At 66.0% G+C, this 46,679-nt stretch carries 40 protein-coding genes (1 of these 40 only partly in view); 12 read left to right on the plus strand and 28 right to left on the minus strand.

Annotated elements, in window-relative coordinates; genetic code table 11:
* A protein-coding gene (gene efp, locus RM190_RS09825; protein WP_311759249.1) for an elongation factor P crosses the window boundary here: on the plus strand, nucleotides 1-162 show its 3' portion. It extends 405 nt beyond the left edge of the window; the window shows 162 of its 567 coding nt (coding positions 406-567); its start codon lies off the left edge, out of view; its stop codon occupies nucleotides 160-162.
* Between the two features lie 36 nt (nucleotides 163-198).
* On the opposite strand, the gene RM190_RS09830 is transcribed toward efp, so the two are convergent.
* Genes RM190_RS09830 through phnG form a run of 8 tightly spaced genes read right to left on the minus strand, consistent with a single transcriptional unit; the run spans nucleotide 199 to nucleotide 6,268 of the window.
* On the minus strand, nucleotides 199-1,329 hold the full coding sequence (locus RM190_RS09830) for an alpha-D-ribose 1-methylphosphonate 5-triphosphate diphosphatase (RefSeq protein WP_311759250.1): 1,131 nt from the start codon (nucleotides 1,327-1,329) through the stop codon (nucleotides 199-201).
* A complete protein-coding gene (locus tag RM190_RS09835) occupies nucleotides 1,326-1,850 on the minus strand; it encodes a phosphonate metabolism protein/1,5-bisphosphokinase (PRPP-forming) PhnN (protein WP_311759251.1) in 525 nt (174 codons plus the stop codon). The genes RM190_RS09830 and RM190_RS09835 overlap by 4 nt, the downstream gene beginning before the upstream one ends.
* Nucleotides 1,847-2,530: a phosphonate C-P lyase system protein PhnL gene (phnL, locus tag RM190_RS09840; protein ID WP_311759252.1), complete on the minus strand. Its 684-nt coding sequence runs from the start codon at nucleotides 2,528-2,530 to the stop codon at nucleotides 1,847-1,849. Before phnL ends, RM190_RS09835 begins: the two co-directional genes overlap by 4 nt.
* Nucleotides 2,531-2,534: 4 nt before the next feature.
* Nucleotides 2,535-3,359 carry a phosphonate C-P lyase system protein PhnK gene (phnK, locus tag RM190_RS09845; protein ID WP_390908220.1) on the minus strand — a complete coding sequence of 275 codons (825 nt, stop codon included), beginning with the start codon at nucleotides 3,357-3,359 and terminating at the stop codon, nucleotides 2,535-2,537.
* On the minus strand, nucleotides 3,356-4,189 hold the full coding sequence (locus tag RM190_RS09850) for an alpha-D-ribose 1-methylphosphonate 5-phosphate C-P-lyase PhnJ (protein ID WP_311759254.1): 834 nt from the start codon (nucleotides 4,187-4,189) through the stop codon (nucleotides 3,356-3,358). The genes phnK and RM190_RS09850 overlap by 4 nt, the downstream gene beginning before the upstream one ends.
* Nucleotides 4,186-5,262: a carbon-phosphorus lyase complex subunit PhnI gene (locus RM190_RS09855; protein ID WP_311759255.1), complete on the minus strand. Its 1,077-nt coding sequence runs from the start codon at nucleotides 5,260-5,262 to the stop codon at nucleotides 4,186-4,188. The genes RM190_RS09850 and RM190_RS09855 overlap by 4 nt, the downstream gene beginning before the upstream one ends.
* A complete protein-coding gene (gene phnH / locus RM190_RS09860) occupies nucleotides 5,262-5,831 on the minus strand; it encodes a phosphonate C-P lyase system protein PhnH (protein ID WP_311759256.1) in 570 nt (189 codons plus the stop codon). The genes RM190_RS09855 and phnH overlap by 1 nt, the downstream gene beginning before the upstream one ends.
* Nucleotides 5,828-6,268 (minus strand): phosphonate C-P lyase system protein PhnG, encoded by a 441-nt coding sequence (phnG, locus tag RM190_RS09865; RefSeq protein WP_311759257.1) that lies wholly within the window; start codon nucleotides 6,266-6,268, stop codon nucleotides 5,828-5,830. The genes phnH and phnG overlap by 4 nt, the downstream gene beginning before the upstream one ends.
* 91 nt (nucleotides 6,269-6,359) lie before the next feature.
* Here phnG and phnF point away from each other — a divergent pair, with 91 nt between their 5' ends.
* Nucleotides 6,360-7,064, plus strand: coding sequence for a phosphonate metabolism transcriptional regulator PhnF (phnF, locus tag RM190_RS09870; RefSeq protein WP_311759258.1), 705 nt, complete (start codon nucleotides 6,360-6,362; stop codon nucleotides 7,062-7,064).
* Here the strand turns inward: phnF and RM190_RS09875 are convergent.
* The 10 genes from RM190_RS09875 to RM190_RS09920 all read right to left on the minus strand — a co-directional run bounded on the left by RM190_RS09875 (nucleotide 7,049) and on the right by RM190_RS09920 (nucleotide 17,467).
* On the minus strand, nucleotides 7,049-7,669 hold the full coding sequence (locus RM190_RS09875) for a chloramphenicol acetyltransferase (protein WP_311759259.1): 621 nt from the start codon (nucleotides 7,667-7,669) through the stop codon (nucleotides 7,049-7,051). The genes phnF and RM190_RS09875 overlap by 16 nt on opposite strands.
* A 2-nt stretch (nucleotides 7,670-7,671) precedes the next feature.
* Nucleotides 7,672-8,982 (minus strand): phosphonate ABC transporter, permease protein PhnE, encoded by a 1,311-nt coding sequence (gene phnE, locus RM190_RS09880; RefSeq protein WP_311759260.1) that lies wholly within the window; start codon nucleotides 8,980-8,982, stop codon nucleotides 7,672-7,674.
* Complete coding sequence (gene phnE / locus RM190_RS09885) at nucleotides 8,982-9,848, minus strand: phosphonate ABC transporter, permease protein PhnE (protein ID WP_311759261.1); 867 nt, start codon at nucleotides 9,846-9,848, stop codon at nucleotides 8,982-8,984. Before phnE (RM190_RS09885) ends, phnE (RM190_RS09880) begins: the two co-directional genes overlap by 1 nt.
* Before the next feature lie 66 nt (nucleotides 9,849-9,914).
* On the minus strand, nucleotides 9,915-10,829 hold the full coding sequence (gene phnD / locus RM190_RS09890; RefSeq protein ID WP_311759262.1) for a phosphonate ABC transporter substrate-binding protein: 915 nt from the start codon (nucleotides 10,827-10,829) through the stop codon (nucleotides 9,915-9,917).
* A gap of 21 nt (nucleotides 10,830-10,850) precedes the next feature.
* Entirely contained in the window at nucleotides 10,851-11,675 is an 825-nt protein-coding gene (gene phnC, locus RM190_RS09895) for a phosphonate ABC transporter ATP-binding protein (protein WP_311759263.1), read from the minus strand.
* Nucleotides 11,676-11,891: 216 nt separating this feature from the next.
* Complete coding sequence (locus tag RM190_RS09900; RefSeq protein ID WP_311759264.1) at nucleotides 11,892-12,854, minus strand: ABC transporter substrate-binding protein; 963 nt, start codon at nucleotides 12,852-12,854, stop codon at nucleotides 11,892-11,894.
* A gap of 14 nt (nucleotides 12,855-12,868) precedes the next feature.
* Nucleotides 12,869-13,840 carry an ABC transporter permease gene (locus RM190_RS09905; RefSeq protein WP_311759265.1) on the minus strand — a complete coding sequence of 324 codons (972 nt, stop codon included), beginning with the start codon at nucleotides 13,838-13,840 and terminating at the stop codon, nucleotides 12,869-12,871.
* The gene (locus RM190_RS09910; protein WP_311759266.1) at nucleotides 13,837-15,321 is read right to left on the minus strand and encodes a sugar ABC transporter ATP-binding protein; all 1,485 of its coding nucleotides are present in this window, start codon (nucleotides 15,319-15,321) and stop codon (nucleotides 13,837-13,839) included. Before RM190_RS09910 ends, RM190_RS09905 begins: the two co-directional genes overlap by 4 nt.
* On the minus strand, nucleotides 15,318-16,418 hold the full coding sequence (locus tag RM190_RS09915; RefSeq protein WP_311759267.1) for a Gfo/Idh/MocA family protein: 1,101 nt from the start codon (nucleotides 16,416-16,418) through the stop codon (nucleotides 15,318-15,320). The genes RM190_RS09910 and RM190_RS09915 overlap by 4 nt, the downstream gene beginning before the upstream one ends.
* Nucleotides 16,415-17,467 (minus strand): sugar phosphate isomerase/epimerase family protein, encoded by a 1,053-nt coding sequence (locus RM190_RS09920; protein ID WP_311759268.1) that lies wholly within the window; start codon nucleotides 17,465-17,467, stop codon nucleotides 16,415-16,417. Before RM190_RS09920 ends, RM190_RS09915 begins: the two co-directional genes overlap by 4 nt.
* Nucleotides 17,468-17,571: 104 nt before the next feature.
* Between RM190_RS09920 and RM190_RS09925 the strand changes: the two genes are divergently transcribed.
* Nucleotides 17,572-18,573 carry a LacI family DNA-binding transcriptional regulator gene (locus RM190_RS09925; protein ID WP_311759269.1) on the plus strand — a complete coding sequence of 334 codons (1,002 nt, stop codon included), beginning with the start codon at nucleotides 17,572-17,574 and terminating at the stop codon, nucleotides 18,571-18,573.
* Here the strand turns inward: RM190_RS09925 and mprF are convergent.
* Entirely contained in the window at nucleotides 18,570-21,206 is a 2,637-nt protein-coding gene (mprF, locus tag RM190_RS09930) for a bifunctional lysylphosphatidylglycerol flippase/synthetase MprF (protein WP_311759270.1), read from the minus strand. The two genes, RM190_RS09925 and mprF, sit on opposite strands and share 4 nt — an antisense overlap.
* A 240-nt stretch (nucleotides 21,207-21,446) precedes the next feature.
* Between mprF and RM190_RS09935 the strand changes: the two genes are divergently transcribed.
* The 4 genes from RM190_RS09935 (at nucleotide 21,447) to RM190_RS09950 (ending at nucleotide 29,552) form a co-directional block, all read left to right on the plus strand.
* Nucleotides 21,447-22,214 (plus strand): SDR family NAD(P)-dependent oxidoreductase, encoded by a 768-nt coding sequence (locus RM190_RS09935; RefSeq protein ID WP_311759271.1) that lies wholly within the window; start codon nucleotides 21,447-21,449, stop codon nucleotides 22,212-22,214.
* Between the two features lie 20 nt (nucleotides 22,215-22,234).
* The gene (locus tag RM190_RS09940) at nucleotides 22,235-23,416 is read left to right on the plus strand and encodes an acetyl-CoA C-acyltransferase (RefSeq protein WP_311759272.1); all 1,182 of its coding nucleotides are present in this window, start codon (nucleotides 22,235-22,237) and stop codon (nucleotides 23,414-23,416) included.
* 118 nt (nucleotides 23,417-23,534) lie between these two features.
* Nucleotides 23,535-28,817, plus strand: coding sequence for a DUF4011 domain-containing protein (locus RM190_RS09945; protein WP_311759273.1), 5,283 nt, complete (start codon nucleotides 23,535-23,537; stop codon nucleotides 28,815-28,817).
* 81 nt (nucleotides 28,818-28,898) lie between these two features.
* Nucleotides 28,899-29,552, plus strand: a complete 654-nt coding sequence (locus RM190_RS09950; RefSeq protein WP_311759274.1) for an RraA family protein — start codon at nucleotides 28,899-28,901, stop codon at nucleotides 29,550-29,552.
* A gap of 3 nt (nucleotides 29,553-29,555) precedes the next feature.
* On the opposite strand, the gene RM190_RS09955 is transcribed toward RM190_RS09950, so the two are convergent.
* The 7 genes from RM190_RS09955 to RM190_RS09985 form a co-directional block, all read right to left on the minus strand.
* Nucleotides 29,556-31,010 (minus strand): amidase, encoded by a 1,455-nt coding sequence (locus RM190_RS09955; protein ID WP_311759275.1) that lies wholly within the window; start codon nucleotides 31,008-31,010, stop codon nucleotides 29,556-29,558.
* A gap of 80 nt (nucleotides 31,011-31,090) precedes the next feature.
* Entirely contained in the window at nucleotides 31,091-32,083 is a 993-nt protein-coding gene (locus RM190_RS09960; protein ID WP_311759276.1) for an FUSC family protein, read from the minus strand.
* Between the two features lie 92 nt (nucleotides 32,084-32,175).
* Entirely contained in the window at nucleotides 32,176-33,111 is a 936-nt protein-coding gene (locus RM190_RS09965) for an asparaginase (RefSeq protein WP_311759277.1), read from the minus strand.
* Nucleotides 33,108-34,565: an amino acid permease gene (locus tag RM190_RS09970; protein ID WP_311759278.1), complete on the minus strand. Its 1,458-nt coding sequence runs from the start codon at nucleotides 34,563-34,565 to the stop codon at nucleotides 33,108-33,110. Before RM190_RS09970 ends, RM190_RS09965 begins: the two co-directional genes overlap by 4 nt.
* Before the next feature lie 210 nt (nucleotides 34,566-34,775).
* The gene (gene pcaF, locus RM190_RS09975) at nucleotides 34,776-35,975 is read right to left on the minus strand and encodes a 3-oxoadipyl-CoA thiolase (RefSeq protein ID WP_311759279.1); all 1,200 of its coding nucleotides are present in this window, start codon (nucleotides 35,973-35,975) and stop codon (nucleotides 34,776-34,778) included.
* 1 nt (nucleotide 35,976) lies between these two features.
* Nucleotides 35,977-36,648 carry a 3-oxoacid CoA-transferase subunit B gene (locus RM190_RS09980; protein ID WP_311759280.1) on the minus strand — a complete coding sequence of 224 codons (672 nt, stop codon included), beginning with the start codon at nucleotides 36,646-36,648 and terminating at the stop codon, nucleotides 35,977-35,979.
* Entirely contained in the window at nucleotides 36,645-37,379 is a 735-nt protein-coding gene (locus tag RM190_RS09985; RefSeq protein ID WP_311759281.1) for a 3-oxoacid CoA-transferase subunit A, read from the minus strand. Before RM190_RS09985 ends, RM190_RS09980 begins: the two co-directional genes overlap by 4 nt.
* A gap of 125 nt (nucleotides 37,380-37,504) precedes the next feature.
* On the opposite strand from RM190_RS09985, the gene RM190_RS09990 reads away from it, so the two are divergent.
* Nucleotides 37,505-38,266 (plus strand): IclR family transcriptional regulator domain-containing protein, encoded by a 762-nt coding sequence (locus RM190_RS09990; protein WP_311759282.1) that lies wholly within the window; start codon nucleotides 37,505-37,507, stop codon nucleotides 38,264-38,266.
* On the opposite strand, the gene RM190_RS09995 is transcribed toward RM190_RS09990, so the two are convergent.
* Nucleotides 38,263-39,006: a FadR/GntR family transcriptional regulator gene (locus tag RM190_RS09995; RefSeq protein ID WP_311759283.1), complete on the minus strand. Its 744-nt coding sequence runs from the start codon at nucleotides 39,004-39,006 to the stop codon at nucleotides 38,263-38,265. The genes RM190_RS09990 and RM190_RS09995 overlap by 4 nt on opposite strands.
* A gap of 142 nt (nucleotides 39,007-39,148) precedes the next feature.
* On the opposite strand from RM190_RS09995, the gene RM190_RS10000 reads away from it, so the two are divergent.
* From RM190_RS10000 to RM190_RS10015, 4 genes are all read left to right on the plus strand, one after another.
* Nucleotides 39,149-39,721 (plus strand): TetR/AcrR family transcriptional regulator, encoded by a 573-nt coding sequence (locus RM190_RS10000; protein WP_311759284.1) that lies wholly within the window; start codon nucleotides 39,149-39,151, stop codon nucleotides 39,719-39,721.
* 89 nt (nucleotides 39,722-39,810) lie between these two features.
* Entirely contained in the window at nucleotides 39,811-41,034 is a 1,224-nt protein-coding gene (locus tag RM190_RS10005; protein ID WP_311759285.1) for an efflux RND transporter periplasmic adaptor subunit, read from the plus strand.
* 6 nt (nucleotides 41,035-41,040) lie between these two features.
* Nucleotides 41,041-44,166 (plus strand): efflux RND transporter permease subunit, encoded by a 3,126-nt coding sequence (locus tag RM190_RS10010; RefSeq protein WP_311759286.1) that lies wholly within the window; start codon nucleotides 41,041-41,043, stop codon nucleotides 44,164-44,166.
* A 100-nt stretch (nucleotides 44,167-44,266) separates the two neighbouring features.
* Nucleotides 44,267-45,652 carry an efflux transporter outer membrane subunit gene (locus RM190_RS10015; RefSeq protein ID WP_311759287.1) on the plus strand — a complete coding sequence of 462 codons (1,386 nt, stop codon included), beginning with the start codon at nucleotides 44,267-44,269 and terminating at the stop codon, nucleotides 45,650-45,652.
* 25 nt (nucleotides 45,653-45,677) lie between these two features.
* Here RM190_RS10015 and RM190_RS10020 read toward each other — a convergent pair whose 3' ends face one another.
* The gene (locus tag RM190_RS10020) at nucleotides 45,678-46,634 is read right to left on the minus strand and encodes a phosphate acetyltransferase (protein ID WP_311759292.1); all 957 of its coding nucleotides are present in this window, start codon (nucleotides 46,632-46,634) and stop codon (nucleotides 45,678-45,680) included.
* Nucleotides 46,635-46,679 lie beyond the last annotated feature (45 nt).

Here is a 46,679-nt window from a genome sequence, read left to right on the forward strand (position 1 = left end):
GAGACCGAGCCGGTGGTGAAGGGCCAGACGGCCTCGTCCAGCTACAAGCCAGCGATCGCCCATAATGGTGTACGCATCATGGTTCCTCCGCATATCGGGGTCGGGACGAAGGTGATCATCAACACCGCCGACCTCACCTATGTCGAGCGGGCGAAGTCCTGAACGGGATCAAGGGGCGCTTCGGCGCCCCTTTTCATTTCACGCGACACGGCGACCGGCGGACCAGACCCCGGTAACTCGCGCGGTCCGGTCCATGTCGTTAAGCCGGATCACGTCCGCCCGCAGGCCGACTTGCAGCCGTCCACGATCCTTCAGTCCGGTTGCCCGGGCAGGGGCGTCGGTCACGGTGCGAAACGCGCGCGGCAGATCCTGCCACAGCCGCGACAGGTGACAGGCCCCCAGCAGCAGGCTTGAAGGAATGTAATCGGACGAGATGATGTCGAGCAGGCCAGCCTGCGCCAGAGCCTCGGCCGCGACATTGCCTGAATGCGATCCCCCCCGGATCAGGTTCGGGCCGCCCATGATCGTGGCAATGCCGTGGTCATGGCAAGCCGCGGCGGCCTCTTCGGTGGTGGGGAATTCGGCCAGCCGGATGCCATGACCGGCGCTGGTCGTGACCTGCTCGGTCGTGGTGTCGTCGTGGCTGGCAAGGGTTGCGCCAAGCCTGCGGGCTGCGTCAACCGCACCGCGCTCATGCGCGTCGCCGAAGCGATCCCGCAGGTCCTTCAGCCGAGCGACATGGGCGGCGAATTCGTCATCGCTCAGCCCCTTCTTGCCCTGAACATATTGAGCCAGCTTTGCGATGTCGCGAAACTGGCGCTGGCCCGGCGTATGGTCCATCAGACTGACCAGCCCGACGCGGTCCTCGGCCCCGAATTCGGCCAGTTCGTCCAGCAGCGTCGCGCTGCAGATCTCGGCCCGGAGATGGATGAAGTGGCTGATCCGCATCCGGTTTGCAGCACTCAGTGCGTTGATCTCGGTGACGAGTGGGCGGGCGTATTTGGCGTAACCGGCGCCGTCATCGGGAATCGACCCGACGCGTACCGCATCGAACACGGTCGTGATGCCGGTCGCAGCCAGTTCGCCGTCATGGGCAAAGATCGCGGCAGAGTGGGGCCAGTCCACACCCGGTCGCGGCTGGATGTGTCGCTCCAGGTTGTCCGTGTGCAACTCGATCAGGCCGGGCGCAAGATGCGTTCCTCCACAATCCTCGGCCCCGGCCGGAACAGCATCGCCTTCGGTAATCGCGGCGATAAGCCCGTCTTCGATATGCAGCGCGCCCCGCATCACGCGGTCTTCCAGGATCAGTTGCGCATTCGCCAGAATCATGAATTCACCTTGTCCAGCGCCGCCAGAAACTGGTCAAGCGCAGCCTCGATCGTTGTGGAATTGTCGACAGGAAACACCCGCAGGCCATCGGGCAGGGGGCCGGTTTCGCGCGCGATACGCCTGGCAACCTCGGCCGCATCCTCGCGTCCCCGCGCGGCGAGCCGGCGGGCAAGGACATCGGGCCGGGCCGTGACGTGGATCACCTGCAGGTCGGGCAGGATCCGCTGCGCCTCGGCCAGCATTCGCCGGGACAGGTTGATCAGCCGGGGTCCCTCGCCAAAACCCTCCCGCGGCAGACCGTAGCGCAGGCCATGAGCATCCCAGTGCAGCAGGAACCGGCCTTCGGCCAGCATCCTGGCGAAAACCTCGGGGGTGACGCCCTCGAAGTCCTCGCCCCCCGCGTCCGAAGGGCGGGTGATGACGCGGCGGACGATGCCCAGTTCCGGGCGTCGGGCAAGCGCCGCCGCCATCAGCGTGTCTTTGCCCGCGCCCGAGGGACCGATGACCGCGAAATGTGTCATCGCCTGGTTTCCGGGGTGAAGCCCGAGACATCGACCACCCGGTCGCATAGTCGATTTCGCGCCAGCTCGTCATGGAAAATCCCCAGGATCGCGGCGCCGCGGGCCTTGGCTTCCTCGATCAGGTGGATCACCGTTTCGCGGTTGGCGGCATCAAGGCTTGCCGTCGGCTCGTCCAGCAGCATGGCCGGATAATCGTGAACGAAGCCCCGCGCGATGTTGACGCGCTGCTGCTCTCCACCCGAGAAGGTCGTGGGCGACAGGCTCCACAAATTCTCGCCAATCCGAAGGCGGGTCAGCAATGCGGCGGCGCGATCCTCTGCCTCGGCCATGTCGACGCCCAGCGACAGAAGCGGTTCGGCGACGACCCGCAATGTCGGGACACGCGGAACCACCCGCAGGAACTGACTGACATAGCCCAGCGTCCTGCGGCGCAAGGCGATGATCTCTCGCGGTTCGGCTGATGAAACTTCAAGCGATCCGACCGCGATGCGACCCGCGTCTGTGCGGTAATTGCCCCAGATCATCCGCATCAGGGTCGATTTTCCGGCGCCTGATGCCCCGGTCAGCGCAACGCATTCGCCCGGCGCGACGGCAAGGCTTGCGCCCTCCATCACCCGCAGGACCGTCCCGCCCTGATTGTGCAGGATGAATTCCTTGGCGACATTTTCGGCTTGGATCATGGGGTCACACCTGCAGGACGGAAGAGACGAGAAGTTGGGTGTATTCGTGCTGGGGATCGTCCAGCACCTGGTCGGTCAGACCGCTTTCGATGACGTGGCCGCCCTTCATGACCATCAGCCGGTCGGCCAGAAGACGCACGACGGCAAGGTCATGGGTGACCAGCACCACGGACAAGCCGATGTCGCGCACCAGTCCGCGAAGCAGGTCCAGAAGCCGGGCTTGTACGCTGACATCCAGCCCCCCGGTCGGCTCATCCATGAAGACCAGCCGTGGACCCGACACCAGGTTGCGCGCGATCTGCAACCGCTGCTGCATCCCGCCAGAGAACTGGCCGGGCCGGTCGTCGATGCGAGTGGGATCAATCTCGACCCGGGCCAGCCAATCCTGCGCGCGTGCTCGAATGTCGCCATAATGGCGCGCGCCGTTGGCCATCAGCCTTTCGCCGACATTGCCGCCCGCGCTGACGCCGGGCCGCAGTCCGTCGCGCGGGTTCTGGTGAACAAAGGCCCAATCCGTTCGGCCAAGATGGCGCCGTTCTGCCTCGGACATGTTCAGCGTGTCCTGCGGTCCCTGATCGCGCGTGTCGAACAGAACCTCGCCAGCATCGGGTCGCAATTGTCCGGACAGGCAGCCCAGAAGGGTCGACTTGCCCGAACCGCTTTCCCCGACGATGCCCAGAACTTCGCCCGGCCAAAGGTCGAAGCTGACCCCGGTGCAACCGATCCGCGTACCATAGCGCTTGCCGACATTGCTCACGGAAAGCAGCGGTCTGGGCGCAGTGTACGCTTGTGCTTGCGTCATGTCGGCGACTGCCAGTTGCGTCATCATGCACCCCCTTCTGCACGCTGGGCGCAGTAATCCGTGTCCGAGCAGACGAACATCCGCCCGCCGCTGTCATCCGTAATCACTTCGTCCAGATAGCTCGCCTCTGATCCGCAGATGGCGCAGGCATGTTCCGCCTTCGACGCGACAAAGGGATAATCGTCGAAATCCAGGCTGTGCACCCGCGTATGGGGCGGCAGCGCATAGATCCGCTGTTCGCGCCCCGCGCCGAACAGTTGGATCGCCGGACAGTCGTCCAGTTTCGGGTTGTCGAACTTCGGGATGGGCGAGGGGTCCATGACATAGCGCCCCGCAACCTCGACGGGATACGCATAGGAGGTGGCGATCTCGCCATGGCGCGCGATGTCTTCGTAAAGACGGACCTGCATCAACCCGTAATCCGCCAGCGCGTGGATGCGTCGCGTCTCGGTCTCGCGCGGCTCCAGAAAGCGCATCGGTTCCGGGATCGGCACCTGATAGACTAGGATCTGGTTCTCGGTCAGGGGCATTTCAGGGATTCTGTGCCGGGTCTGGATGATCGTCGCATCGGTCGTCCGCTCGGTCACCGCGACCCCGGCAGTGCGCTGGAAAAACTTGCGGATGCTGACCGCGTTGGTGGTGTCGTCGGCACCTTGGTCGATCACTTTCAGCACATCCTCGGGGATCAGAGTCGCGGCCGTGACCTGGACCCCGCCCGTTCCCCAACCATAGGGCATCGGCATCTCGCGACTGGCGAAAGGTACCTGATAGCCGGGCACCGCGATCCCCTTCAGGATGGCGCGGCGGATCATGCGCTTGGTGTCCTCGTCCAGATAGGCGAAGTTGTACTCGCTCATGCCGCGTCCTCCGTTCCGGCGCGCAGGCGTCGGACCAGTTCCAGCTCGGCCTGGAAATCGACGTAATGCGGCAGCTTGATATGTTCCAGGAACCCGGTCGCCTGGATATTGTCGCAATGGGACAGGACGAACTCCTGATCCTGCGCCGGTGCGCCCTGATTGTCCTCTCCCAATTCGTCCCAGCGCAGCGCACGGTCGACAAGGGCCATGCTCAGCGCCTTGCGCTCGGTCTGGCCAAATGTCAGGCCATAGCCGCGGGTGAATTGCGCGGGTTCGGATTTCGAGCCCTTGAACTGGTTCACCGTCTCGCATTCCGTCAGTTCGATCTCGGCGATCTCGATCGCGAAGCCAAGCTCGGGGATCTCCAGTTCGACCGGGACCATGCCGATGCGAAGCTCGCCCACGAAGGCGTGATTGCGGGCATATCCGCGTTGGGTCGAATAGGCCATTCCCAGCAGGAAACCTTCGTCTCCGCGCGCCAGAGCCTGCAGGCGCAAGGCGCGGTCGGCGGGCAGCTCCATCGGTTCACGGGTCAGGTCGGGCGGCGCGGCTCCGTCATCCTCGGCATCCTCGATCAGGCCGTCGCGGTTCAGGAAGCCCAGCACATGCGGAGCGTTCAGTGCGGCGCCTGTATCACTGGCTGCGGGTCCGACGGGCAACTCCCCGTCCGCGGCAAGCCGAAAATCCAGAAGCCGGTGTGTATAGTCAAAGGTCGGACCCAGGATCTGCCCGCCGGGGATATCCTTGAAGGTCGCGGAAACCCGGCGCTTCACCCGCATCTGCGCGGTATCGACGGGCTCAGATGCCCCCAGACGGGGCAGCGTGGTGCGATAGGCGCGGATCAGGAAAATCGCCTCGATCAGGTCGCCATGTGCCTGCTTGATCGCCAATGCGGCCAGGTCTGGATCGTAAAGCGATCCTTCGGCCATCACCCGCGCCACGGCCAGTGCCATCTGATCGCGGATCTGCGCGGTGTCCATCGCGGGCTGTTCCTGGGGGCCACGATGCGCGCGGCCCAGCCAGTCATGGGCGGCGTCGATGGCCCGCTCGCCTCCTTTGACGGCGACATACATCAGAAGACCTCCGTTGAGCGGGGCAGGGCGGCGACCCGGTTGCCTGAGGTCAGGATGGCGTCCCATCCCAAGGGGAAACACGCATGGTTGCGGGCGAAGGCCCGCGGATCGGGCAGGGCCAGTCCGGCCGTGTCGCGGATGCCGGGCCCTCGCAAGTTCGACTGGGGGCCTTGGAAGTCATGGTGATCGACGATCAAGGTCGCGGCGCGGTCCGGATATTCAGCCGTCCCGATCTGGAACCGGGCGACTGGCTGCAGCGAGGGCCAGTCGCCAAGCGCGAATTGCGCCTCTTCTGCCGCGACCAGCGGCGCCGCGCAGTGAAAGGCGATCCAGTCGCGCAGTTCGGGAGTATCGTGGGACGCGGCCAGATGCAGCGGAGTCGTGCGGTCGCACAGCACCAGCAGCACCGTCGCCGCTGCGGCCGAGATCGGCGCAGGCCCGTGTCCGGCCTGAAGGTCAAGCATTGTTCCGGGGCGAGCCATTGCGTTCAGGATGGCGCGAAACCCGTGGGCACTGTCACGCGAGGGTTCGGCAAACCCACCGGAAAGCCGGGGCAGGGGGGCGTTCATTCGTCCTCTCCGCGAACAAGGGTGAAGAATTCGACGCGCGTCGCCGCAGCCTCGGCCGCAGTTTGCGCGCGGCGCTGCTGCTCTTCGCACCGCAGGGTTTCGAGGATCGACTGGGTTGCGCGGGGTTCTGCCTGGCCAAGGGCGTCGATCGCCGCTGCACGCAGGGCATGACCCTTGTCCCGTCCTTGGACATAGCCGTGGCCAACGTGGCCCGAGCCCAGCCGGATACTTGCCCGTGTCACGGTAATCTCGCCCAGGTTGAAGGCGCTGCCGGTTCCGCCAGCGCGTCCCCGGACCATGACGGTGCCGATTTCGGGCGCGCGCAGCGTTTCATGCGGGGGCAGGTCCGGCAGCAGTTGGACCAGACGCGCGGCGGGGGCGCGGGCGAGCAGGCCCAATGCCTCGCGCCGATCCTCGGGGACGGAAATCTCGGACATCTCATTTCACCGGTTGTCTATACAACTAGACTTCTTGTAGAGTGATCGTGAGCGGGCGACAACCCGGAAAGCATGAAATTTTGGTGACGGCATGAGTTTGTGGCAAAGCATCGCGGATCAGTTGCGCGGAGAGATCGCGCGGGGAAAATGGCCCCCCGGTACCCGTCTGCCGCCGGAAAGCGATCTGGCCGCGCGCTTTGGGGTCAATCGACACACGGTGCGGCATGCGACGCGCGTGCTTGCCGATGAAGGGCTGCTTTACTCGCGGCGCGGCGCAGGTGTCTTTGTCGCGGCCAGTCCCGTCGACTATCCGCTGAGCGAACGCGTGCGGTTTCACCGCAACATCGCACTGTCCGGCAAGGTGCCGGGCCGCATCATCGATACGGTCGTGACCCGTCCCAGCGGCGATGCCGAGGCTGCGGCGCTGAGGTTGGAGCCCGGTGCGCTGGTCCATGTCTGCGAAGGCGTCTCGCTGGTGGATTTCAAGCCGGTCGCGCTGTTCCGCTCGATCTATCCCGCCGACCTGCTGCCGGACCTGCCCGTGATGCTGCGGCGCGAAGAATCCGTGACCCGCGCCCTGGCCGCATCCGGGGTCGAGGATTATCAACGCCTGTCGACCCGGATCACCGCGCGGATCGCCGATGCCGTGCAGGCTGCAAAGCTTCAGATCGAGCCAGGCGACGCGCTTTTGCGGACCGAAGGGCTGAGCCGTTGGCAGGACCGGATGGTTGAACGCGCCTTGACCTGGTGGGCGGCCGAGCGCGTGACCCTGACCCTGCCTCATCCCGAGGTGTAGCGCTCCAGAAACTTTTCTGCGGACAGGCTGCGGAAATCGGGCAGGGCTTGGCGCAGACGGGCATGATCCCAATCCCACCACGCCAATTGTTCCAGCCGCCGCGCGATATCCGGGGCGAAGCGCCGTCTTAGCGGTCGCGCGGGACAGCCCGCGACAATCGTCCAGTCGGGCACGTCCTTGGTCACGACCGCACCCGCAGCGACGATGGCACCATGCCCGATCGTCACTTCGGGCTTGATGATCGCTCCATGCCCAATCCATGTGTCATGCCCGATTACCGTGCGGCGCGCCGAACGCGCGGCGAAGAAGTCCGGATCGGGTTCAGCATCGTCCCAATAATATTCCGAGCGGTACAGGAAGTGATGCAGGCTTGCCGTTGTCATCGGGTGATCGGTCGGCCCGATCCGGACCATGGCAGCGATGTTGGCGAACTTGCCGATGGTGGTATTGGCGATGTCGCAAAGCCGCTCGCAATAGCTGTAATCCCCGAACTCGGAATTCAGCACGCGGGCATCGTCCCCGACCTCGCAATAGCGGCCAAAGGTCGAGTTTGCGCATTCCGCGCCCGGATGCAGCAGCGGTTGGTCGGGGGAAAGTTTCGGCATGGTCAACCTCGGATCAGGCGCGCGCGCAGGCGGCCGGACAGCCAGTCCATCGCCATGACCATCACGACGATCAGCAGAATGTAATAGGCGACATGTTCCCAGTCCTTCTGGGTCTGCATCGCCTGCATCAGCAATAGACCGATCCCGCCGCCAGTGATCGCCCCGATCACGGTCGCGCTGCGCGTGTTCGATTCGAAGTAGTAAAGCAGTTGTGACAAGATCACCGGTGAAACCTGCGGCATTACCGCCCATCGGATGCGCTGGACTGGCCCCGCCCCGGTTGAACGCAGACCCTCGACCGGCTTTTCGTCGATATTCTCCAGCGCTTCCGAGAACAGCTTGCCGAAGGTTCCGGTCTCGGTCAGCAGGATCGCAAGGCTGCCGGTCAGCGGCCCCGGACCGAAGGCGCGCGACAGGATGATAGTCCAGATCAGGGCGTCGACGCCGCGAAGCAGGTCGAAGAAGCGCCGCGCCGCCTGCCGCATCAGCACGAGCGGCGCGAAGTTCGATGCCGCCATGAACGCCAGCGGCAAGGCCACCAACCCCGCGCCGAACGTACCCAGAAAGGCCATCAGGATGGTTTCGAAGATGGCCCATGCCACGTCGCCATGGTGCCAGATGCCGTTGTTCCAGAAATCGCGCCCCATCCCGGCAAGGTTCGAGTGTTCGGGATCCACGCGGTCGCCACTGACCGCCAAGGCAGCCAGCTCCGCCCAGGACTTGCCGTAAAACGGGCTGGAAAGATCAAAGAAGAAAAGTTCCCACCCGGCGTGGCGGCGAAACACCTCGGACCGGGCCCGGGTGACCGTCAGGCGTGCGCCTTCGGGCAGATCGGCACTGAAGCGATTGTCCGAAACGCTGAAATTCGGTGGCGCGTCGGTGAAATCCGTCTGGATGCCGGATCCGGTCGGGCGGATGCGATAGCGTCCGTCGGGTGTGATAAGCGTCACCAGTCCGTCCGGGGCGAAATCGACCACATGGCCCTGTGGCAGCTCGACCCGCGCGAAGTTCTGGTTCCCCGAAATCCAATCCGGGCGGTTCCCGGCCGAGAATGTGGCGTTCCGCATCCCCTCGATCGCGCTGGAAATCTCGCCGCTGCGATTGTCGCGGGTGACATGGATCTTGTAGGACCAGAAGTCCCGCATCAGCAGCGCGCCATTGTCCAGCCGCGCCCGTCCCGCCAACCCGCCCAGGTCAAAGGCGACCGCGACATAGACCAGATAGGCCAGGACGACGACTGGCAGCCCCAGCGAGATCATGCGCTTGCGCGACATCATCGCGTGGACGGGATGATTTGTGGTGGTGACGGTCATCAAATGCGCCCTCCCTTTTCGCCATGCTCTTGACCGCGCACCAGACGGTTGCGCGCGACCGAGGTCAGCTGATCGAACAGCACGATGGTCACGAACAGCATCAGGAAGATCGCCATCGCGGCGTCATAGCGGCCCTGGCCCCAGCTGATGGCGTTGCGCAGCTCATAACCGATGCCGCCCGCGCCGACGAAGCCCAGGATGGCGCTGGCGCGGATGTTGATTTCAAAGCGCAGCATCATGTAGCTGGCCCAGTTCGGCGCGACCTGTGGGATTACCCCGAACCAGATGCGCTGTGGCCAGCTTGCGCCCACGGATTCAAGCCCTTCGACCGGCTTCAGGCTGGCATTCTCGGCCACTTCAGAAAACAACTTGCCAAGCGCGCCGACCGTATGGAACGAGATCGCGATGACCGCGGGCACCGGTCCGCCGCCCAGGACAAAGATCAGGACCAGCGCGATGACCAGTTCCGGAATGGCCCGGGCGATGTCCAGCAGGCGGCGGAACAGCGGCACCAGCCGCGGCCAGGGCGCCAGTCCCGGCGTCGCCAACAGCGCCATGATCCCGCCCCCGATCGCGCCCAGCAGGGTCGATGCGGCGGCGATGTTCAGTGTCTCGACCAGCGAAGGCAGTGCCCGCCACATGTGGCCGGGCAACGCACCCGCCTTTTGCCACGCCTCCGAGATCAGCGCGTCGGGATAGTCAAGGACACTTGGCAACCCCTGCAGGAAGCCGCCGGCATTGCGGCGGTTCGCCATGTCGAACCCGGCGACCAGAAGCGCCGCGAAGATTGCCCAAAGGACGGTGCCATAGGCGCGCCTGCGCGCGAGCTGCGCGTGATAGGTGGCAGCGATACGGTCGGCGGTCATGTCGGCCTCGTCGGAAAATGAAATGGCGCGGGCCGGGGGGCCCGCGCACAGGAGCGGCAGCGAAAATCAGCTGCCCTTGGCTTCTTCCAGCTTCCGGGCCTCGATGATGCTCAGATAGTTGTCGTGCTTCACCGGCGAGAAGCCCGCGGTTTCTCCGCCCGCTACGCCGTAGGTGCATTCCTTGTCGGTGTTGATCATGTTCGCCATCATTTCGGTGAACTTGGCCTTGGTCTCGGCGGGCAGGGCCTTGCGGACGACCAGCGGGCCTTCGGGGATCGGCTTCGAGCGCCAGATTTCCACCATGTCGTTCATGTCGACGATGCCCGCGTCCACGGCCTTGCGCAGTGCGCCCGAATTGTAGCCGTCTTCCCAGTTGCCCAGCCCGTCGGCCCAGGTCACGCCGGCATCGACGTCGCCATTGTTGACGGCGACGATGGTCTGTTCATGCCCGCCCGTGAACTTCACGTCCTTGAAGAACTGGCCCGGCTCCATCGAATAGCCCGCGGCGGGCATCTCGACGGCGGGGATCAGATAGCCGGAGGTCGAGTTCGGGTCGCCGAAGCCCAGCACCTTGCCCTTCAGATCGTCCATCGAGCGGATGCCGCTGTCCTTGCGGGCAAAGCCAACCGAAAAATAGTCCGAGGCCCCGTCAAGGTTCGTCTTGACCAGCACCGGCTCGACCGCCTCGGGATCGGTCAGATAGGCCTTGGCATAGCCCGAGGCGCCAAGGATCGCCGCATCCAGCGTCCCGCCCAGCAGGCCCTGGATCACGCCGTCATAATCGGCGGGGGTGAAGATGCGGACCGGAACGCCAAGCAGCTCCTCGGTGTGCTTGCGCAGGCATTCATTGTTGGTCATGCGCTCCTGGGCGTTCTCGCCGCCCAGGACACCGATGCGGAATTCCTTGATCTCTTGCGCGGCGGCAAGCTGGGGCAGGGCCAGTGCGGTCGACAGCACCAGAAGGCTGAGGGTCTTGGTCATGGTTCTCTCCAGGGTCGGGGATCAATCCGCCAGCAGCCGGTCCGCATAGGCGCGATCGGCAGGGGCGGGGATTTCAATAGCGGTCGAGGTGGTGGCTTCGCTGAACCCGGCCCCTGCGCCATAGATGTCGCGGGCAACGCCGGTGGTCAGTTGTTCGGGGGTGCCGTCAAAGACGATGCGCCCCTTGCGCATCCCGATCACGCGGTCGCAATAGCGTCGCGCGGTATCCAGCGTATGCAGGTTCGCGATGACGGTGCGCCCATCTTCTTCGTGGATCCGGCGCAAAGCATCCATCACGATCTGGGCGTTCATCGGGTCCAGGCTGGCGATCGGCTCATCGGCCAGGATGATGCGCGGATCCTGCATCAGCGCGCGGGCAATGGCCGTGCGCTGTTGCTGGCCGCCAGACAGCGCCTCGGCCCGTTTGGTCGCCTGTTCGGCGATACCCAGCCGGTCAAGGATATGGACCGCGCGGTCGACATCCTCGCGCGACCAGACGTTGAACAGCGTCGGCAGCAGGCCGCGCTTGTTCAGCAGGCCGTGCAGCACGTTGGATGCCACTTCGAGGCGCGGCACCAGGTTGAACTGCTGGAAGATCATCGCGCAATCGGCCTGCCAGGCGCGCTTGTCGCGCCCGGTCAAGGCCAACACGTCGCGCCCGTCGACCAGCAGCCGTCCCGCGCTGGCATCCGTCAGGCGGTTCACCATGCGCAGCAGCGTGGATTTCCCGGCACCAGAACTGCCGATGATCCCAAGGACCATCGGCCGGTCGATGACGAAGCTGGCCGCATCCACCGCCTTGGCCGGGCCGAAAATCCGGGTGATCTGCTCTGCCTCGATACGCATGCTGGCCCCTGCCTTCAAATCTGGGCGCAGAAATGACGGCGGAAGGTGACGTTCTCTTGACGGTTAATGCGACAGTTTGTGAAGCTTTCGTTGGCGTCGCAGATTTCGATCTGGATCTGTGCAAGTTGCGGATGCAGAACGAAAAACCGCGCCGCGGGAATGCTCCCCGGCGCGGTCTGATCGCTGGCATGCGCCGCCCTTGGCGCGAAGATCCCCTTAGAACGGGCTGTCGGGGTAATAGAATTGCTTGGCGTTCTCGGGCGTGATCAGCTGCGAACCGATGATGAAGCGTCCCGTCATCGGCGCGTTCGAGACGAAATGCAGTGCCGTCATCTCGATCGCGGAGGAGATCAGCGCCGGCGGATAGGTGACGTTCACGGGCAGCTGCTTGTCGCCGTCCATGATGCGCTTGACGATCTCTTTCATCCCGGCGCCGCCGATGACCCACATCTCGTCATTGCGGTTCGCGGCGGAAATCGCTTCAAGGACGCCGATCGCCATGTCGTCATCCGCCGCCCAGACCGCGTCGATCTTGGGGTATTTCGACAGGTAATCCTGCATCACCGCGAATGCGTCGTCGCGGTTCCAGTTGCCGTGCTGCATGTCGAGAATTTCGACATCCGAGCCCTCAAGCGCCTTCTGGAAGGCCTCGACCCGTTCATTGTCCAGGGTCGTCGGGATGCCGCGCAGCACAACGATCTTGGAACCGGGTTTCAGATTGGCCTTGAAATACTCGCCCGCAACGCGGCCGAAGGCGGTATTGTCGCCCGCGACGTAAAGATCCTCGATCCCTTCCTCGCTAAGTCCGCGGTCGACGACAGTGACGAATTTACCCGCATCCTTCACTGCCTTGACCGGCGCGGTCAGGGGTTCGGATTCGAAGGGCAGGACCACAAGCCCGTCGATATTCCGGGTCGCCATCATGTCCTCGATATCGTTTACCTGCTTGGCGGCATCGCCCGCCGTCGCAAGAACGAATTCGAGATTGGGATATGCCTTGCCCAGCCGTGCGATGGTGTCCTGCGCGTGCCAGTTCAGCCCGCCCATGAAGCCGTGCGTCGCCGACGGGATCGAGACGCCGATGATCTTCTTTTCCGCCTCCTGCGCGGTGGCCGCCCCTGCCGTCATGCCGAGGGTCGCGGCAAGGACCGCGCCCTTCATCAGGTTTCTGCGTTTCATTTCCTCTCCTCCCCTTACCGCTCGTCGGCGGTGCTTTTCTCCCGCTGCAAGACGACAGCAAGAACGATGATGACGCCCTGGATCGCCCCGTTCAGATAGGGGCTGACCAGATCGGCCAAATTCAGGATATTGTCGATCAATGACAGGATCAGCACGCCGACCACGGTGCCCCAGACCCGTCCGGTGCCGCCTTTCAACGCGGTGCCGCCGATGATGACCGCGGCGATCGCCTCAAGCTCCCACAGCACCCCGGTGGAGCCAGAAGCGGAACCAAGACGCGGCACGTAAAGCACGACCGCCAGCCCGACCAAAAGTCCAAGCAGGACATAGGTCATCAGCTTCACCCGGTTCACGTCGATGGCGGAATAGCGCGCCACGCGTTCGTTCGAGCCGATGGCCTCGACATGGCGGCCGAAGCGGGAATTCCGCATCATCCACTCACCCACGATGGCGACGATGGCAAAGGTGATGATCGGCCAGGTGATCCAGCCAAGGCCCCCGTAATAGACCGGGCGATACAATGTGCGCAGGCCGGATTGCAGGCTCAGCGTGCCGCCATCCGCCAGCCAGGTCACCAGCGAACGGAAGATGCCCATCGTCCCCAGAGTGACGATGAAGGGCTCGATCCGGGCCTTGGTGACAAGCGCGCCATTCAGATAGCCCGCGGCAACCCCACCCAGTAGGGCAACCCCCATGCCCAGCAGGATCGTGCCCCAGTTCGCCCCCAGTGCGGGCAGTGCGGCATTCATGGCGATGATCGCGATTCCGGCCAGGAAAGCGGCCATCGAACCGACGGACAGGTCCAGTCCGCCCGCCGTGATCACGAAGGTCATGCCCACGGCGATCATTCCGATGAAGGCCGAGCGCGCCAGCACGTTGGTGATGTTCGCTGGCGCCAGAAAGGACGAGTTCAGCATCGCGCCCAGCACGATCAGTGCGACCAGCGCGACGATGGGGCCAAGCGTATGCAGGTTCAGGCGTTTCATGCGGCCTCGCTGGTGACGCCCATTGCAAGGCGCACGATGTTTTCCTCGGTCATGGCAGCGCCGGACAACTCGCCCGCGATCCGTCCTTCGCGCATGACGAGAACGCGATCGGACAGGCCGATCACCTCGGTCATCTCGCTGCTGATGACGATGATGCTGCGGCCTTCATCCGCCAGCTTGCGGATGAAGGCATAGATCTGTCGCTTGGTCCCCACATCGATGCCGCGGGTCGGTTCGTCGATGATGATGATGCTGGGGTCGGGCAGCATGGTCTTGGCCAGCAGCAGCTTTTGCTGGTTGCCGCCCGACAGCTTGCCTGCCACGATGTCCCGGCGCGGGGCGCGGATGTCGAAATCCTGACGCGCCTGTTCGAAAGCGGCTTCCTCGGCTGGCTTGTCCAGCCGCCAGCCGCCAAAGCGTTCCAGCACCGCCAGCGTCAGGTTTTCGGTCAGGCCCTTCTCCAGCAGCAGGCCGGCTTCCTTGCGATCCTCGGTCAGGTAAGCCAGTCCGGCGGCGAAGGCATCCCGCAGGCTGCCGATGTGCGTGGCCTTGCCCGCGATGCGGATCTCGGCCCGGGCCGGGCGCAGGCCGACCAGTCCTTCGGCCAGTTCGGTTCGGCCCGATCCGACCAGACCGGCGATGCCCAACACTTCGCCCTTGTGCAGGGTCAGGCTGGCGTCGTGAACCTCGCCCGGAACGGTCAGGCCCCGAACCTCCAGCGCGGCTTCACCGATCGCGCGGCCCTTGGGCGGATAGAAGTCCTGCAACTCGCGCCCGACCATCGCCGCGGCCATGCCGTGTTCATCCAGCTCGCCCCGCAGGGCCTGCCGCACGACGCGGCCGTCCCGCAGGACGGTGATGCGGTCGGCAAGGTGGTCGACCTCTTCCAGCCGGTGCGAGCAGTAAAGCACAGCGACGCCACTGGCGCGCAGCCGGTCGATCTGTTCGTATAGCGCCCCGACCTCGCGATGGGTCAGGACGGCGCTGGGTTCGTCCATGATCAGGACGCGCGCATTGCGGGACAGCGCCTTCGCGATTTCGACCATCTGGCGGTCAGGGACCGAAAGGTCGCGGATCAGGGCATCCGGGTCGATGGGGCTGTGCAGGCGCTCCAGCAGGCTGGCAGTCTGGGCCCACATGGCGCTGTGATCAAGCCGCCAGCCGCCGGGTTCGCGGCCCAGAAACACGTTGGCCGCGACGCTGAGGTCCGGGGCAAGGTTGAATTCCTGATGGATGACAACGATCCCCGCGGCTTCGGCATCCGGCCCGCTGACGAAACGGCGCGGCGAGCCGTCCAGGACGACCTCTCCGCCGGTCGGGTCCAGGAATCCCCCAAGGATCTTCATGATGGTCGACTTGCCTGCGCCATTCTCGCCGATCAGGGCATGGACCTCGCCCGGCTCAAGCGCCAGATCGACCCCATGCAGGACCTGGATCGGTCCGAAGCTTTTCGAGACGTTGCGCAGGGCCAGCACGGTCATGTCGCGACCTCGACCCAGGCGCCGTCATGCGCGGACGAGGCCTGCGCAGCCGCGATGAGGGCCATGCCCGACAGCCCGGCGGCCAGCCCCGGCACCCGGTCGCGGCGCGAACTGTCCCCGCGGATGATGGCGGCGATGTCGTCATAGAGGTTCGCAAACCCCTCCAGATAGCCTTCGGGATGCCCAGGCGGTGTGCGGAACGAAGCCGAGCGATCCTGCGCACGGGTCAGGATCTGGGCGGGTGCGTCCTTGGGTGACAGGATCAGCCGCTCGCTGTCCTGAAGACGCCATTCCAGCGCCCCTTTTTCACCGAAAACCCGCAAGGACAGGCCGTTTTCCTGGCCTACGGCGACCTGGCTGGCCCAGATCCCGCCCTTGGCGCCCGAAGAATAGCGCAATGCAATCCGTGCATCGTCGTCGATGGGTCGCCCCGGCACCATGCTGGACAGGTCGGCAGACAGATGACTTGGGGTCTGGCCCGTGACGAATTGCGCCAGTTGCCAGGCATGGGTGCCGATGTCACCCAAAGCACCGGCCCCGGCGCGGGCGGGATCGGTGCGCCAGTCCGCCTGCTTGCTATGGGCTTCTTCGGACAGCCAGCCCTGAAGATACTCGGCCTGAACCATGCGGATCGCGCCAAGAGCGCCCTCGGCGACCAGCGCCCGCGCCTCTCGCACCATCGGCAGGGCGGAATAGTTGTGGGTCAGGAAGAAATCGGCCTTGCTGCTCGCCGCAGCCGCCGCGATCTGGCCCGCCTGTTCGGCCGTCGCGGCAAGAGGTTTGTCGCAGATGACATGGATGCCCGCGTTCAGGAAGGCAACGGCAGGGGCCGCATGCATGTGGTTCGGGGTCACGATGGCGACGGCCTGAATCCCGTCTTCACGTGCGGACTCGGCCTGGGCCATCTGGTGGAAGTCGTCATAGCTGCGCAGACCCAGCTCCGCCGCGCTGGCCGCAGCACGGGCGGGATCGCTACTCAGCGCGCCCGCGACCAGCTGGAAGCCCCCGTCCATGCGGGCCGCGATGCGGTGGATCGCGCCGATGAAGGCGCCGCTGCCGCCCCCAACCATGCCCAGCCGGATTGGAGTCGTCTTCATAGTCCAAGCGCCCTTTCGATTGCGCCACGATCGATGGCGCTGGCGGCAAAATCGTCGAAGGCATGGGGCGTGACGCGGATGATGTGGTCCCGCACAAAGCGCGCGCCTTCGCGGGCCCCGTCCTCGGGGTGTTTCAACGCGCATTCCCATTCGACGACCGCCCAGCCGTCAAAGCCGTATTGCGTCAGCTTCGAGAATACCGCGCCGAAATCAACCTGACCGTCGCCAAGGCTGCGGAAGCGCCCGGCACGATCGACCCAAGATTGATACCCGCCATAGACGCCTTGCCGTCCGTTCGGCCGGAACTCGGCATCCTTGACATGGAACATGCGGATGCGGTCGTGATAGATGTCGATATTCTGCAGGTAGTCCAGCTGCTGCAGGACATAATGCGACGGGTCATACAGCATGTTGGCACGCGCATGACCGCCCACCCGGTCCAGGAACATCTCGAAGGTGACGCCGTCATGCAGATCCTCACCGGGGTGGATCTCATAGCAGATGTCGACGCCTTGATCCTCGGCCAGGTCCAGCAGGGGCCGCCAGCGGTCCGCCAGCGTGTCGAAGGCGGCTTCAACCAGTCCCGGCGCGCGCTGCGGCCAGGGATAAAGATAGGGCCAGGCCAGCGCGCCCGAAAAGGTCGCCATCGCATTCAGGCCCAGAAGTCGGCTGGCGCGAATGGCCTTGCCGACCTGCTCGACCGCCCATTCCTGCCGCGCCTTGGGATTGCCGCGCAGCGGCGCGGGCGCGAAGGCGTCGAAGCCCGTATCGTAAGCCGGGTGCACGGCGACAAGCTGGCCCTGAAGATGGGTCGAAAGCTCTGTCACCTCGATCCCGCTGGCGGCGGCAATCCCCAGAAATTCGTCCCGGTAGTCCTGCGATTCGACCGCGCGGTCCAGATCCAGGATCCGCGGATCGTTCGTTGGAACCTGCACGCCCGCATAGCCGCAATCGGCGGCCCAGCGGGTGATGCCCTGCCAGCTGTCGAAGGGCGCGCCGTCCCCGATGAACTGCGCCAGAAACAGCGCAGGTCCCTTGATTGTCCGCATGGTGTTCCTCTCTCCGCATCCTCAGGCTGCACTGGCCTGAAATCGATTGCAAGAATTTCTTTGCTCTCTTGCGGCAAGGGGCTGCGCTACCCTATCGTGCGGGGATGGAGAAACTCCCTCCCCGTATTAAACTGGCAGATGTGGCGCGGCTGGCAGGGGTCTCGGCCTCGACGGTCAGTCGTGTTCTGTCCAACCCCGGACTGGTGGCCGAGGCGACCCGGTCCGCAGTGATTGAGGCGGTCGAGGCCAGCGGCTACCGCGTGAACCATGCCGCGCGAAACCTGCGCAAGCAGCGCACGGGCAGCGTGGTGGCGCTGGTCCCGAACCTTGGGAACCCGTTCTTCGCCAAGATCCTTGACGGCATGGGGCGGGAACTGGCTTCGGCGGGATATGACCTTCTGGTTGCCGATACGATGGACGGGCAGGGGCGGCATATTGCGTTGCAGCGTTTCCTGGACCCGTCGCGGGCGGACGGGATCATCCTGCTGGACGGGCTTGTACCCGCGGAAGACCTGCTTGGCGGAATTGAGATCCCCCCCGTCGTGACCGCCTGCGAATGGATCGAGGATGCGGATCTGCCCCGTGTCATGTTCGACAATCACGAAGGTGGCCGGATGGCCGTCCGGCACCTGCGGGATCTGGGTCACCGCCATGTTGGCCTGATCGGCGGCCCCGAGGAGAATGTCCTGCACAAGGCCCGGCTTGCGGGCGCGGGTGCCGCCGCCCCGGATGTCCGGCTGACCGTGTTTTCCGGCGACTTCACGCTTCAGGCGGGCCATGCCGCGGCCATGCAGTGGCAAGCCTTGCCGCCTGCAGAGCGTCCGGGCGCGATCTTTGCGTTTTCGGACGAGATGGCTTGCGCCTTCGTCGCGACGCTGCAACGGCACGGGTTCAGCGTGCCGCGCGATGTCTCGGTGGTCGGCTTCGACGATATCGAGCTTGTCTCGCATCTCAGCCCGGCGCTGACCACGATCCGCCAACCCAAGCGTGAGATCGGGCGGCAGGCGGCGCGCATCATCCTTGAGCGGATCGAAGGGCGCGACGTGCCGCCGATGACCCTGCTTGAGCCCCGGCTGATGCTGCGCGAGACGACGGCCCCGGCCTAAGCCTCGTCCGGTTCGCGAATGGCGCTGCCGGTGCCGGGCTGGCGGGCGATCAGGCGTGCCGCGTCAGCCAGTGGAAGCAGCGGCGGCAACGATGTCGGCGTCGCAAGATAATGCGGCGTCCAGATCGGATCGAACTTGTCCTTGAAGGCGCGCAGGCCTTCGAACCGATAGAAGCTGCCGCCGTGCCGGAAGATCAGCGACCCGAAGCGGTCCCAGACCCGGCGCGAGCGGTTGGGGTCCAGCCCCGACAGCGGTGCAAGCCCCAACGAGAAGGCGCCATAGCCCTGCTGCTTCAACGCAAGCATCAGCGCGATGAACATGAACTCCATCGTACCGGCAGGGGCATCGCTGCAGTGGCGCATCAGATCGATCGTCGCGACCTCGTGCCGGTCGGTGGTCATGACATTTCCGAAGGCCACGATCTCGCCATTGACGCGCACCAGCGCAAGCGTCCAGTGCTCCAGCCATTCGGGGTCGAAGCGGCCGATCGAATAGCCCTTTTCACGGGACTTCTTGGCCGAAAGCCATTCGTCAGAAATCCCGCGCAACTGCGCGATCAGGGCCGGGTCATGGGGTGGCGCGCTTAGATCCAGGGTCAAACCGTCGCGCCCTGCACGGGCATAGGTGGTGCGCAGGCGTTTGCGATCCGGACCGGACAGGTCGAAATTGCGCAGGTCGACGACCGCCTCCTCGCCCATCTTGTGGAGCGTCATCCCCAGGTCCAGCATCAGCGGCACATCGGCCGGCCCGACCTCGTAGAAGATGGGGCGGGCGCCCGCGCGCCGCGCCGCGTCGACAAAACTGTAGGCGACTTCCTCGCAGGCCTCTTCCTCTCCGACCGGGGGCCCATAGGCAAGCCAGGATGATCCCGCGACCCCGAACATCAAAAAGGCCGCGCCATTGTCCGAGAACATGATCGCCTTGTCGCCCGTCAGCACGAAACCCGCATCGGGATTGACCCCCTCCATCGCGATGTGGCCGGCTGCGGCCAGCGCGCGCGCATCGGGTGGCATCGGGCGAAAGCGCGGGATGCGCAGCAGCAGGAAAAGCGCGCCCAGCCCCACGGTCAGCCCGCCCAGCAGGGCCGAACGCAGGGCGCGCGGCGCGCGTTCATCGGTTGCGAACTGCCACCACAATTCGTTGGAATACGGGGTTTCCTTATGCGCGAAGAACAGCACAAAACCGAAGCCCGCGATGGCCGCGACCATCAGTGCGATCCAGCCCGGCGTCAGCGCGGAATGGGTCAGCAACGAGCGGCGATGGAACGCGCGGCGGAAGGGCATGAGGATCAGGACGCCGACGACCAGCGCCGAGGCCTGCTGCAGTTCGACCCCCTCGATCAGCGCGAAGACGGCGCCGATCAGCATCGCCGCCACCGTCAGCCAGAACGCCCCCAGGCTGCGGCGGACGACGCCCAGCGACAGCACGATCAGGCCGGCGCCAAGCGCGCTGGTCAGCAGGATCGACCCTTCGAGGAAGGCCAGCGGAAAGATCGATTCCGCGAATTCCGAGGTCTCGGTCATCGGGGGCAGCAGGGCCGAGACGCTCATCCACAGGCCGGAACCGAAAACCATCACCGCCAGCAGCAGCGGTGCCAGCGGGGACATGGCCCGCAGCGCCGGCTCGATGGCGGTCAGGGCGCGACCCAGCCCGGTGCGCGGATGGCTGCGGCCCAGAAGCCGCCACCCTTCGTAGACCGCAAGCAGGATCAGGGCGAGCGCGAAGGGGAAGAGATAATAGATCAGCCGGTACAGCAGCAGCGCAGCGGCCACGTTGTCGATCGGGACGCCATTGGGCATCGCGGCGATGATGACGCTTTCAAAAACCCCGACCCCGCCCGGAACGTGGCTGACGACGCCCGCCATCAGCGCCGCGGCAAAGACCGCGAGGAAGGTCGGGAAGCTGACCCCGGCATCGGGCAGCAGGATATATAGCGTCAGGGCGGAAAAGACGATGTCGCCCATGCAGATGACAAGCTGCGCACCCAGCACCGGCAGGCTGGGCGCGTGCAGGACAAAGCGGCCCAGCCGCAATTCCCGCCGCGTGATCGCCGCCCACAGCAGGGGCGCGGCCACCGCGCAGACGGCAGCGATGGCCAGCAGGCGAATGGTCGGCTCGGGCAAGGGCAGGATCGGACCCAGCGCCGACGGGTGGATCGCCAGCGCCGAAAATCCGATCAGCGAAGCCGCGATGCCGAAGGAGGCCGCGGTAAAGGTCGAGATCGCGGCGATGTCATAGCCGTCCAGCCCAAGCCCCGAATAGACGCGCCAGCGCACGGCGGCGCCGGAAATCGCCGAAAGTCCGATGGTATTGCCGAAGGCATAAGCCATCAGGCCCCCGGTCATCGCGACGGGCAAAGGCAATGGCTTGCCGATATGGCGCAGCGCCGACCAGTCATAGGCCGCAAGGAACAGATAGCCCGCGACGGTCGTCATCAGGGCGAGACCGGTCACATGCCAGGGCGTGCCGCGAATCTGGGCGGCGACCTCGCGGATGTCGACGGGTGCCAGCAGCTTGTTCAACGCGTAAAGCCCCGCCCCGAACAGCAGGAAAGCCGCGACATAGGGCAGGAATTGCCGCCACAAAGCGGGCGGCGCAAGGTCGTCGTCGGTCTGGGATGGCCCAGTTCGCATCAAGAAACTGCTCACCTAAGATCGTGCACAATCGGATTCGCCGGGCCTGACGGCCCAGGTCGGCGGGACTTTGATGCTGCATAGTGCAGCGTGAGGCCGTGCGAAAGATGCAGCCTCGCGTCACCTGCCGCGAGATTGCCCACCTGTGCCCACCGCCGGGACGTGCGCGAAATTCGTTGTCATCGCAAGACCCGGCACTACTGTGGTGCCGAATGGCATGGGGAAGGCCAAGGGGGGAACATGCAGATCGAAGGCCGGGTGTTCGTGATTTCCGGCGCGGGATCAGGCCTTGGGGCCGCTGTCGCGCGCATGGCCGCGGCTGGCGGGGCCAGAGTCGCGATCCTGGACGTGAATGCCGATGCGGGCGCGGCGATGGTCGCCGAGCTTGGGTCTTCGGCGCAGTTCTTTCGTGCCGATGTCACCGACGCAGCCGGGGGAGAGGTGGCGATCGCAGATGCCGTCCGCGCCTTCGGGCGGATCGACGTCGCGGTCAATTGCGCCGGTATCGCCCCCGGTGAACGCATTGTCGGTCGCGACGGCCCGCATGCGCTGGACAGTTTCGCGCGGGCCATCGGCATCAACCTGATCGGCACCTTCAACATCCTGCGCCTTGCCGCCGCCGCGATGACCCTGAACGATCCGGATGAGGGCGGGGAGCGGGGCGTGATCGTCAACACGGCCTCGGTCGCGGCCTTTGATGGACAGATCGGGCAGGCGGCCTATGCCGCGTCCAAGGGGGGTGTCGCCGCCCTGACCTTGCCCGCCGCGCGAGAATTGGCCCGACACGGGATCCGGGTCATGACCATTGCCCCCGGCATTTTCGCCACGCCGATGATGGCGGGCCTGCCGCAAGAGGTGCAGGACAGCCTTGGCGCGAACGTGCCTTTCCCGCCTCGGCTTGGCCAGCCTGCGGAATATGCCGCGCTGGTGCGCCACATCGTCGAGAACCAGATGCTGAATGGCGAGGTGATCCGTCTGGACGGCGCGCTTCGCATGGCCCCGAAATAGGACGGGACGGAAGGACGGACATGGACCCGATCGTCATCATCGGCAGCGCCCGGACCGCGATGGGCGCCTTTCAGGGCGAACTTGCGGGGGCGGATTCCCCGACCCTTGGCGCGACCGCGATCGCCGGCGCGCTTGACCGCGCGGGGCTTGCGCCAGAGGCCGTGCAGGAAATCATCATGGGCTGTGTCCTGCCCGCGGGGCAGGGGCAGGCCCCGGCGCGACAGGCGGCGATCCGGGCCGGGTTGCCGCTGGGCGCGGGGGCGACGACCGTCAACAAGATGTGCGGCTCGGGCATGAAGGCCGCGATGCTGGCCCATGACCTGATCGTTGCCGGTTCGGCCGGGATCGTCGTCGCGGGCGGCATGGAAAGCATGACGAATGCCCCCTATCTGCTGCCGAAGGCGCGGGGCGGCTATCGCATGGGTCACGGGCAGGTCATCGACCACATGTTCCTGGACGGGCTTGAGGATGCCTATGACAAGGGCCGCCTGATGGGCACCTTTGCCGAGGATTGCGCCGAAGCCTATCAGTTCACGCGCGAGGCGCAGGATGCCTATGCCATCGCCTCGCTTTCGCGCGCGCAGCGGGCCATTGCCGGGGGACGCCTCGCGGCCGAAATCGTGCCGGTTCATCTTGCGTCCCGCGCGGGCACGGCGGTTGTCGATACCGACGAACAGCCCGGCAAGGCGCGGCCGGAGAAGATCCCGACACTGCGGCCCGCCTTCCGCGAGGGCGGGACCGTGACCGCGGCGAACAGCTCCTCGATCTCGGACGGTGCCGCCGCGCTGGTCCTGATGCGCGCGTCCGAGGCGGAAAGGCGCGGGCTGAGGCCGCTGGCGCGCATCCTTGGTCATGCGACCCATGCCGACAAGCCCAGCCTGTTTCCGACCGCGCCGGTGGGCGCGATCCGCCGCCTGATGGAACGCACCGGCCTGGCCCTGACCGATATCGACCTGTTCGAGGTGAACGAGGCCTTTGCCGTCGTCGCCATGGCGGCGATGCGAGACCTGGGCCTGTCCCATGACGTCGTTAATGTCGATGGGGGCGCCTGCGCCCTGGGGCATCCGATCGGCGCGTCGGGAGCGCGGGTGATGGTGACGCTGCTGGCGGCGCTGGAGCATCGTGGGCTGCGCCGTGGCGTTGCCTCGCTTTGCATTGGCGGAGGAGAGGCGACCGCCATCGCCCTTGAACGGATGGACTAGGGCGCGCAGGGCGGGCTTTCCCGCCCACATGGAACATGGCGCGAACATCTGTTTGTGGTTCCGCGACACAGGCACTATCCCTGTGTCAACGAATCCAGAGATTTCCCGACTGAACTTCATGCAAGACCATCTGATGCCCCCGACCGTCGCCGCGCCCGTCAACCCCGAGGATGCGCCGACGCCCTGGCCGGTTGTGACACCAGAGGTGAGGGGAAAGGTCAATTTTGCCTGCTCGCAGAACGGGGTCTCGGTCCTGCGCGGCCTGCGCATTGCCAATCCGGGCAAAACCAGTTTGCGCGACGTGGTGCTGACACTGGGCGCGACGCCCGCCTTTCTGCGCGAAAAGCAGTGGCGCATCGACGAGATCGCGCCGGGCGCCGAGATCGAGCTGGGCGGCCTGGACACCACGCTTGATACCGCCTTTCTGGGCGGGCTGGACGAGGCCGAGATTGGCCAGCTTGAGTTTCGCGTAACCGTTGGCGACGCTCCGGCAGGCGACAGCCGGGTTCAGGTCGAACTTCTGGCCCGCGACGAATGGGGCGGACTGGGCGAGATGGACAACATCCTTGCCGCCTTCGTCTCGCCCAACCATCCGCAGGTGGCGCGGCTTCTGAAACAGGCGGCCGCCCTGCTTGAGGCAGCCGGACATTCCGCGGCGCTGGATGGCTATCAATCCGGCGATCCGCGCAAGGTCTGGATGGTGGCGGGCGCGATCTGGTCCGCGGCCACCGGTCTTGGGCTCAGCTATGCCGTGCCACCCGCTTCGTTCGAAGAACGCGGACAGCGGATCCGCGACCCCGAGCGGATCGTTTCGGCTGGCCTTGCAACCTGCCTCGATTCGACGCTCCTGCTGGCCGCGGCTTATGAGGCGGCGGGGCTGAACGCCTCGGTCCTGTTTTCTCGCGGCCATGCCTGGCTTGGGGTCTGGCTTGTGCCGAAGGATTTCGGCCAGCTGGTCGAACCGGACGTGGTGGCAGTCCGCAAAGCCTCGGTCTCGCGCGAATTCGTCCCGGTCGAGACGACCCTGCTGACGCATCGTCCCGGCATCGGCTTCGAAGAAGCCGTGGCTGCAGGCCGTGACCGCCTGGCCGAAGAGATCGAAACCGAATTCGTCCAGGCGGTGGACATCAACCGTGCCCGCGCTGCGCGCATCCGTCCGCTGGCCAGCCATCGCGACCTGCCCGCAGAGGATGGCGAGCAGGATCCGACGGCGCCCGCCGCCCTGCCGCGCCCGCTGGATGCGGGTCTTTTGCCGGGCGAACTGGCCGAAGAGATCCCCTCGACTGCATTGGGCCGCATCGAAAGGTGGCAGCGCAAGCTGCTGGACCTGTCGCTTTCGAACAAGTTGCTGAACTATCGCGAGACGCGGACCAGTGTGCCCATGGTCTGCCCCGACCTTGCCGCGCTTGAGGATCAGCTGTCGCGCGGGCGGGCTTATCGCCTGCTTGCGCTCAAGGACGAAAAGGCGGGGTCAGGGCGCGAACTGCCCGCCGATGAATTGCGCCGGATCGAGGATGAACTGGCCCGCGACGCGCTGGACAAGGGCCAGATTGCCGTGCCCTTGGGCGCGACCGAGATGGCGGCGCGTCTGACCGAGCTGTTCCGCCGCGCCCGCAGCGACGTGCAGGAAGGGGGCACGAACACCCTGTTCCTTGCGGCGGGTTTTCTGCGCTGGCGTCGCGGAGACAGTGACACCCGCCATTTCCGCGCGCCGCTGGTCCTGATGCCCGTCCGGCTTGAGCGGCGCTCGGCCCAGTCAGAATTCCGGCTTGCCCAGATCGAGGACGAGGTGCGCATCAACGCGACCCTGCTCGAGATGCTCAAGCGGGATTTCGAGTTGCGCATCCCCGAGCTTGAGGAGGACTTGCCGCGTGACGAAAGTGGGCTGGACCTGTCCCGCATCTTCGCAATCGTGCGCCAGCGCGTCCGCGACGTGGCCGGTTTCGAACTGGTCGAGGAATGCGCGCTATCGACCTTCTCCTTTGCCAAATATCTGATGTGGAAGGATCTTGTTGATCGTGCCGACAGCCTGCGCGAAAGCCCTCTGGTCCGGCATCTGCTTGACAGCCCGACCGAGGCCTTTGCCGGCGCGGCCGAGCCGATGCCGCATCCCTCGCGCATCGACAGCCAGCTTGCCCCCGCGGATCTGCTGGCGCCGCTGCCCGCCGACAGCTCGCAGCTTGCGGCCGTGCTTGCCGCGGCCGAAGGGCGGGATTTCGTCCTGATCGGCCCGCCGGGCACCGGAAAAAGCCAGACCATCGCGAATATCATCGCCGACCAGCTTGGCCGGGGCCGGACGGTGCTGTTCGTCGCCGAAAAGGCCGCGGCTCTGGACGTGGTGCAGCGCCGACTGGAACGTCTGGGACTGGGCAGCGCCGTTCTGGAGCTGCATTCGAACAAGGCCGACCGCAAGGCGGTGCTGGGCCAGCTTGGCCGGTCCTGGGACCGGGCAATCGAACCGGACGGCGGCCAGTGGGTCCGCGTGACCGACGATCTGCGCCTGTCCCGTGACCAGCTGAACGCCTATGTCACGGCGCTGCACCGGCCCGGAACCCAGGGTTTCAGCGTATTTCAGGCGATCGGGCGGGTCGTGGGCGGTCCAAAGCCGCTGCCGCTGCGCTTTGCGGGCAAGGATTGCCACGACGCCGACAGCTTTGCACGCCTGTCCGCGCTGGCCCGCGATCTGGGTACGCGCCATGCGGTTGTCGCCGATCTTGACCCGACCGGACCGCTGGCGCTGTTGCGGGCGACCGAATGGTCGTTCGGCTGGCAGGACGGGTTCATCGACGCTGCGCGGAACCTGCGGCTTGCGCTTGATGAACTGGGCGCCTCGCGCGTCGCTCTGGCGCGGGCGCTGGGTCATGCAGCACCGATTGCGGATGCGCCGGTGCTGATTTCCGTGCTTGACGCTCTACCCGCTGCCCGGCTGGGGCAAAAAGCGGTTGAACCCGCAGCGCTGTCCGGTCCCGCCGCGCTGCGACAGGCGGCGGCCATGCTGCGTGACACCATCGCCGCCTGTCGGCGGGCGCGTGGCGCACTGTCCGCAAGCTATGGCGATGACACCATCGCCCGCCTGCCGCTGGATGCGCTGGAGCTGCAATGGCGCGAGGCGCAGACCAAGTTCTGGCCATTGGGCGCACTGGCGCAGTCGAAGTTGCGCAAGTTGCTTCAGACCTATGCCTCCGGCGGAATCGCCGATCCTGCGACCGACCTGCCTGCACTGCGCGACCTTCAGCCGCTGCTGGCGCAGATCGCGGCCTGGGACCTTGCCGGACTTTCGGGCTTCGCGGGCGAGGCGAGCGATCTAGCGGCAATCGATGCCGCGCTGGATGCCGCCGAGGCCCATCTCGCGCTAGAGGAGCGCCTGATCACAGCGGGCATCGCCGCGCCCCAAATGGTGCAGCATCGCCGCGAATTGAGCGGCGCGGATGGTGGCTCCCTTGCGCCGTTGCTGCGTCGCCTTGCCGCCGCATTGGATAACGTCCGGGCCGGTGTCGCGGCCTTCGCCGTTGCGGGCGGACAGGCCGATGCCGACCATCCTCAGATTCTGGCCCTGCTGGCTGAGGTCGAGGCGCTGGCTCCTCGGTTCGCGGACTGGATGAAATGGCTGGCCGCGCGCCAGCAGGCCGAAGCGGCGGGACTTGCCCCGCTGGTCGATGCGGTCCTGTCCGGAACGTGCCTTGAGGATAGCGCCACTGCGTTCGAACGCGGTTACATGGCTTGGTGGCTACGGTTGGCCATCGATGCCTCTGCCGAACTTCGCGGCTTTGCGCATTGGGAGCATGACGCGCTGATCGGGCATTTCCGCGCCCTTGACCAGTCGATGACCGACCTTGCCCCGGCCGAGGTGATGCGACGCCTGTCCAACGACCTTCCCGCCCGCGACAGCGTGCCGCGACGCTCTGAACTTGGGGTGCTGCGCCATCAGCTGGGCCTGCAGCGGCCCACCGCCAGCATCCGGGGCCTGATCGGGCAGATGCCGGACAGCTTCCCGAAGCTGGCGCCTTGCGTGCTGATGTCGCCCCTGTCGGTGGCGCAGTACCTGCCCGCCGGTCAGGCGCAATTCGATCTGGTGATCTTCGACGAGGCCTCGCAGATCTCGACCTGGGACGCGATCGGGGCCGTGGCGCGCGGGCGTCAGGCGATCATCGTGGGGGATCCCAAGCAATTGCCGCCGACGAATTTCTTCGGGCGCGGCGACGATACCGAGGATCAGGTGGCCGAGATCGCCGAATATGAACGCGACATGCCCTCGATTCTTGACGAGGTCGGGGCGGCGGGGATTCCGACCCATCGCCTGAACTGGCATTACCGCAGCCGCGACGAGGCACTGATCGCCTTTTCCAACCACAATTACTATGACGGCAGGCTGGTCACTTTCCCCTCTCCCGAAGCGTCGGGACAGGCCGTGCGGCTGCATCCGGTCAAGGGTGTCTATCTGCGCGGACAGGGTCGCACCAATGCCGAAGAGGCCCGCGCCATCGTTTCCGCGATCCGCGAGCGGCTGACCGACTGGTTGGATCTGCCCGAGGTCGCGCGGCCGACGCTCGGCGTCATCACCTTCAACAGCCAGCAGCAGGGCCTGATCCTTGACCTGCTGGATGCCGAACGCAAGACCGCGCCCGAACTGGAGTGGTTCTTCTCGGACGAGCGGGAAGAGCCGGTGATCGTCAAGAATCTTGAGAACATCCAGGGCGACGAACGCGACGTGATGATGTTCTCGATTACCTTCGGCCCCGATCCCGCCGGCAAGATCTCGATGAGCTTCGGGGCGCTGAACAATGACGGCGGCGAAAGGCGGCTGAACGTCGCGGCGACGCGGGCAAGGGCTGAGCTGCACGTCTTCAGCTCGGTCGCGGCGGACCAGATCGATCTTGGCCGGACGCGGGCGCGCGGGGTGCGCGACCTGAAGGCCTTCCTGGACTTCGCGCAGCGTGGCGCGGTTGCGCTTGCGGCGCAGGATCAGGGATCGCTGGGCGCCGTTGAGTCACCCTTTGAGGCTGGGGTTCGTGATGCCCTGGCCGCGAAGGGCTGGGAGGTTCACAGCCAGATCGGCGTATCGGGTTTCCGTATCGACCTTGGCGTGCGCCATCCCGATCGGGCCGGGGCCTGGCTGGCCGGGATCGAATGCGACGGCGCGGCCTATCACAGCGCGGCGACGGCGCGGGATCGCGACCGTGTCCGACAGTCCGTGCTGGAGGGGTTGGGCTGGACCATTTTCCGCATCTGGTCGACCGACTGGTTCCGTCACCCGGTCGAGGCCGCGGCCCGCGTCGATGCCGCCCTGCGTCAGGCGCTGGAGGCGGATCGCGCGCGCCGGGCTGCCGCCGAACCCACGACCGACATTGCGGATGTGCCCTGCGACCAGCAGCCGCAAGAGGTCGGGCAGGATCCGGAATAGGGGACGAAATCGGGGCTTCACCCTTGCCCCGATCCGGGTCAACCTGCCGCCCGTAATCCAAGCACCGAAAGGATCTCTGCCGTGAGCGAGACGACGCAAGCCCCGACAACCGACCGGATCGACGCCGAGCCTCTGCGGCGCTGGTCCCGGATTCCGGTCCCAGTCATTGTCGACCTTGCGGCAGAATGCCAGATCGACATCGCGCTGCGGCCCCTGAAACCGGCGGGACAGCAGCCCGCGCTGTTCGGGCGCGCGGTGACGGCGCGCTGTGCACCCCCCGATTTCGGGGCGGTCCTGCGCGCCATCGGGACGATGCAGCGGGGCGATGTGCTGGTTATCGACGCGGGCGGGGAAGCTGCTTGGGCGATGATCGGCGATATTCTGGGCGGCCATCTGCACCGCATCGGGGCGGCGGGGATCGTGTGCGACGGCGCGGTGCGCGATACGGGTGCGCTGGCGGCGATGGAGGGGCTGTCGGTCTATGCCCGCCACATCAACCCGCGCGGGCCGACCGGGGCTGCGACGACCGAAGTGAACGTGCCCGTCACCATCGGCGGTTGCCGTGTCTCGCCCGGCGACATCATCATCGGGGATGATGACGGGCTTGCCGCGCTGACGCCCGGGCACCTGCTTGACCTGATCGGCCCGGCCGAGGCGAAGCTGATCCTTGAGGCGGAATGGACCCGTCGCCTTGCCGCCGACGAGCCCATTGCCAGGATCTTCAACCTGTCCTGACTGTCAGGACAGCAGCGGATTGATCCGCGAGGTATGGGGCTGGACCATGTCATAGGCATGGCCCAGTTCCAGTATCGCGCGGTCGCCAAGATGCGGCCCCATGATCTGCAACCCGATGGGCAGGCCGCTGGCGCCAAAGCCCGCCGGGACCGCAAGGGCTGGAAGGCCCGCCATGCTGGCCGGGATCACGACCTCCATCCAGCGGTGATAGGTATCCATGGCGCGACCCGCGATCTCGGTCGGCCAATGCAGGTCAGAATCGAATGCGAAAAGCTGCGCGGTGGGCAGGACCAGCGCGTCGTAGTCCCGGTAAAGCCCGCGCAGGTGTCTGAACCAGGCGCTGCGCTCGACCGAAGCGGTGTGGACCTGCGTCGCGGTCAGGCTGCGACCTTGCTCGATTTCCCAGATTGCCTCGGGCTTCAGCAGGTCACGGGTGGCGGGATTGTCGTAAAGCGCCCCCAGCTTGCCCGCGACGAGCCAGTTCCGAAGCGTGATCCAGGATGTCCACAGCCGCTCCATCGCGAAACCGATGCCGACCGGCTCGACCTTGCAGCCAAGCGTCTCGAACTGGGCAAGCGCGGTTTCGCAGGTCTCGATCAGGCCGGGTTCGGTCGCAAGATAGCCGTCCAGATCGCCCAGCCAGCCGATCCGCCTGCCTTTGACCTCGGCGTCCAGGGGCTGCGCGAATTCCTGCCCGTCGCCCGCAAGCGACAGGGGGTCGCGGGGATCATGTCCCGCCTGCGTCGCCAGCAGCATGGCAAGATCCGCGACGTTGCGCCCCATCGGCCCGTCGCAGGCCAGCTGATTCAGGTAAAGGTCCGGCCCCGCGCCGGGCACCCTGCCGAATGACGGGCGGAAGCCATAGACGTTGTTCCACCCCGCCGGATTGCGCAGCGATCCCATCATGTCGCTGCCATCCGCGACCGGAAGCATCCCGGTGGCCAGCGCCACCGCTGCGCCGCCCGAGCTGCCGCCGGCACTGCGGGCCGTGTCCCATGCCCCAAGCGTGGTGCCGAAGACCGGGTTGTAGGTATGCGAGCCAAGACCGAATTCCGGTGTATTGGTCTTGCCGATCAGGATGGCGCCCGCGGCGCGGATACGTTCGACCTGGATCGAATCCGCCGTCGGCACGCGCCCCTTCATCGCCGGAGAACCCATGACGGTCGCAATCCCGGCAGTGTCGCTGAGATCCTTGGGCGCTTGCGGCAACCCGTGCATCCAGCCGCGCGAACGCCCGGCGGCAATCTCGTCATCCGCCAAGCGCGCCTCGGCCATCAGGTCGTCCCGCGGGCGCATCGAGATCAGGGCGTTGAAGCGGGGGTTCAGCCGCTCGATCCGGTCCAGATACGCGCCCATCACCTCGGCACAGGAAAATTCGCGCGCGTGGATCCCGCGGCTCAGTTCCAGCGCCGTCAGGGTGGTCAGGGAATCCGATGGGGGGATCACGGGGGCGGTCATGGCAAATCTCTCCGGCCTCAATTTCTGGGCGAAAGATCAGCAGAATTCCCCCCCGACCTCAAGCGGGGCTGTCGCGCGCCCTAACCCGCGGGCGGCGGGGTCGTGCCGAAGCGTCGGAAAAATGCGGTGAAGGCATAAGCAGACAGCACCAGCGCCAACCCGCCCAGCACATGCGCGCCGAATCCGTGTCCCTTGGTTCCCGCCTCGGCGGCCAGCAGGAAGCACATGTTCGCATCAAGGCCCAGGGGCGCAGTGCGTGGATGGGCGCGCAGGATTGCCCCCGCCGCGATGAAGGGCAGGGCCAGCGCCAGTGCCATTCCTGCCGGATCGGGCAGCAGGAAATCCAGCCCGCGATAGCCAAGCGCGGCCGCCACCCCGATCGCCGACGCCGGTGGCATATAGGTCAGGATCGGGGCGGGATTGCGGTTGGACCCGATGATCAGGCTGAAGATGCTGAGCGACAGGGCGGTGCCCACCCCGGCAGGCCCGCCGATGAGCAGTAATACCAGCGTGCCCGCCATCGCCGCGCCTGCCGCGATCAGTCCATGCCCGATCACCGCGCCAATCCTGGGGGCGCGGCGTGGGGGCAGTGGTTCCGGCCGGGGCGGGGTGAACAGGAAGGTGATCACAGTGACCGCGACGACTCCGATCATGGTGCACCAGATCCGGTCCAATGCCAGCGCCGCGGCATCCACCGGATGGTCCATCGCCGGCACCAGCACGACGGCGACCGTGATTGCGGCCAGAAGGACGCCATAGCTGTAGACAGAGCCGATCCAATAGGCGATCGCAGTACCCAGCCCGACGGCCAGTCCCAGCACAAGGATCCTTGGCCCCGCATCGGGCAGCAGGGTCAGCGCCCACCACCCCAGAACCGCACCCAGGGCCGTTCCCGCCACCCGCAGGATCGCGCGCAGCAGAAGATCCTCGCGATGGGGCTGGGCCACGACCCAGACCGGCATTGCGGCCCAGAAAGGATTGTGCAGGCCAAGCTGCACGGCGATCACCAGCGAGATCGAGGCGGCGGCAAAGAGTTGCAGGGCGCGCAGCGCCCAGGAAAAGGCGGGGTTCATGGAACGGCGCTCGGATCTTGGTGCGGCTTGCTGTCCCCGTTGGTGCGACAGGGGGCAGCGGAATGCAACCGATTGTTCAGATCCGGAGCCGTTCAGGCAAAGGCGGCACTGATGTCCTTGGCGTCGCAGCCATTCGCAAGCAGCGCGGCCAGCAGGATGCGTGCCTGCCCGGGACGCAGCAGCCTCGAATGGATGGCACCCGCCAGTGCAAGGTCGTGGCCGCCGCCCCCGCCGCCATAGGCCGGGGCAAGCCTGCCTTCCGGAACGCGGCTGCTGACGACGACCGGCACACCGCGCGCGCGGGCGCGGGTGACGGCTTCGACGATTTCCGGCGTCCCATTGCCCGATCCCAGGGCGGCAAGGACGATCCCACGCGCACCTGCCTCAAGGCTCGCGTCCAGATGCACCGCGTCGCCACCCGGATGCAGGGCGACGATGTCGACCCGCATCTCGGCGACCGGGCGCGGCAGGGGGGGCAGGTCGGGCGCGCTCGCCGCGGCACCAGTCGCCGCCTGCGCAAAGGCATCGGCGCGGTCCGAGGCAAGCTTGTAAAGCCCCCAGGCCGGAAGCGCGCGACCGCCAAAGACCACGCGCACGCCGGTGCCATCCAACGCGGACAGCAGGGCGTCATGCAGGTTCCGCGGTCCATCCGCATTCGGACTGTCGGCCGAGAATTGCGCGCCGGTCAGGATCACCGGCTTTCCTGCGCCATGACGCAGGTGCAGCAGCAGTGCGGTTTCCTCCATCGCGTCGGTGCCGTGCAGGACGACCACGCCGGAAACCGCAGGGTCGGCCAGTTCGGCCCCCACGCGGTCGCTGATCGCCTGCATGTCAGCCAGCGTCAGGCACGAGGAATCCTTGGCCAGCAGCTCGACCGCGCGCAGCCGCAGGGGCATCGGTGGCAGAATGTCCAGCAGGTCCTGCCCGCTGAGGCTGGGGCTGGCGGCACCGTCCCGGTCCTTGCGGCTGGCAATGGTGCCCCCGGTCGCGATGACCGCGACCAAGGGGGTATTCTCGGGCGACGTCACAGATGGAACTCCGTCTTTCCGGTCTTCGCCAGAGTATTGATGCGGTCACGGGCCAGATACCAGCCGACGATCAGCGCGGGAACGATGATGACCAGCAGCGCAACGGTCCAGGTGCCGATAGGGTAATCGAAGGCCATCAACACAACGACCCCCAGCAGGAAGGCCAGCGTCGCGATCCCGGTATAGGGTGCGCCGAACATGCGGAAGTCCGGGCGCGCGATCTTGCCATGCCGCGCCAGGTGCCACAGCTTCAATTGGCACAGCACGATCACACCCCAGGCGGTGATGATGCCAAGCGCCGCGACGTTCATCGCGATCTCGAAGGCTTGCGAGGGCACGACCGCGTTCAGGATCACCCCAAGGACGGTGACGCCCGCCGTGACCATGATTCCCATATAGGGCACACCCTGCCGGTTCATCCGCGCCAGCGACCGGGGGGCCGAGCCGGCAACCGCCATCGAATGCAGGATGCGTCCGGTGGAATACAGGCCCGCGTTCAGCGACGACAGCACGGCGGTCAGGACCACCAGGTTCATGATGACATCCGCACCCTCGACCCCGATCGCACCGAAGAAGGTGACGAAGGGGCTCTCGCCCGATTTGTAGGCGGTATAGGGCAACAGCAGCGTCAGCAGCAGGACCGAGCCGACATAGAAGACGACCAGCCGGAAGACGACCGTGCGGATCGCGCGGGGCATGACCTCGCGCGGGTCTTCGGTTTCGCCCGCGGTGGTGCCGATCAGCTCGATCGAGGCATAGGCGAAGACGACCCCCTGGATCACGACCAGCGCGGGCATGATGCCATGTGGAAACCAGCCGCCCTCTTGCGAGATCAGGTGCAGGCCGGGGGTATGGCCGCCGACCGGCGTGCCGGTCAGGACGAACCAGATGCCGATGGCCAGGAACAGGACCAGCGACAGGACCTTGATAAGGCTGAACCAGAACTCAAGCTCGCCGAAGACCTTGACCGACAGCATGTTCATCGCCAGCACGACGACCAGCGCGGCAAGGGCGAACATCCATTGGTCGATGCCTGCAAGCCAAGGCACATAGGCCTTGAAGAAGTTCATGTAGACGGCGACGGCGGTCACGTCCGCGACCGAGGTCATCGCCCAGTTCAGCCAGTACATCCAGCCCGCCGCGAAGGCCATCTTCTCGCCATAGAACTCGCGGGCATAGGACACGAAAGACCCCGAACTGGGTCGGTGCATGATCAGCTCGCCCAGGGCGCGCAGGACCAGAAAGGCGAAAAAGCCGCAAAGGGCATAGATCAGCACTAGCGAGGGCCCGGCAACGGCAAGCCGTCCGCCCGCGCCCAGGAACAGTCCCGTGCCGATGGCGCCACCGATGGCGATCATCTGGATCTGCCGCGGCTTCAGCGCCTTGTGAAAGCCCGCCTCTTCCGCGGCAAAGACCTGCCCCTCTGCAGGCGTCGAATTCTCTTGAAGTGCCATGTGATCTCCGTCCCGTCGCGTTTCGCTGGGCAGGCAGGTCCGGCCGGGCCTGCCCTCTTCGGGGTGCAATGCTGACAAGCTGTCTGACAGATCTGGCGTTTACTCGCGGCGAAACTTCGTCGTCAAGAAAAAAACATGCCGCGGCCCGAAGCTCGGACCGCGGCAGTATAATACCAATCCACCGCCCGGCAAAGGCGGTGGAAACGGGGATCAGACGCGTTCCAGCGCGATGGCGATGCCTTGGCCCACGCCGATGCACATCGTGGAAAGCGAGCGTTTCCCACCGGTTAGCTGCAACTCCAGCGCGGCTGTCCCGGTGATGCGGGCACCCGACATGCCCAGCGGATGGCCCAGTGCGATAGCGCCACCATTGGGGTTCACGCGCGGATCATCATCGGCGATCCCAAGGTCGCGCAATGTCGCCAGACCCTGCGCCGCGAAGGCCTCATTCAACTCGATCACGTCGAAATCGGACTGCACCAGGCCAAGCCGGGACATCAGTTTCTTCGATGCGGGCGCGGGACCGATTCCCATGATGCGCGGGGGAACGCCCGCAGTCGCACCGCCCAGGACGCGCGCGATCGGGGTCAGCCCGTATTTCCGCGCCGCCGCCTCCGAGGCCAGGATCAGCGCCGCCGCCCCATCGTTCACACCCGAGGCATTGCCCGCCGTGACCGAGCCGTTTTCGAACAGCGGGCGCAGCTTGGCCAGTGCCTCGGGCGTGGTGGCGCGGGGATGTTCGTCGCGATCTACCACGACCGGATCGCCCTTGCGCTGGGGGATGGTCACCGAGATGATCTCGCGCGCCAGACGGCCATTGGCTTGCGCGTCCGCGGCCTTGCCTTGCGAGGCCAGAGCCATGGCATCCTGCGCCTCGCGCGAGATGCCGAAATCATCGGCGACGTTCTGGCCGGTCTGCGGCATGGAATCCACGCCATATTGCTTTTTCATCAAGGGGTTGATGAAGCGCCAGCCAATCGTGGTGTCATGGATTTCGGCCGCGCGCGAAAACGCGGTCTCGGCCTTGGGCATGACGAAGGGGGCGCGCGACATTGACTCGACCCCGCCCGCGATCATCAACTCGGCCTCGCCGGCCATGATCTGGCGCGCGGCGGCAAGGACCGCATCCATGCCCGATCCGCAGAGCCGGTTGATCGTGGTGCCCGTCACCTCGACCGGCAGCCCGGCCAGCAAGGCGGACATGCGGGCGACGTTGCGGTTGTCCTCTCCGGCCTGGTTGGCGCAGCCATAGATCACGTCATCGACGGCCGCCCAGTCGACGCCCTGATTGCGCTCCATCAGCGCGCGCAGCGGGACCGCGCCCAGATCGTCGGCACGCACGGCAGACAAAGCGCCGCCGAAGCGCCCGATGGGGGTGCGGATATAGTCGCAGATATAGACTTCGGTCATCTCACAGCTCCGGAACGATCAGGTCGGCGACATCGCCATCCAGATGCAGGGTTGCGCCGGTCAGGGATTGTAGCTCGTCGAAGGACATCGAGGGCAGCTTTTCGATCAGGACGAAGCGACCGTCCCGGACATCGACCACCGCGAGCGAGGTATAGACGCGGGTGACGCAGCCAACACCGGTCAGCGGCAGCGCGCATTTCTGGACCAGCTTCGGCTTGCCATCCTTGGTCACATGCTCGGTGATGACGGCCACGCGCTTCGCGCCATGGACCAGATCCATTGCGCCGCCAACTGCAGGGACACCCTTGGGGCCGGTCGACCAGTTCGCCAGATCGCCGGTCTCGGCGACCTCATAGGCGCCAAGGATCGCGACATCCAGATGCCCGCCGCGCACCATGGCGAAGCTGTCGGCGTGATGGAAAAACGCGGTGCCGGGCTTGATCGTCACGGCCTTCTTGCCGGCGTTGATCAGATCCCAGTCCTCTTCGCCGGGGGCGGGAGCCTCGCCAAAGCCAAGAATGCCGTTTTCGGTGTGAAAGATCGCCTGACGGCCGGGGGGCTGGAATTTCGCCACCATCTCGGGGAAGCCAATGCCCAGGTTGACATAGGCGCCGTCGGCAATGTCCTGCGCCGCGCGCCATGCGATCTGGGTCGAGGTGAGTTTCGTGGTCATTCTGCGACCTCCGGATAGACGGCATTGGCGCGGTTAAGGGCTTCTTCCTGCGCGGGGTTCGCGACCTCGACCACGCCCTGCACGAAGATGCCGGGAGTGATGACGGTTTCGGGATCGATGGCGCCCGGTTCGACCAGCTCTCCGACCTGCACGATGGCGGTGCGGGCGGCCATGCACATCAGCGGCCCGAAGTTCCGCGCCGCCATGCGATAGGTCAGGTTGCCAAGCTTGTCGCCCTTGTCGGCCTTGACCAGCGCGTAATCGGCCTTCAGCCAGCGTTCCTGGACATAGGGACGCCCTTCAAATTCCTCGACGGGTTTGCCCTTGGCCAGATCGGTGCCAAAGCTGGTGGGGGTATAGAAGGCCGGGATGCCAGCCCCGCCCGCGCGGATGCGTTCGGCCAAGGTACCCTGCGGGACCAGTTCCAGTTCGATCTTTCCGGCCAGGTAAAGCTCGGTGAAGACGCGGGGGTCGGCGGACCGCGGGAAGGAGCAGATCAGCTTCGCGACCATGCCCTGTTCGATCAGTGCCGCCAGCCCGACATGCCCGTTCCCGGCGTTGTTGTTAACAACCGTCAGGTTCTTGGGGCTACCCGTCGCCAGGAAGCGGTCGATCAGCGCGTGGATCAGTTCGATCGGTGCGCCCGAGCCGCCGAAGCCGCCGATCATCACCGTCATTCCGTCTTCGATCCCCGCCACAGCGGCGGCAAGATCGGGAAGGGTCTTGTCCATGGGTCCTCCTGTGCGGGCCAAGGCCGCAGGTCTGCACGGATGGCCTACACAACCGGGACGGCTTCCGTCCATGCGGTTTGTGCGATATGCTGTCGTTTGTTCGCATATCGCACAGCGGGGCCGGGATGAGCATCAACGACCGCGATCTGATGGGCGGCCTTGCCAAGGGGCTGCGCGTGATCGAGACCTTCACCGCCGAACATCCCCGCCAGTCCATCGTCGAGGTCGCGGCGGCCTCGGGGCTGGACCGGGCCACGGCGCGGCGCTGCCTGCTGACGCTGGCACAGGGTGGCTATGCCGATTACGACGGCAAGTTCTTCACCCTGACGCCGCGGGTGCTGCGGCTGGGGACGGCCTGCCTTGCGACGATGCCGCTGCCCCAGATCGTCCAGCCAAACCTTGATCGGCTGTCCGAGGAGATCGGCGAAAGCTCGTCAGTCTCGATCCTCGACGGGGCCGAGATCGTCTATGTCGCCCGCGCGGCGCAGCGCCGGGTCATGTCCATTGCCTTGATGCCCGGCTCGCGGCTGCCGGCATGGTGCACCTCGATGGGGCGGGTGATGCTGGCGGCGCTGTCCGAGGCGGAATTGCAGCCGCTGCTGGCGATGGCGCCCTTTCCGGCGCGCACGCCCCTGACCCTGACCGATGCCGGCCAGCTGCTTGAGGAGTTGGCCCGGGTGCGTCGCGACGGGCACGCGGTCATCGATCAGGAGGTCGAGATGGGTCTGCGTTCCATCGCGGTGCCGCTGCTGAACGGGCGGGGCAGGGTGGTCGCTGCGGTCAATGTCGGCCTGCCGGCGGCCCATGCGACGGTCGAGGATCTGCGCACACGCTTCCTGCCGCATCTGATGCGGTTGCAGGCCGATCTGCGGGGGCTCTTGCGCTAGCTCGACGGTTCGCTGGTCCCGCCGCGCGGGGCCGATGAGGTCGCGATCCAGGTCATGGCGCGCTCGACTTCGCCCAGATGGTCACGCATGGCGTCGACTGCGCCGGACTCGTCGCCGCGCGAAATCGCCTCGGCAATCCGGCGGTGTTCCCGGTTCGAGGCGATGCGCCGATCCGCCATCAGGTTCACCAGTTCGGATTGCTGCATCAGCGCCTCGCGCGATTCCTGCACGACGCGCGCGAAAAGCGCGTTCTGCGAGGCTTCGGCAATCTGGCAGTGGAAATCGGAGTCCAGCCGGACCCAGGTCAGGGAATCCGTCTCGCGCTCCATCCCGTCGCACAGGTCAAGAAGCCGCGCGACCTGCGCATCGGTGCGGCGCAGCGCAGCCCAGCCGGCGGCCGGGATCTCGATATGCGGGCGGGCCTCGACCAGATCGCGCGCCGAGATCGTCCCGTAATCCAGTTCGCTGCGCTGGGTGGCCGAGATGACGAAACTGCCGCTGCCGCTGCGGCTGCGGGTCAGTCCCAGCGTTTGCAGCGAGCGCATGGCTTCACGGATGATCGGGCGGCTGACGCCATAAGCCTCGGCCAGACGCGACTCGGAAGGCAGTCGACTTCCGACCGCGACGCGGCCCCCCAGGATCGCGCCGCGCAGATCCTCGAACACGACCTCTGCCGCGTTCTTGCGACTGATCGGTGCTTTTTCTGTCAACCAGTCCGACAAGCTCATCTCGACTTTCATGCTTTGAAGCGCCCCAGTCTGGCCGATAGAATGACAAGGGGCAATGGCTTGGGCGTCACTCTGCCACGGCAACGACGCGGCGGGTTGACGGGTCTAAAGGATTTATTTACGAACGGTCGTATTGAAAAAATGGCGGGAGCCGATGGGACGCAAGCGCACGATCGATCGCGAAGAGCTGATGAAGGCCGTCGAGGCTGTCGCACGTCGCGACGGCATCAGCGGGCTGAGCATCGATGCCGTCGCCAAGGAAGCGGGCGTCAGCAAGTCCAGCGTCGTCTACGACTGCGAGACCAAGGCCGGCCTGCTGGCCGCATTCACCCGCCATCAGCTTGCCCAGCATCGCGAAAAGTTCGACGCCGCGCGCGCGCGTTTCGAAGGCCAGCCGAACTCCTGCCTGAAAGCCCTGATCGAGGAATTCCGCACCGCGCCCACCGAAGAGGACATCGCGATGGCGCTGCTTCTCAGCGTCGGGATGGGGGCGAATGCGGAGTGCCGCGACATCATGCGGGCGGAAATGCGCCGCGACGCGGACAATATCCGCACCGAGGCGGCCGAGCCCTACAAGATGCTGCGCACGCTGCTGACCCTGCATGGGTTGGCATTTCTTGAGTTCTACGATCTTCACCGCTTCGACCAGATCACCCGCAACGAGATCCTTGATGACCTGATGGCCATCGCCGAAAGCGACAAAGGTGCGCCGCCCTCTTCAGACTGACTCCGACCTCTCCCTTCGCTCCTCCCCCTCCTGATCTGAAGGTCAGACATATGTGCTTCGATAAAACGCCTGGCAGGCTTTCCTGCCTGATGGCCGGTCTTTTGCTGCTCGCGGCGCCGGTCCATGCCCAGCAGATGCCGCCTGCCATCGTCAGCGTGCAGACCCTGAAACCCGGACCGCTTCCGGTCGTGAACGAATTGCCGGGCCGCGTCGCGGCGACCCGCATGGCCGAGGTGCGTCCGCGCGTCGGCGGCATCGTCGTCAGCCGCATCTTCGAACAGGGCAGCCAGATCAAGGAAGGCGATGTCCTTTACAAGATCGATCCGGCGCCCTTCGCCGTGCGCGTCGCCAGCGCCGAGGCGACGCTGGCCCGTGCCGAGGCCGCCCGCCAGAACGCGGAAGACCAGATGCACCGCGCCGCCGCCCTGCGCGAACGCAAGGTGACTGCCGGCGTCGATCTTGAAAACGCGACGACGACCTTGGCCCAGGCCGAGGCGGATGTCTCCATTGCCCGCGCCGCGCTGCAGGAAGCGCAGCTGAACCTGGGCTATACCGACGTCACCGCCCCGATCTCGGGCGTTGTCGGTCGTGCGCTGGTGACGGAAGGCGCGCTGGTCAATGCGCAGAACGATATCATGGCGACCATCCATCAGCTGGATCCCGTCTATGTCGACGTGACGCAATCCTCGTCGGACCTGTTCGCACTGCGCCGCGCGCGCGATGCGGGCACGCTGGTCATGGCCACGCCGGACGAGGCGCGCGTCGAGCTGGTCTTTGACGATGGCAGCGAATACGCCCATTCGGGCAAGCTGCTTTTCTCGGAAGCCAGCGTGGACAGCACCACGGGGCAGATCACGCTGCGGGCCGAATTCCCGAACCCCGATGGCGACCTGTTGCCCGGTCTTTACGTCCGCGCGCGGATCGAACAGGCGGTGCGCCAGAACGCGCTGACCATTCCGCAGATGGCGGTGCAGCGTGACCAGGCGGGCCGGGCCTATGTCTATGTCATGAAGGATGCAGACACGGTCGAACGTCGCGATGTCCGGCTGGGCCAGACCAGCGACAACAGCTGGCTGGTCGAGGATGGCCTGCAGGCGGGCGACAAGGTCGTCGTTGCGGGTGCGCAGAAGCTTCACCCGGATGCCAAGGTCGTGGCCGAGCCGGTCGAGGCTGCCTCGGCCAAGGCCGAGGCGGGTGCCGACGCCGGAAACGGCGCGGAAACCGCCGCCGATGCGCCTGCTGCCAAAGCCGACGAGGCAGCGGCCACCCCGGCCCCCGCATCGGACAAGGCCAAGGCCGCGCAACAGGGATAAGGGAGCATGGCACAATTCTTCATCACCAGGCCCGTGCTGGCCTGGGTGATCTCGATTTTCATCGTGATCGCCGGGCTGATCTCGTTGCCAGCGATGCCGGTCGCGCAATATCCGCAGGTCGCCTGGCCGCAGATCACCATCTCGACCTCCTATACCGGTGCCGCGCCGGGCGAGATCAACCAGTCCGTCGCCCAGCCCATCGAGGATGAGCTGAACGGCGTCGAGGGTCTTGCCTATTACGAATCCGTTTCGGACAGCTCGGGCGCGATGTCGATCACCGCGACGTTCGAGCCGGGCACCGATGTCGCGCGCGCCCAGGTGGACGTGCAGAACGCCGTCGCCCGCGTTGAACCCCTGCTGCCGCAAAGTGTGGTTGACCAGGGCGTCCTGGTTGAAGAGGCCGGCTCAGGCTTCCTGATGATGGTCGCGCTGACCTCGCAGGATGGCAGCTTCAACGACATCGCGCTTGGCGACTATATCAACCGCAACGTCGCGGGCGAGATCCGCCGGATCGAGGGCGTTGGCCGGGCGCAGGTCTTTGCACCGGAACGCGCGCTTCGTATCTGGATCGATCCCGACAAGATGACCGGCCTGAACCTGTCGACCGACGAGGTCGTGGCTGCCATCCGTGCCCAGAACGCGCAGGTCGCGGCGGGCAAGGTCGGCGCGGACCCGAACCCGATGGGGCAGCAGCTGACCGCGACCGTGCTGATGAAGGGGCAGCTGGACGATCCCGAGGAATTCGGCAAGATCGTTCTGCGCGCCAATGCCGACGGTTCTGCCGTTCTGCTGCGCGACGTCGCCCGGATCGAGATCGGGGCTGAGACCTACAGCTTCGCCTCGAACATCAATGGCAAGCCGGCTGCCGCCATCGGCATCCAGCTTTCGACGACCGGCAACGCGCTGAACACATCCGAGGCGGTGCACCAGAAGATGGAAGAGCTGTCGCGCTTCTTCCCGCAGGGCATGAGCTATTCGATCCCCTATGACACCACCCCCTTTGTCGAGGCCTCGATCGAGAAGGTGCTGCATACGCTGGTCGAGGCCGTGGCGCTGGTCTTCGTCGTGATGTTCCTGTTCCTGCAGAACTTCCGCTATACCCTGATCCCGACCATCGTTGTGCCGATCGCGCTGATGGGAACGATCTCGGTCATGCTGGTCGCGGGCTTCTCGATCAACGTGCTGACCATGTTCGCTATGGTGCTGGCCATCGGCATCCTTGTCGATGACGCCATCGTCGTGATCGAGAACGTGGAAAGGATCATGGCGACCGAGGGCCTGCCCCCACGAGAAGCGACGCAGAAGGCAATGGGCCAGATTTCGGGCGCCATCGTCGGGATCACGCTGGTCCTTGCGGCGGTGTTCATCCCCATGGCCTTTTTCCCCGGCTCGTCCGGCATCATCTATCGCCAGTTCGCGCTGACGATGGTGGTCGCGATCCTGTTCTCGGCCTTCCTGGCGCTGACGCTGACCCCGGCGCTTTGCGCGACCTTCCTGAAGCCGGTTACGGGGCATCATGAACGGAAAGGCTTCTTCGGCTGGTTCAACCGCAATTTCGACCGCCTGACCCGTCGCTATGCCGGCAGTGTCAGCATGGTGACGCGGCGGCGGCTGGTGATGATGGCCTTTTACCTGGTGCTGGTCGGGGTGACGGCCGCGGGCTTTGTCCGCCTGCCGACCAGCTTCCTGCCGAACGAGGATCAGGGTTTCATCATCACCGACGTCCAGACGCCGCCCACCGCCAGTTCGAACCGGACCGACGAGGTGCTGTCTTCGGCGACGCAGATGTATCTGAGGAATGACGCGGTCGAGAACGTCGTCGCCATCCGTGGCTTCAGCTTCTCGGGGCAGGGTCCGAATGCCGGCCTGATCTTCGTCACCTTCAAGGACTGGGCCGACCGCACGCAATCCGCGCAAGATATCGCGGGCGGCGCGAACATGGAGCTGTTCACCTATAAGGATGCGCAGGCTTTCGCGCTGTCGCCGCCGCCCATTCCGGGTTTCGGCACCACGGGCGGCTTCAGCTTCCGGTTGCAGGACCGTGGCGGGCAGGGGCAAGAGGCCCTGAAGGCCGCGGCCCAGCAGATGATCGCCGAGGCGCAGAAAGGCGGCATCGTCACCGGTCTGCGGATCGAGGGGCTGCCGGATGCGGCGCAGGTCTTCGTCACCATCGACCGTGAAAAGGCGAATGCCTTTGGCGTGACCTTTGCCGATATCTCGGCGACGATCTCGCAATACCTCGGCTCGGCCTATGTCAACGACTTCCCGAATGCGGGCAAGATGCAGCGCGTGATGGTGCAGGCCGATGAAGGTTCCCGGATGCAGGCCGAGGATATCCTGAAACTGACCGCGCGCAATTCGCAGGGTGGCATGGTGCCGTTTTCCTCCTTCGCCAGCGTGAACTGGGAACAGGGCGCTTCGCAGGTGGTGGGCTATAACGGCTATCCGTCGATCCGCATCGCAGGCTCTGCCGCGCCGGGCTTCAGCTCGGGCGCCGCGATGGCCGAGATGGAGCGCCTGGCGCAGGCACTGCCGCAGGGCTTCGGCTATGAATGGACCGGCCAGTCGCTGGAAGAGATCCAGTCCGGCTCGCAATCGACGCTGCTGTTCGCGATGAGCGTGCTGTTCGTCTTCCTGCTGCTCTCGGGGCTTTACGAAAGCTGGTCCATCCCGCTTTCGGTGATGCTGGTGGTGCCGCTGGGCGTGCTGGGCTGCGTGGCTGCCGTGATGCTCCGCGGAATGCCCAACGACATCTACTTCAAGGTGGGTCTGATCGCGATCATCGGCCTGTCGGCCAAGAACGCCATCCTGATCGTCGAATTCGCCAAGGAATTGCGCGAGGAAGGCAAGACCCTGATCGAGGCTGCGGTCGAGGCGGCGCGCCTGCGCTTCCGTCCGATCCTGATGACCTCGCTGGCCTTCACGCTGGGCGTGGTCCCCTTGGCCATTGCGACCGGCCCGTCCGCGGCCAGCCAGAACGCCATCGGCACTGGCGTGATCGGGGGGATGATTGCCGCCACCATCCTTGCGGTGTTCTTCGTCCCGGTATTCTTCGTCTTCGTGCTGGACCTTTTCAGCCGTCTGACACGGCGGGGCAGGGATGAAGCCCGGCAAGCCGGTTCCGCGGGCTGACAGCCTGGCCTGACACTGCGCGGGCGGCCCCTTTCCGGGTGCCGCCCGTGCCCTTTCCAAAGTGCCCCGAGGGGGCGCACCAACTCTTCGAGTGACCCGAATGACCCAAGCCTACAATTCGTCCCGCCGCCTGCTTCTGGGGGGGCTCGTCTCGGCCCTTGCGCTGGCGGCATGTTCGCCCGTCGCCTATACCGCGCCGGAGCCCGATCTGCCTGCGCGTTTCGCGGCGGATTCCCCGGCCCGCCGCGCAGGGTCCAATGCATGGTGGTCCGCCTTCCGTGACAGCCAGCTTGACAGCCTGGTCCAGGCGGGGCTTGCGCGAAACCTTGACGTGCAGACCGCCGTCGCGGTGATCCGTGAAGCCCAGGCAAACGCCCGCCTGGTCGGCGCAAACGACCTGCCGCAGGTCCAGCTTGAGGGCGCGGCGAACCGGGGCATCAGCGACAGCGGCGTTTCGATCGCCGAGTCGTCCTCGGCGACGCTGGGCGTCTCGTGGATGATCGACATCTTCGGGGCGAACCGCGCCGCGCGCGAAGGCGCGGCCGCACAGGTCGACGCCGCCTATCTGTCCGCCGAGGTCGCCCGTCTGACGGTGGCCAGCGCGATTGCCACGGCCTATGTCGACGCACGCTTCTATCAGCAGGCGGTGTCACTGACGCGGCAAAGCCTTGACAGCCGCAAGCGCACGCTGGCCCTGACCCGCGAACAGGACGTTCTGGGCAGCGTCAGCCGGGTCGAGGTGCTGCAGGCCGAACAGCTGGTGACGCAGGCCGAAGCTGCGCTTCCCGCGCTGGAAATGGGCTTCGACCAGTCGGTCAACCGGCTTGCGACCCTGACCGCGGGCCACAGCGCCGACCTGGCCGCGCGACTGCGCAAGGGTGGCAGCCAGCCCCGTGCCCGTTACAAGGCCAGCGTGGGCGTCCCCGCCGATGTCGTCCGTGTCCGTCCCGACGTTCGTGTCGCCGAACGCAACCTGTCCGCGGCCGTGTCCGCGGTGGGCGAGGCCGAGGCGGCCTTCTATCCCAAGCTGACGCTTTCCGGTTCGGTCACGCCGATCGACCTGGCGGGGGGCGGCAGCCTCAAGACCTGGGGTTTCGGACCGCAGATCTCGGTTCCGCTGTTCACGGGCGGTGCGAACAAGGCGCGGCTTTCGGCAGCGCAGGCCCGGGCCGAACAGTCACGACTGGCCTGGCAGGCCTCGGTCCTCAAGGCCGTGGAAGAGGTCGAGAATGCGCTGGCCGGCTACAACCGCGACGCACGCGCCGTTTCGGCGCAAAGCCGGCTGGTCGACAATGCCAGCGAATCCGTGGATCTGGCCCGCACGTCCTATGAATTGGGCGAGGCCGGTTTCTTCCCGGTGCTCGACGCCGAACGGACCCTTTTGTCGGCGCGTCAGGATCTGGCCGACGCGGTGCGCCAGCAGGCGCTGCACTTCGTCCAGCTGAGCGCAGCCTCGGCCGGGGGCGTCGGCGTTTCCGCGAAATGAGCCGCGCGGGCCGTCTGGCCCGCGCTCAGGCGACCTGCGCCGCCGTGATCGCGGTCGCAGCGATGATATCCTCGGTCGAGCAGCCCCGCGACAGATCATTCGCGGGGCGCGCCAGCCCCTGAAGGATCGGTCCGATGGCGGTCAGCCCACCCAGACGCTGCGCGATCTTGTAGCCGATATTGCCCGAGGCGAGATCCGGAAAGATGAACACGTTCGGGCGTCCCGTCAGGCAGCTTCCCGGCGCCTTCTTGGCCCGGACGGCGTCGTCAAGGGCGGCGTCGAATTGCAGTTCTCCATCGACTTCCAGCGTCGGGTCGGCCTCGCGGATGCGTGCCAGCGCCTCTCGGATGCGCCCAAGGCTGGGGTGATCGGCCGACCCCGCGGTCGAAAAGGACAGCAGCGCCACCCGCGGCTCTTCGGCCAGGATGCGGCGGCAGCTTGCCGCGGCGGACAGCGCGATGGCCGCAAGCTCGGCCGCGTCGGGCGCGATCACCAGCCCGCAATCGGCAAAGATCATGCCGCCCTTGATCGGGGCCTCGGGACCGCAGGAAAGCATCAGGAAAAAGCTCGACACGATCCCGGCCTCGGGCGCGCGCCCGATGATCTGCAGCGCGGCGCGCACGGTTTCGGCCGTGGTCGCGACGGCGCCGCCCAGGGTTCCGTCCGCCTGACCCAGCCGGACCCGCATCGCCGCCTGCCGGATTGGGTCGCGCATTTCCTCCAGCGCGCGGTCGGGGCACAGGCCGCGATGGGCGCGCATCTGGTACCAGTGATCCGCCAGCTCCGGCAGGTCGGGCGCGTCGGCGGGCCTGATCGTTTCGACCCCGTTCAGCGCCGGACCGTTCATCAGCGTCACGCGCGCCAGCCCCTGGTCGACCAGCCGGGCCGCCGCCTCGGCCACACGGGGATCCTCGCCTTCGGGCAGAATGATGTGGCGCGGGCGGGCGCGGGCGGCTTCATAGATGCGTTCAAGCGGTTTCATGGCAGGACTTTCCGAAAGTATTGCGGTGCGCGATGCGGTGTTTTC

This window comes from Paracoccus broussonetiae, from assembly GCF_031854425.1.
Lineage (GTDB): Bacteria > Pseudomonadota > Alphaproteobacteria > Rhodobacterales > Rhodobacteraceae > Paracoccus > Paracoccus broussonetiae.

Excerpts from the sequence above, each read along its gene's own strand:
- RM190_RS09830 (WP_311759250.1), bottom strand. The coding sequence starts at position 1,329 with ATGATTCTGGCGAATGCGCAACTGATCCTGGAAGACCGCGTGATGCGG.
- RM190_RS09835 (WP_311759251.1), bottom strand. The coding sequence starts at position 1,850 with ATGACACATTTCGCGGTCATCGGTCCCTCGGGCGCGGGCAAAGACACG.
- phnL (WP_311759252.1), bottom strand. The coding sequence starts at position 2,530 with ATGATCCAAGCCGAAAATGTCGCCAAGGAATTCATCCTGCACAATCAG.
- phnK (WP_390908220.1), bottom strand. The coding sequence starts at position 3,359 with ATGATGACGCAACTGGCAGTCGCCGACATGACGCAAGCACAAGCGTAC.
- RM190_RS09850 (WP_311759254.1), bottom strand. The coding sequence starts at position 4,189 with ATGAGCGAGTACAACTTCGCCTATCTGGACGAGGACACCAAGCGCATG.
- RM190_RS09855 (WP_311759255.1), bottom strand. The coding sequence starts at position 5,262 with ATGTATGTCGCCGTCAAAGGAGGCGAGCGGGCCATCGACGCCGCCCAT.
- phnH (WP_311759256.1), bottom strand. The coding sequence starts at position 5,831 with ATGAACGCCCCCCTGCCCCGGCTTTCCGGTGGGTTTGCCGAACCCTCG.
- phnG (WP_311759257.1), bottom strand. The coding sequence starts at position 6,268 with ATGTCCGAGATTTCCGTCCCCGAGGATCGGCGCGAGGCATTGGGCCTG.
- phnF (WP_311759258.1), top strand. The coding sequence starts at position 6,360 with ATGAGTTTGTGGCAAAGCATCGCGGATCAGTTGCGCGGAGAGATCGCG.
- RM190_RS09875 (WP_311759259.1), bottom strand. The coding sequence starts at position 7,669 with ATGCCGAAACTTTCCCCCGACCAACCGCTGCTGCATCCGGGCGCGGAA.
- phnE (WP_311759260.1), bottom strand. The coding sequence starts at position 8,982 with ATGACCGTCACCACCACAAATCATCCCGTCCACGCGATGATGTCGCGC.
- phnE (WP_311759261.1), bottom strand. The coding sequence starts at position 9,848 with ATGACCGCCGACCGTATCGCTGCCACCTATCACGCGCAGCTCGCGCGC.
- phnD (WP_311759262.1), bottom strand. The coding sequence starts at position 10,829 with ATGACCAAGACCCTCAGCCTTCTGGTGCTGTCGACCGCACTGGCCCTG.
- phnC (WP_311759263.1), bottom strand. The coding sequence starts at position 11,675 with ATGCGTATCGAGGCAGAGCAGATCACCCGGATTTTCGGCCCGGCCAAG.
- RM190_RS09900 (WP_311759264.1), bottom strand. The coding sequence starts at position 12,854 with ATGAAACGCAGAAACCTGATGAAGGGCGCGGTCCTTGCCGCGACCCTC.
- RM190_RS09905 (WP_311759265.1), bottom strand. The coding sequence starts at position 13,840 with ATGAAACGCCTGAACCTGCATACGCTTGGCCCCATCGTCGCGCTGGTC.
- RM190_RS09910 (WP_311759266.1), bottom strand. The coding sequence starts at position 15,321 with ATGACCGTGCTGGCCCTGCGCAACGTCTCGAAAAGCTTCGGACCGATC.
- RM190_RS09915 (WP_311759267.1), bottom strand. The coding sequence starts at position 16,418 with ATGAAGACGACTCCAATCCGGCTGGGCATGGTTGGGGGCGGCAGCGGC.
- RM190_RS09920 (WP_311759268.1), bottom strand. The coding sequence starts at position 17,467 with ATGCGGACAATCAAGGGACCTGCGCTGTTTCTGGCGCAGTTCATCGGG.
- RM190_RS09925 (WP_311759269.1), top strand. The coding sequence starts at position 17,572 with ATGGAGAAACTCCCTCCCCGTATTAAACTGGCAGATGTGGCGCGGCTG.
- mprF (WP_311759270.1), bottom strand. The coding sequence starts at position 21,206 with ATGCGAACTGGGCCATCCCAGACCGACGACGACCTTGCGCCGCCCGCT.
- RM190_RS09935 (WP_311759271.1), top strand. The coding sequence starts at position 21,447 with ATGCAGATCGAAGGCCGGGTGTTCGTGATTTCCGGCGCGGGATCAGGC.
- RM190_RS09940 (WP_311759272.1), top strand. The coding sequence starts at position 22,235 with ATGGACCCGATCGTCATCATCGGCAGCGCCCGGACCGCGATGGGCGCC.
- RM190_RS09945 (WP_311759273.1), top strand. The coding sequence starts at position 23,535 with ATGCAAGACCATCTGATGCCCCCGACCGTCGCCGCGCCCGTCAACCCC.
- RM190_RS09955 (WP_311759275.1), bottom strand. The coding sequence starts at position 31,010 with ATGACCGCCCCCGTGATCCCCCCATCGGATTCCCTGACCACCCTGACG.
- RM190_RS09960 (WP_311759276.1), bottom strand. The coding sequence starts at position 32,083 with ATGAACCCCGCCTTTTCCTGGGCGCTGCGCGCCCTGCAACTCTTTGCC.
- RM190_RS09970 (WP_311759278.1), bottom strand. The coding sequence starts at position 34,565 with ATGGCACTTCAAGAGAATTCGACGCCTGCAGAGGGGCAGGTCTTTGCC.
- pcaF (WP_311759279.1), bottom strand. The coding sequence starts at position 35,975 with ATGACCGAAGTCTATATCTGCGACTATATCCGCACCCCCATCGGGCGC.
- RM190_RS09980 (WP_311759280.1), bottom strand. The coding sequence starts at position 36,648 with ATGACCACGAAACTCACCTCGACCCAGATCGCATGGCGCGCGGCGCAG.
- RM190_RS09985 (WP_311759281.1), bottom strand. The coding sequence starts at position 37,379 with ATGGACAAGACCCTTCCCGATCTTGCCGCCGCTGTGGCGGGGATCGAA.
- RM190_RS09990 (WP_311759282.1), top strand. The coding sequence starts at position 37,505 with ATGAGCATCAACGACCGCGATCTGATGGGCGGCCTTGCCAAGGGGCTG.
- RM190_RS09995 (WP_311759283.1), bottom strand. The coding sequence starts at position 39,006 with ATGAAAGTCGAGATGAGCTTGTCGGACTGGTTGACAGAAAAAGCACCG.
- RM190_RS10000 (WP_311759284.1), top strand. The coding sequence starts at position 39,149 with ATGGGACGCAAGCGCACGATCGATCGCGAAGAGCTGATGAAGGCCGTC.
- RM190_RS10005 (WP_311759285.1), top strand. The coding sequence starts at position 39,811 with ATGGCCGGTCTTTTGCTGCTCGCGGCGCCGGTCCATGCCCAGCAGATG.
- RM190_RS10010 (WP_311759286.1), top strand. The coding sequence starts at position 41,041 with ATGGCACAATTCTTCATCACCAGGCCCGTGCTGGCCTGGGTGATCTCG.
- RM190_RS10015 (WP_311759287.1), top strand. The coding sequence starts at position 44,267 with ATGACCCAAGCCTACAATTCGTCCCGCCGCCTGCTTCTGGGGGGGCTC.
- RM190_RS10020 (WP_311759292.1), bottom strand. The coding sequence starts at position 46,634 with ATGAAACCGCTTGAACGCATCTATGAAGCCGCCCGCGCCCGCCCGCGC.